The sequence below is a fragment of the Streptococcus sp. GMD4S genome, from assembly GCF_000296955.1.
This window is the reverse complement of the sequence record NZ_AJRE01000036.1, coordinates 1-40,439: the sequence shown is the minus strand read 5'-3', so window position 1 is coordinate 40,439 and position 40,439 is coordinate 1. Positions and strand designations below refer to the sequence as shown.

At 42.3% G+C, this 40,439-nt stretch carries 42 protein-coding genes, 3 pseudogenes, 1 riboswitch and 2 other annotated features; of the genes and pseudogenes, 33 read left to right on the top strand and 12 right to left on the bottom strand.

Going from position 1 to position 40,439, the window contains the following annotated elements; translation table 11 throughout:
- The 9 genes and pseudogenes from GMD4S_RS13490 to pnuC form a co-directional block, all read left to right on the top strand.
- Positions 1 to 204 (top strand): annotated as a pseudogene (locus GMD4S_RS13490) (sugar ABC transporter substrate-binding protein); the annotation flags it as partial.
- A gap of 18 nt (positions 205 to 222) precedes the next feature.
- A complete protein-coding gene (locus GMD4S_RS03510; RefSeq protein WP_001007695.1) occupies positions 223 to 1,095 on the top strand; it encodes a carbohydrate ABC transporter permease in 873 nt (290 codons plus the stop codon).
- 16 nt (positions 1,096 to 1,111) lie between these two features.
- Positions 1,112 to 1,945, top strand: a complete 834-nt coding sequence (locus GMD4S_RS03505; RefSeq protein WP_000711267.1) for a carbohydrate ABC transporter permease — start codon at positions 1,112 to 1,114, stop codon at positions 1,943 to 1,945.
- A 291-nt stretch (positions 1,946 to 2,236) separates the two neighbouring features.
- Positions 2,237 to 3,679 (top strand): sucrose phosphorylase, encoded by a 1,443-nt coding sequence (gtfA, locus tag GMD4S_RS03500; RefSeq protein WP_000155214.1) that lies wholly within the window; start codon positions 2,237 to 2,239, stop codon positions 3,677 to 3,679.
- Positions 3,680 to 3,811: 132 nt separating this feature from the next.
- Positions 3,812 to 5,005 (top strand): O-antigen ligase family protein, encoded by a 1,194-nt coding sequence (locus tag GMD4S_RS03495; RefSeq protein ID WP_008289123.1) that lies wholly within the window; start codon positions 3,812 to 3,814, stop codon positions 5,003 to 5,005.
- A 144-nt stretch (positions 5,006 to 5,149) separates the two neighbouring features.
- Positions 5,150 to 5,593 carry a MarR family winged helix-turn-helix transcriptional regulator gene (locus GMD4S_RS03490; RefSeq protein WP_000872571.1) on the top strand — a complete coding sequence of 148 codons (444 nt, stop codon included), beginning with the start codon at positions 5,150 to 5,152 and terminating at the stop codon, positions 5,591 to 5,593.
- Positions 5,594 to 5,665: 72 nt separating this feature from the next.
- The gene (locus tag GMD4S_RS03485) at positions 5,666 to 6,394 is read left to right on the top strand and encodes an ATP-binding cassette domain-containing protein (RefSeq protein WP_000575225.1); all 729 of its coding nucleotides are present in this window, start codon (positions 5,666 to 5,668) and stop codon (positions 6,392 to 6,394) included.
- Complete coding sequence (locus tag GMD4S_RS03480; protein ID WP_000183016.1) at positions 6,387 to 7,907, top strand: ABC transporter permease/substrate-binding protein; 1,521 nt, start codon at positions 6,387 to 6,389, stop codon at positions 7,905 to 7,907. Before GMD4S_RS03485 ends, GMD4S_RS03480 begins: the two co-directional genes overlap by 8 nt.
- Positions 7,908 to 8,361: 454 nt before the next feature.
- Positions 8,362 to 9,153, top strand: a complete 792-nt coding sequence (gene pnuC / locus GMD4S_RS03475) for a nicotinamide riboside transporter PnuC (protein ID WP_000214770.1) — start codon at positions 8,362 to 8,364, stop codon at positions 9,151 to 9,153.
- Positions 9,154 to 9,187: 34 nt separating this feature from the next.
- Here pnuC and GMD4S_RS03470 read toward each other — a convergent pair whose 3' ends face one another.
- A complete protein-coding gene (locus GMD4S_RS03470) occupies positions 9,188 to 9,520 on the bottom strand; it encodes a hypothetical protein (RefSeq protein ID WP_000958142.1) in 333 nt (110 codons plus the stop codon).
- Between the two features lie 26 nt (positions 9,521 to 9,546).
- The gene (locus GMD4S_RS03465; protein WP_001126071.1) at positions 9,547 to 10,101 is read right to left on the bottom strand and encodes a TetR/AcrR family transcriptional regulator; all 555 of its coding nucleotides are present in this window, start codon (positions 10,099 to 10,101) and stop codon (positions 9,547 to 9,549) included.
- Positions 10,102 to 10,233: 132 nt separating this feature from the next.
- Between GMD4S_RS03465 and GMD4S_RS03460 the strand changes: the two genes are divergently transcribed.
- The 3 genes from GMD4S_RS03460 to GMD4S_RS03450 all read left to right on the top strand — a co-directional run bounded on the left by GMD4S_RS03460 (position 10,234) and on the right by GMD4S_RS03450 (position 12,757).
- A complete protein-coding gene (locus GMD4S_RS03460) occupies positions 10,234 to 11,121 on the top strand; it encodes a cation diffusion facilitator family transporter (protein WP_000095933.1) in 888 nt (295 codons plus the stop codon).
- A gap of 244 nt (positions 11,122 to 11,365) precedes the next feature.
- Positions 11,366 to 11,719, top strand: a complete 354-nt coding sequence (nmlR, locus tag GMD4S_RS03455) for a stress response transcriptional regulator NmlR (RefSeq protein WP_001022627.1) — start codon at positions 11,366 to 11,368, stop codon at positions 11,717 to 11,719.
- Positions 11,720 to 12,757, top strand: a complete 1,038-nt coding sequence (locus GMD4S_RS03450) for a zinc-binding dehydrogenase (protein WP_000833743.1) — start codon at positions 11,720 to 11,722, stop codon at positions 12,755 to 12,757.
- A 67-nt stretch (positions 12,758 to 12,824) separates the two neighbouring features.
- Here GMD4S_RS03450 and galR read toward each other — a convergent pair whose 3' ends face one another.
- Complete coding sequence (galR, locus tag GMD4S_RS03445; RefSeq protein WP_000212534.1) at positions 12,825 to 13,826, bottom strand: DNA-binding transcriptional regulator GalR; 1,002 nt, start codon at positions 13,824 to 13,826, stop codon at positions 12,825 to 12,827.
- Positions 13,827 to 13,990: 164 nt separating this feature from the next.
- Between galR and GMD4S_RS03440 the strand changes: the two genes are divergently transcribed.
- From GMD4S_RS03440 to GMD4S_RS03430, 3 genes are all read left to right on the top strand, one after another.
- Positions 13,991 to 15,169 carry a galactokinase gene (locus tag GMD4S_RS03440; RefSeq protein WP_000189885.1) on the top strand — a complete coding sequence of 393 codons (1,179 nt, stop codon included), beginning with the start codon at positions 13,991 to 13,993 and terminating at the stop codon, positions 15,167 to 15,169.
- A gap of 18 nt (positions 15,170 to 15,187) precedes the next feature.
- The gene (locus GMD4S_RS03435; RefSeq protein ID WP_000176965.1) at positions 15,188 to 16,669 is read left to right on the top strand and encodes a UDP-glucose--hexose-1-phosphate uridylyltransferase; all 1,482 of its coding nucleotides are present in this window, start codon (positions 15,188 to 15,190) and stop codon (positions 16,667 to 16,669) included.
- 69 nt (positions 16,670 to 16,738) lie between these two features.
- Positions 16,739 to 17,143 (top strand): PaaI family thioesterase, encoded by a 405-nt coding sequence (locus tag GMD4S_RS03430; protein WP_000651218.1) that lies wholly within the window; start codon positions 16,739 to 16,741, stop codon positions 17,141 to 17,143.
- Between the two features lie 29 nt (positions 17,144 to 17,172).
- Here the strand turns inward: GMD4S_RS03430 and GMD4S_RS03425 are convergent, their stop codons facing one another.
- The 4 genes from GMD4S_RS03425 to GMD4S_RS03410 all read right to left on the bottom strand — a co-directional run bounded on the left by GMD4S_RS03425 (position 17,173) and on the right by GMD4S_RS03410 (position 20,588).
- On the bottom strand, positions 17,173 to 18,435 hold the full coding sequence (locus GMD4S_RS03425) for a nucleobase:cation symporter-2 family protein (RefSeq protein WP_001171643.1): 1,263 nt from the start codon (positions 18,433 to 18,435) through the stop codon (positions 17,173 to 17,175).
- The gene (locus GMD4S_RS03420) at positions 18,435 to 19,016 is read right to left on the bottom strand and encodes a xanthine phosphoribosyltransferase (protein WP_000770385.1); all 582 of its coding nucleotides are present in this window, start codon (positions 19,014 to 19,016) and stop codon (positions 18,435 to 18,437) included. Before GMD4S_RS03420 ends, GMD4S_RS03425 begins: the two co-directional genes overlap by 1 nt.
- A 120-nt stretch (positions 19,017 to 19,136) precedes the next feature.
- Positions 19,137 to 19,232: riboswitch (purine riboswitch) on the bottom strand.
- Positions 19,233 to 19,362: 130 nt separating this feature from the next.
- Positions 19,363 to 19,749 carry a bleomycin resistance protein gene (locus tag GMD4S_RS03415; RefSeq protein WP_000386240.1) on the bottom strand — a complete coding sequence of 129 codons (387 nt, stop codon included), beginning with the start codon at positions 19,747 to 19,749 and terminating at the stop codon, positions 19,363 to 19,365.
- An 11-nt stretch (positions 19,750 to 19,760) separates the two neighbouring features.
- A complete protein-coding gene (locus GMD4S_RS03410; RefSeq protein ID WP_008289117.1) occupies positions 19,761 to 20,588 on the bottom strand; it encodes an exodeoxyribonuclease III in 828 nt (275 codons plus the stop codon).
- 133 nt (positions 20,589 to 20,721) lie between these two features.
- Here GMD4S_RS03410 and GMD4S_RS03405 point away from each other — a divergent pair, with 133 nt between their 5' ends.
- From GMD4S_RS03405 to trpA, 14 genes are all read left to right on the top strand, one after another.
- Complete coding sequence (locus GMD4S_RS03405; RefSeq protein WP_000675335.1) at positions 20,722 to 21,177, top strand: DUF3290 family protein; 456 nt, start codon at positions 20,722 to 20,724, stop codon at positions 21,175 to 21,177.
- On the top strand, positions 21,174 to 21,809 hold the full coding sequence (locus GMD4S_RS03400; RefSeq protein WP_000174456.1) for a DUF421 domain-containing protein: 636 nt from the start codon (positions 21,174 to 21,176) through the stop codon (positions 21,807 to 21,809). Before GMD4S_RS03405 ends, GMD4S_RS03400 begins: the two co-directional genes overlap by 4 nt.
- 54 nt (positions 21,810 to 21,863) lie before the next feature.
- Positions 21,864 to 23,609, top strand: a complete 1,746-nt coding sequence (locus GMD4S_RS03395; protein WP_000022590.1) for an ABC transporter ATP-binding protein — start codon at positions 21,864 to 21,866, stop codon at positions 23,607 to 23,609.
- Positions 23,599 to 25,341, top strand: coding sequence for an ABC transporter ATP-binding protein (locus GMD4S_RS03390; protein ID WP_001180022.1), 1,743 nt, complete (start codon positions 23,599 to 23,601; stop codon positions 25,339 to 25,341). Before GMD4S_RS03395 ends, GMD4S_RS03390 begins: the two co-directional genes overlap by 11 nt.
- A gap of 183 nt (positions 25,342 to 25,524) precedes the next feature.
- A complete protein-coding gene (locus tag GMD4S_RS03380) occupies positions 25,525 to 26,217 on the top strand; it encodes a sugar transferase (RefSeq protein WP_000922220.1) in 693 nt (230 codons plus the stop codon).
- Between the two features lie 42 nt (positions 26,218 to 26,259).
- Positions 26,260 to 27,486, top strand: coding sequence for a DegT/DnrJ/EryC1/StrS family aminotransferase (locus GMD4S_RS03375; RefSeq protein ID WP_001134530.1), 1,227 nt, complete (start codon positions 26,260 to 26,262; stop codon positions 27,484 to 27,486).
- 42 nt (positions 27,487 to 27,528) lie between these two features.
- Positions 27,529 to 27,754, top strand: a binding site (T-box leader).
- A 162-nt stretch (positions 27,755 to 27,916) separates the two neighbouring features.
- Entirely contained in the window at positions 27,917 to 29,095 is a 1,179-nt protein-coding gene (gene trpB, locus GMD4S_RS03370; RefSeq protein WP_000208449.1) for a tryptophan synthase subunit beta, read from the top strand.
- Positions 29,092 to 29,317, top strand: a binding site (T-box leader). It overlaps the preceding gene by 4 nt.
- A 377-nt stretch (positions 29,318 to 29,694) precedes the next feature.
- Positions 29,695 to 31,056, top strand: coding sequence for an anthranilate synthase component I (gene trpE, locus GMD4S_RS03360; RefSeq protein ID WP_000439663.1), 1,362 nt, complete (start codon positions 29,695 to 29,697; stop codon positions 31,054 to 31,056).
- Entirely contained in the window at positions 31,053 to 31,619 is a 567-nt protein-coding gene (locus GMD4S_RS03355) for an aminodeoxychorismate/anthranilate synthase component II (RefSeq protein ID WP_000601900.1), read from the top strand. The genes trpE and GMD4S_RS03355 overlap by 4 nt, the downstream gene beginning before the upstream one ends.
- A gap of 10 nt (positions 31,620 to 31,629) precedes the next feature.
- On the top strand, positions 31,630 to 32,634 hold the full coding sequence (gene trpD / locus GMD4S_RS03350) for an anthranilate phosphoribosyltransferase (RefSeq protein WP_000658674.1): 1,005 nt from the start codon (positions 31,630 to 31,632) through the stop codon (positions 32,632 to 32,634).
- The gene (trpC, locus tag GMD4S_RS03345) at positions 32,631 to 33,398 is read left to right on the top strand and encodes an indole-3-glycerol phosphate synthase TrpC (protein ID WP_000076508.1); all 768 of its coding nucleotides are present in this window, start codon (positions 32,631 to 32,633) and stop codon (positions 33,396 to 33,398) included. The genes trpD and trpC overlap by 4 nt, the downstream gene beginning before the upstream one ends.
- Entirely contained in the window at positions 33,385 to 33,984 is a 600-nt protein-coding gene (locus tag GMD4S_RS03340; protein WP_000169932.1) for a phosphoribosylanthranilate isomerase, read from the top strand. The genes trpC and GMD4S_RS03340 overlap by 14 nt, the downstream gene beginning before the upstream one ends.
- Positions 33,962 to 35,185 carry a tryptophan synthase subunit beta gene (gene trpB / locus GMD4S_RS03335; RefSeq protein WP_000331305.1) on the top strand — a complete coding sequence of 408 codons (1,224 nt, stop codon included), beginning with the start codon at positions 33,962 to 33,964 and terminating at the stop codon, positions 35,183 to 35,185. Before GMD4S_RS03340 ends, trpB (GMD4S_RS03335) begins: the two co-directional genes overlap by 23 nt.
- Positions 35,178 to 35,954, top strand: a complete 777-nt coding sequence (trpA, locus tag GMD4S_RS03330; protein ID WP_001127004.1) for a tryptophan synthase subunit alpha — start codon at positions 35,178 to 35,180, stop codon at positions 35,952 to 35,954. Before trpB (GMD4S_RS03335) ends, trpA begins: the two co-directional genes overlap by 8 nt.
- On the opposite strand, the pseudogene GMD4S_RS13965 reads toward trpA, so the two are convergent.
- Both GMD4S_RS13965 and GMD4S_RS03325 read right to left on the bottom strand, forming a co-directional pair.
- Positions 35,926 to 36,012, bottom strand: a pseudogene (locus GMD4S_RS13965) (prepilin peptidase); the annotation flags it as partial. The gene trpA and the pseudogene GMD4S_RS13965 sit on opposite strands and share 29 nt — an antisense overlap.
- Positions 36,013 to 36,043: 31 nt before the next feature.
- Complete coding sequence (locus GMD4S_RS03325) at positions 36,044 to 36,943, bottom strand: helix-turn-helix transcriptional regulator (RefSeq protein ID WP_000687282.1); 900 nt, start codon at positions 36,941 to 36,943, stop codon at positions 36,044 to 36,046.
- A gap of 78 nt (positions 36,944 to 37,021) precedes the next feature.
- Between GMD4S_RS03325 and GMD4S_RS03320 the strand changes: the two genes are divergently transcribed.
- Complete coding sequence (locus GMD4S_RS03320) at positions 37,022 to 37,477, top strand: effector binding domain-containing protein (RefSeq protein WP_000682684.1); 456 nt, start codon at positions 37,022 to 37,024, stop codon at positions 37,475 to 37,477.
- On the opposite strand, the gene GMD4S_RS03315 is transcribed toward GMD4S_RS03320, so the two are convergent.
- On the bottom strand, positions 37,466 to 38,128 hold the full coding sequence (locus GMD4S_RS03315; protein ID WP_000566520.1) for a prepilin peptidase: 663 nt from the start codon (positions 38,126 to 38,128) through the stop codon (positions 37,466 to 37,468). The two genes, GMD4S_RS03320 and GMD4S_RS03315, sit on opposite strands and share 12 nt — an antisense overlap.
- Before the next feature lie 69 nt (positions 38,129 to 38,197).
- Here GMD4S_RS03315 and GMD4S_RS03310 point away from each other — a divergent pair, with 69 nt between their 5' ends.
- From GMD4S_RS03310 to GMD4S_RS03300, 3 genes are all read left to right on the top strand, one after another.
- Positions 38,198 to 38,653, top strand: a complete 456-nt coding sequence (locus tag GMD4S_RS03310) for a GNAT family N-acetyltransferase (protein ID WP_000155441.1) — start codon at positions 38,198 to 38,200, stop codon at positions 38,651 to 38,653.
- Positions 38,654 to 38,756: 103 nt separating this feature from the next.
- Positions 38,757 to 39,269 (top strand): hypothetical protein, encoded by a 513-nt coding sequence (locus tag GMD4S_RS03305; RefSeq protein ID WP_000089606.1) that lies wholly within the window; start codon positions 38,757 to 38,759, stop codon positions 39,267 to 39,269.
- Positions 39,270 to 39,338: 69 nt separating this feature from the next.
- Positions 39,339 to 39,860 carry a hypothetical protein gene (locus tag GMD4S_RS03300; protein ID WP_000493731.1) on the top strand — a complete coding sequence of 174 codons (522 nt, stop codon included), beginning with the start codon at positions 39,339 to 39,341 and terminating at the stop codon, positions 39,858 to 39,860.
- Positions 39,861 to 40,081: 221 nt separating this feature from the next.
- Here the strand turns inward: GMD4S_RS03300 and GMD4S_RS03295 are convergent, their stop codons facing one another.
- Positions 40,082 to 40,285 (bottom strand): CsbD family protein, encoded by a 204-nt coding sequence (locus GMD4S_RS03295; protein ID WP_000102421.1) that lies wholly within the window; start codon positions 40,283 to 40,285, stop codon positions 40,082 to 40,084.
- Between the two features lie 41 nt (positions 40,286 to 40,326).
- A pseudogene (locus tag GMD4S_RS03290) lies at positions 40,327 to 40,439 on the bottom strand (Asp23/Gls24 family envelope stress response protein); the annotation flags it as partial.

Sequence of the window (40,439 nt, the reverse complement as noted above, 5' to 3'; positions counted from 1 at the left end):
ATACAGGAAAAAGAAGATTCAGCGCTTGCAGCTATTTCTAAACTGGCTTTTACGGACAAACATTATGTTTGGTTGGGCCAACGCTGGAACTCTGAAGAAGACTTTTTTAATCTAAGTGCAGGTTACCTGATGGATAAAAATCTGAAAAATATGGCAAACAATCTCAATGCTTTCTTTAATCCAATGAAGGCAGATTTGGACTAGAATAGGAGTTAAGATGATATGGCTATTCGAAAATTTTTAAATAAATACTGGGGTTGGACATTTTTGCTCATCCCGCTTGCTTTACAAGCTATCTTCTTTTACTTTCCAATGGTACAAGGTGCTTTCTATAGTTTGACTAACTGGACTGGATTGACCTATAATTATAAATTTGTTGGTTTAAATAACTACAAATTACTGATGATTGATGGGAAATTCTTCACAGCCATATCCTTTACTTTGATTTTAACTCTGGCATTGATTATTGGAGAGATTACGATTGGGATGGTTGTGGCACGAGCCTTAAATTCTAAGATGAAGGGGCGGACCTTCTTTAGAGCTTGGTTCTTTTTCCCGGCTGTTTTATCTGGTTTGACAGTTTCCTTGATTTTTAAACAATTCTTCAACTATGGGCTTCCAACGATTGGAAAAATTTTAGGAATTAGTTTTTTACAAGAGAGTCTATTAGGGACACCTGTCGGAGCGGTAGTGGCAACTATTTTTGTTCTTCTATGGCAAGGAGTAGCTATGCCAATCATTCTCTTTCTTGCTGGTCTTCAGAGTATTCCAACTGATATTTTAGAGGCAGCATCAATTGATGGTGCAACCAGTAAACAAACTTTTTGGAAGATTGAATTGCCCTATTTACTGCCAACGATCTCAATGGTTTTTATCTTGGCTCTTAAGTCTGGTTTGACAGCCTTTGACCAAATTTTTGCGTTGACGAGTGGTGGTCCAAATAATGCTACAACGTCTCTTGGACTTTTAGTCTACAACTATGCTTTCAAGAGTAATCAATATGGATATGCGAATGCAATTGCCTTGATTTTATTCTTAATTATTGGAATTGTTTCTCTGATCCAAATCAAGCTATCAAAGAAATTTGAAATCTAATAGAGGAGTCCTACACATGAAAAAAGAAGAAAAATTGAATCAGTTTTGGAAATACGTCCTCTTGATAGTCGGTGGTATTCTTATACTTGTTCCTTTGTTGGTAACAGTATTTAGTTCTTTCAAGACAACTAAGGATATCATGAATCATTTCTTTAGTTTGCCCAATCCTTTTACGTTGAGTAATTATGAACGATTGATTTCGGATGGAATTGGAGGCTATTTCTGGAATTCAGCAGTTATTACGGTGTTATCATTGATTGTAGTGGCTTTCTTTATACCAGCTGCAGCTTATTCCATTGCTCGAAATATGTCCAAGAAAAAAGCCTTTGCAATTATGTATTCGCTCTTGATCTTAGGGATATTTGTTCCATTTCAGGTGATTATGATTCCCATCACAGTTATGATGAGTAAACTCGGTCTAGCGAATATGTGGGGGCTAGTAATACTCTACTTAACTTATGCTATTCCACAGACTCTCTTCTTGTATGTTGGTTATATTAAAATCAGTATACCAGATAGTTTAGATGAAGCTGCAGAAATTGATGGGGCTGATCGTTTTACAACTTATCGTCGAATCATTTTTCCAATGTTGAAGCCCATGCATGCGACAACTTTGATTATCAATGCCCTCTGGTTCTGGAATGACTTTATGTTGCCACTTTTGATTCTGAATAAGGATTCCAAGATGTGGACTTTGCCTCTCTTCCAATACAACTATCAAGGTCAGTACTTCAATGACTATGGCCCAAGCTTTGCATCTTATATTGTGGGAATTGTAACGATAACCATTGTCTACCTCATCTTCCAAAAACATATCATTTCAGGAATGAGCAACGGGGCAGTGAAGTAACAAGATACAAAGCCCGTTAAAAGCTCACAGTGAAAATAGGGAATCTGAATAAGAAGCCTTGGCTTCTTGGAAGATTCATCTTTTTCACACAGAGCTTAGGGCGTGTTCAATTAAGATACAAAGGAACGGTTCATCTTATTGGCAATTCTATGTAGAAAACAGAAAGTCGTATTTAGTTGCTTGCAGTCTATATTAGTCCGAGTTCGAAGCGAACAAAAATCTAAAAATATCTTTCATTTACGAAGCCAGGTCATATAAGACTTGGCTTTCATCAGAAAAAGGAGAACATCTATGACCATTCAAAATAAAACTATGTTGATTACTTATTCAGATAGTCTTGGAAATAACCTTAAAGACTTATATGAGAATTTGGAAGAACATTTTGGCGATGCTATTGGGGGAGTTCACCTTCTACCATTTTTCCCATCAACAGGTGATCGTGGATTTGCGCCAGTTGACTATGATGAAGTGGATTCAGCTTTTGGTGATTGGGAGGACGTTAAGCGTTTAGGTGAGAAATATTATCTTATGTTTGACTTTATGATTAATCATATTTCTCGTCAATCTAAGTATTATAGGGACTATCAAGAAAAACATGAAGCCAGTGAATTTAAAGATCTCTTTTTAAACTGGGATAAGTTTTGGCCAGAGAACCGTCCGACACAGTCTGACGTAGATTTAATCTACAAGCGTAAGGATCGTGCACCAAAGCAAGAGATTGTATTTGCAGATGGTTCAGTAGAACATTTGTGGAATACCTTTGGTGAGGAGCAGATTGATCTTGATGTGACCAAAGAAGTAACGATGAGATTCATCCGTAAGACGATTCAACATCTAGCAAGTAACGGGTGTGACTTGATTCGTCTAGATGCCTTTGCTTATGCAGTGAAGAAATTGGATACCAATGATTTCTTTGTGGAACCAGATATTTGGGATTTATTGGACAAAGTTCGAGATATCGCTGCTGAGTATGGGACAGAGCTCTTACCTGAGATTCATGAACACTATTCGATTCAGTTTAAAATAGCGGACCATGATTACTATGTTTACGATTTTGCCCTTTCAATGGTGACTCTTTATACTCTTTACAGTTCCAGAACAGAGCGCTTGGCCAAGTGGTTGAAGATGAGCCCGATGAAGCAATTTACGACACTAGATACCCATGATGGAATTGGAGTGGTGGATGTCAAAGATATCCTGACCGATGAGGAAATTGACTATGCTTCAAATGAGCTCTATAAGGTTGGAGCGAATGTCAAACGGAAGTACTCTAGTGCCGAGTATAACAATTTAGATATCTACCAAATCAATTCAACCTACTATTCTGCGCTTGGAGATGATGATGTCAAGTATTTCCTAGCTCGTCTGATTCAAGCTTTTGCTCCAGGCATTCCTCAGGTTTACTATGTGGGTCTATTAGCAGGAAAAAATGACTTGAAATTGTTAGAAGAAACCAAAGAAGGTCGAAATATTAATCGTCATTACTATAGCAATGAGGAAATAGCAGAAGAAGTTCAACGTCCTGTGGTGAAGGCCCTTCTCAATCTATTTTCTTTCCGTAATCGGTCAGAGGCCTTTGATCTAGAAGGAACTATAGAGGTGGAAACACCAACAGCTCACAGCATTGTAATCAAACGTCAAAATAAAGACAAGTCCGTAACAGCAGTAGCAGAAATTGATTTACAAAGTCAGACCTATCAAGTAGTGGAAAACGGCAGAAAAATTCAGTTCTAGTGCTATATTAATGAAAGAGTTTTTTTGTTGTGAAAACGTGTTCATTGTTCCCAAATGACGGAAAAAATGGTAGAATATAAAGATAGTTTAGCATTTATCTTCTGGAGAAATCCAGAACAGAAAGGATCCGTTTTGAAATCAATTGGATTACTGGATAAGATAAGAGGGCTTTCGAAAAAAGATTTCTTTTTGTATTTGATGATCATAAGTATCTTTTTACCTTTTTATTTGTTCTTAGCCCTCTTTGCTTTATATTTGATAGGTTTACTTGTTACTGGGGAGATGAAGGGAATTATCAAAGGATTAGCCAAACATCCTGTACTTCTCTTTTTTATTGCCTACAGTAGTATCATCTCTATCGTCGCTAAGAACTGGCTTGGATTGGTTGCATCTTTACTGATGTTTCTCTTCCTCATTTTCTTTAGTTTCTACCAGAAACGTCTGACACATGCTTTCTTTCGACTGATACTGCAGACAATCTTGTTTGGTAGTGTGCTCTCTGCGGCTTTTGCTACTTTGGAGCATTTCCAAATTGTAAAGAAATTTAACTATGCCTTTCTTTCGCCCAATATGCAGGTATGGCATCAGAATCGGGCAGAAGTGACCTTTTTTAATCCTAATTACTATGGAATTATTTGTTGTTTCTGTATCATGATTGCCTTCTATCTCTTTACAACGACCAAGTTGAATTGGTTGAAGGTATTCTGTGTGATTGCAGGCTTTGTTAATCTCTTTGGATTGAACTTTACTCAAAATCGAACTGCCTTTCCTGCTATTATCGCTGGAGCCATCATTTATCTCTTTACAACCATTAAAAACTGGAAGGCCTTTTGGCTTAGTATCGGGGTCTTTGCGATTGGCTTGAGTTTCCTTTTTTCTAGTGATTTGGGAGTTCGGATGGGGACTTTAGATTCCTCTATGGAAGAACGCATTTCTATCTGGGATGCTGGGATGGCCTTGTTTAAGCAAAATCCTTTTTGGGGGGAGGGGCCATTGACCTATATGCACTCTTATCCTCGGATAAATGCTCCTTATCATGAACATGCTCACAGCCTTTATATTGATACGATTCTGAGTTACGGAATTGTGGGAACCATTTTATTAGCTTTGTCTTCTGTTGCTCCTGTTCGTTTGATGATGGATATGAGTCAGGAGTCGGGGAAACGTCCAATTATCGGTCTTTATCTATCTTTCCTTACAGTGGTTGCTGTGCATGGAATCTTTGACTTGGCCCTTTTCTGGATTCAGTCAGGTTTCATTTTCTTGTTAGTTATGTGCAGTATTCCATTGGAGCGTCGAACCTTGGTATCAGACATGACGGATTAAGTTTATAAGATTGAAATCTTCTACCTTGAGTAGGAGATTTTTTACTGAGAAAAATTAGTTCTAAATCGAAATAGTTGACAATTGGAATAATAAGTATTATAATGTTTTTTATTCGTATCGATATAGAAATAAATTGGAGGTTTCATGAAATATTGTCATTTGGTAGCCCATCATATTCGTTTGTTGAATGGGCGGCTTTTTCAAAAGTTACTGAGACAAGACCCTGACTCTCTTTATCGGAGTGAGCAGGGAAAGATTTTAGCGGTTTTATGGAATAGTAAGACGGGCTGTGCAACTGCGACAGATATTGCGCTTGCGACTGGGCTTGCTAATAATACGTTGACGACTATGATAAAAAAGTTAGAGGAGCAAAATCTTATAACTGTCAGTCCGTGTGGAGAAGATAAGCGTAAGAAGTATTTAGTTTTAACAGAGTTGGGCAAGTCCCAGAAAGAAGTTGGGCAACGTGTCAGTCAGAGATTGGATACTATCTGTTACAAAGGATTTTCAGAGGAAGAAATTCGTCAGTTTGAAGGTTTTCAAGAAAGAATTTTGGCTAATCTGAAAGAGCAGGAAAATGAGGTTTAGAATGGGGTAAATTAGTTATTAAAAGTTTGGTAACTTGACAAACCGAGGAAAATTTTAAATTGAGGACAAAGAATGATTGAATACAAAAATGTAGCGCTACGCTACACAGAAAAAGATGTTTTGAGAGATGTCAATTTACGGATTGAGAATGGGGAGTTCATGGTTTTAGTTGGTCCATCTGGATCTGGTAAGACAACCATGATCAAGATGATTAACCGTCTTTTGGAACCAACTGATGGAAATATTTATATGGATGGCAAGCGCATCAAAGACTATGATGAGCGGGAACTTCGTCTTTCTACTGGTTATGTTTTACAGGCCATTGCTCTTTTTCCCAATCTAACGGTTGCGGAAAATATTGCCCTCATTCCTGAGATGAAGGGCTGGAGCAAGGAAGAAATTGCTCAGAAAACAGAAGAGCTTTTGGCTAAAGTTGGTTTACCAGTGGCTGAGTATGGACATCGACTTCCTAGTGAACTATCTGGCGGAGAACAGCAACGGGTTGGTATTGTTCGTGCTATGATTGGTCAGCCTAAGATTTTGCTTATGGATGAACCTTTTTCAGCCTTGGATGCCATTTCGAGAAAACAGTTGCAGGTTTTGACGAAAGAATTGCATAAAGAGTTTGGGATGACAACGATTTTTGTGACCCATGATACGGATGAAGCTTTGAAATTAGGTGACCGTATTGCTGTCTTGCAGGACGGAGAGATTCGTCAGGTGGCGAACCCTGAGACCATTTTAAAAGCTCCTGCAACGGACTTTGTAGCAGACTTGTTTGGAGGTAGTGTTCATGACTAATTTGATATCAACTTTTCAGGATCGTTTTGGTGATTGGGTAACAGCTCTATCTCAACATTTGCAGTTGTCACTTTTAACCTTGTTACTAGCTATTTTTATCGCGATTCCTTTGGCTGTTTATCTTCGTTATCATGAAAAGATGGCGGACTGGGTCTTGCAGATTGCAGGAATTTTCCAGACTATCCCGTCTCTGGCCTTGTTGGGACTCTTTATTCCCTTGATGGGAATTGGGACCTTGCCTGCTTTGACAGCACTAGTGATTTATGCGATTTTCCCAATTTTGCAAAATACCATCACTGGGCTAAAGGGAATTGATCCAAGTCTACAAGAGGCTGGGATTGCCTTTGGGATGACTAGATGGGAGCGTTTCAAGAAGTTTGAAATTCCACTTGCCATGCCTGTCATTATGTCTGGGATTCGGACGGCAGCGGTCTTGATCATTGGTACGGCGACCTTGGCTGCCTTGATTGGTGCAGGGGGACTGGGTTCCTTTATCCTTTTGGGAATTGACCGCAATAATACCAGTCTGATTTTGATTGGGGCCCTTTCTTCTGCAGTGCTGGCTATTGCCTTTAACTTCCTGCTAAAAGTGATGGAAAAAGCAAAATTGCGGAAGATTTTCTCTGGTTTTGCCTTGGTGACCATATTGCTTGGTCTGTCTTATAGTCCAGCCCTCTTGGCTCAAAAAGAGAAAGAAAACTTGGTGATTGCTGGGAAATTGGGTCCAGAACCAGAAATTTTGGCCAATATGTATAAGCTGCTGATTGAAGAAAATACCAGTATGACTGCGACTGTTAAACCGAATTTTGGGAAAACAAGTTTCCTCTATGAAGCTCTGAAAAAAGGGGATATTGATATCTATCCTGAATTTACTGGTACGGTGACTGAAAGTTTGCTTCAGCCATCACCCAAGGTAGGTCATGAGCCAGATCAGGTTTATCAGGTGGCGCGTGATGGCATTGCCAAACAGGATCATCTGGCCTATCTAAAACCTATGTCTTATCAAAATACCTACGCTGTAGCTGTTCCGAAAAAAATTGCTCAAGAACATGGCTTGAAGACCATTTCGGACTTGAAAAAAGTGGAAGGGCAGCTGAAGGCCGGTTTTACTCTCGAGTTTAATGATCGTGAGGATGGAAATAAGGGCTTGCAATCAATGTATGGTCTCAATCTCAACGTAGCGACCATGGAGCCAGCTCTTCGCTATCAGGCAATTCAGTCAGGCGATATTCAAATCACAGATGCCTATTCGACAGATGCAGAATTGGCGCGTTATGATTTGCAGATCTTGGAAGATGACAAGCAACTCTTCCCACCTTATCAAGGGGCCCCACTCATGAAAGAAGCTCTTCTCAAGAAACATCCTGAGTTGGAGCCAGTTCTCAATAAACTAGCAGGTAAAATCACGGAAAGCCAGATGAGCCAGCTCAACTACCAAGTCGGTGTTGAAGGCAAGTCAGCAGAACAAGTAGCCAAAGAATTTCTACAAGAACAAGGCTTGTTGAAGAAATGATGGGGCAGAGACTTTAAACATACTGAACTCAACTCCCTTAAACAACTAGATAAAAGAATGCTCAGACAATGTCGTCTGGGCTTTTTTGATATTAGAGTTACTGAATGTCTTTCAAAATGGAAAATAATACTCAATGAAAATCAAAGAGCAAACTAGGAAGCTAGCCGCAGACTGTACTTGAGTACGGTAAGGTGACGCTGACGTGGTTTGAATTTGATTTTCGAAGAGTATAAGAGGAAATTTTCAGGATTTTCCAATATTTTACTGTAAATACACTTGACTATTCAGAGAATAGGTGTATAATGTGTTGTGAACTACTTAACAAATAAGGATTTCCAACTCATGTCGACTAAGGATGGAAATCTTGTGTATAGACAGTTCAGTAGATATATAATAGAGCGTTGCGTCCGAAAGTCTATCCAGACACGGCTCTTTAAAAACAAAAGGAGAAAATATGACGACTTATTTGCAAACAAAACTCAAGAATATCAAAATTACTCTTGGTGAAATGTCTGGTGGCTACCGCCGTATGGTTGCTGCTATGGCTGATTTGGGATTTTCAGGAACCATGAAGGCTATCTGGAATGACCTCTTTGCCCATCGTAGTTTTGCTCAGTGGCTTTACCTGCTGGTTTTAGGAAGTTTTCCAATCTGGCTGGAGTTGATTTATGAACACCGCATTGTTGACTGGGTTGGGATGATTTGTAGCTTGACAGGGATTATCTGTGTTATCTTTGTATCGGAAGGTCGAGCAAGTAATTACCTTTTTGGTTTGATTAACTCTGTTATTTACCTTATCTTGGCTTTGCAGAAAGGCTTTTATGGTGAGGTGCTAACGACACTCTACTTCACGGCCATGCAGCCAATTGGACTTCTAGTTTGGATCTACCAGGCACAGTTTAAAAAGGAAAAGCAGGAGTTTGTCGCGCGTAAACTGGACGGTAAGGGTTGGACCAAGTATCTTTCTATTAGTGTTTTCTGGTGGTTGGTATTTGGGTTCATTTATCAGTCTATCGGAGCCAATCGTCCTTATCGCGATTCCATCACCGATGCGACCAACGGGGTGGGGCAAATCCTCATGACAGCTGTTTACCGTGAACAATGGATATTCTGGGCAGCTACCAATGTCTTTTCTATCTATCTCTGGTGGGGAGAAAGCCTGCAAATCCAAGGGAAATACCTGATTTACTTGATCAATAGTCTAGTTGGTTGGTATCAGTGGAGCAAGGCCGCAAAGAGTGCTTAAAAAGTAAAAAAGGATCATCTGATCCTTTTTTGTGTTAGAGCAAAATGAATAATACCGTAATGATAATAGCGCTCGTTATACGAACGATGTGGTGCGATATATGTTGGTGTTCTTTCTGTTGCCCGTTCCAGTAGGCTCCATAGCAGACGATACTTGAGCCCACAATCCATAGAAGAATGGTTGCAAGTGGGACGAAGTAAAAGATGGCTAGAGCCAGAGAGGTGAGGCAACTGCCAACCAAAATGCATTTATTTCCTAGACTGTAGTTCTTTTGTTTCATGGCTGAAAAAGCAGCAGCAAGGTGAAGCAATGAGAAGGCGAGAGCTAGTACAATTGTTAGTATTCCTAGAATCATCGAAGTTAACATAGTTGGTTCCTTTCTGAGTTACAGGCTTAGTTATCAAGTGGAGTTGTAGAGGTCATCTCCATTACATCAAGGTAAAATCTCACCACTTGGTCTTCGGTATAAGATTTTCCTTTTTTTAGCCACCAAGTTAGGGTCTCGATAAAGTTCGTCACAACAAAATGCTGGAGGTAGGAGGCCGGAATGTTTGGATAGGCCTCTTGCAAGTCACCCGCCACCATGGGATAAACGTGGTGTTCGAGTTCCTTGTGTAGTTGGCGGAGGAAGTAGTCGTTTTTAGAAAAAAGGAGACTGGTGACATGGTCCTGGTTTTTCTGAAAATGTAAAAAGATATGTGCGAGGTAGTCCTCGGTAGTAAAGTGTCCTTCCCTTTCAAAGAGATGATGAAAGAGGTAGCGACAGAGCTCATCTAAAAGGAGTTCCTTGCTTTCATAGTGACAGTAAAAAGTAGAACGTCCAACATCTGCTAGGTCAATGATATCCTGAACAGTAGTGGCATCATAGCCCTTGTCGTTCAAAAGTTGTAAAAAAGCTTGATAGATGGCTTTTTTCGTCTTGCTGACTCGACGGTCTCTTTTTGGCATATAGACACTTGAGACAAACTGTTCAGAACTGAATAGGACTGACAGTTTGCTTCTATCCTTTCTTTGAATTTTATTAGATAATACAAATGAAAGAAGTATGTATATACCCATTATACCAAAGGAGGGAGAGAAATGAGTTCTAAAACATCTATCTGGTTAGCTTTTTTCTTAAATTTAAGCTATGCGATTGTTGAGTTTATCGCAGGAGGAATCTTTGGTTCGAGTGCCGTTCTTGCTGATTCTGTTCATGACCTGGGAGATGCTATAGCCATTGGCATCTCAGCCCTTTTAGAAACAATTTCAAACCGTGAAGAAGATAGACAGTACACCTTGGGTTACAAACGTTTTAGTCTTTTAGGAGCCATGCTAACGTCTGTGATTCTTATGATAGGGTCTGTCCTAGTGATTTTGGAAAATATCACGAAGATTGCTCATCCGCAACCCGTTAATGAGAATGGCATCCTCTGGCTGGGAATCATTGCAGTAGCTATCAATGTACTAGCAAGTCTGGTAGTTCGTAAAGGAAAGACAAAGAACGAGTCAATTCTTAGCTTGCATTTTTTGGAAGACACTCTTGGTTGGTTGGCCGTCATCCTAATGGCGATTATCCTCCGATTTACAGATTGGTATATCCTTGATCCGCTTTTATCGCTGGTTATTTCCATCTTTATTCTGTCGAAAGCCATTCCTCGCTTTTGGAGCGCACTGAAGATTTTCCTAGATGCTGTGCCAGAAGGAGTCGAGACCAGTGATTTGGAGAAGGATTTAGAGGCTCTACCCAATGTCAAAAGTGTCAATCAACTTAGCATTTGGTCCATGGACGGTCTAGAGAACAATGCTATTGTCCACATTTGTATCAAGGACTGGGAACAGATGATGGAAACCAAAGAAGTGGTGCGTCAATGTTTAGAAGAAAGAGGCGTGCAGAATATCACTATTGAAGTAGATATCAGTCAAAGCAATCATGCGCAACATAGGCGGAGGGTGAGAGAGTTAGAGCAGAAGCAGGGGCATCATTAGTAAAAAGTAAAGAATGATTAAGCCCCTATGTTATTTGAAATAGAGTATTTTCTTTCCTGTTTAAATATCTTAAAAGTTTGATCCTATAAGGCTCTGTATAAACTTTACTTAGTTGTTTGGTAATTAAAAAAATTTTTCTATTAGATGCAAAATGTTTGACTTGGAGTCAACTCAAAGTTGTATAATAAGATGAATGAGTTATAGTTGCTTAAATTCAGTGAAGGAAATGAAAGGAGGCTAGTATATGAATATTAAATCTGCCAGCGACTTATTGGGAATTTCAGCGGATACGATTCGGTATTATGAGCGAGTTGGTCTTGTGCCACCGATTACTCGAACCGCGACTGGAATTCGTGACTTTCAAGATCAGGATATAGAAGCTCTGGAATTTATTAAGTGTTTTCGTTCGGCGGGTGTCTCTGTAGACAGTTTAGTTGACTATATGTCGCTTTACCAAAAGGGGGATGAAACGAGAGAGGAAAGGCTTGGTATTTTAGAAGACGAAAAGAAAAAATTAGAGAAGCGCTTGTCTCATTTACAGACGGCTTTAAATCGCTTAAATCACAAAATTAAACTTTACAAGGAAGGAAAATTTTAAATGAAATCAGCAGTATATACAAAGGCAGGTCAGGTTGGTCTTGCTAGTATTGAACGTCCGCAAATAATAGAAGCGGATGATGTGATTATTCGTGTAGTTCGTGCGTGCGTTTGTGGTTCAGATTTATGGAGGTACCGTAATCCAGAAACGAAAGCTGGACACAAAAATAGTGGACACGAAGCGATTGGGATTGTCGAAGAAACTGGGGAAGCCATTATGACGGTGAAACCAGGTGATTTTGTCATTGTCCCTTTTACCCATGGCTGTGGGGAGTGTGATGCCTGTCTTGCTGGCTTTGACGGTTCTTGCGACAATCATGTTGGTAATAACTTGGGAGGCGATTTTCAGGCGGAATATATTCGTTTTCACTATGCAAACTGGGCGCTGGTTAAAATCCCTGGACAACCTTCTGACTACACAGAAGGTATGCTCAAGTCACTTTTGACACTGGCTGATGTCATGCCGACCGGTTACCATGCAGCGCGTGTTGCTAATGTTCAAAAAGGGGATAAGGTTGTCGTTATCGGGGATGGGGCTGTTGGCCAATGTGCTGTTATTTCAGCTAAGATGCGTGGAGCGTCGCAGATTGTCCTTATGAGTCGTCATGAAGATCGCCAAAAGATGGCCTTGGAATCAGGTGCGACAGCTGTTGTGGCTGAACGTGGCGAAGAGGGAATTGCCAAAGTCCGTGAAATCCTTGGTGGTGGAGCAGATGCAGCCCTTGAATGTGTTGGGACTGAAGCAGCCGTAGATCAAGCCCTTGGGGTTCTTCACAATGGTGGACGTTTAGGATTCGTTGGTGTTCCTCATTACAATAACTGTGCGCTCGGTTCTACATTTGCCCAAAATATTTCAGTGGCAGGTGGAGCAGCCTCAGTTACTACTTATGACAAACAAGTTTTGTTAAAAGCGGTTCTTGATGGAGACATCAATCCAGGTCGCGTCTTTACTTCAAGTTATAAACTGGAAGATATCGACCAGGCTTATAAAGATATGGATGAACGCAAGACCATTAAGTCTATGATTGTGATGGATTAACAATGAAAATCCTAATGGAGAATTGAGACTCTCTATTAGGATTTTTTGCGTTGGTATATTTGTTGAGTTATGGCAGCGTACTTTCTCTCAAAGTCAGTCTGGTTCCCAGCATAGTCAGGCTAGGAATTTTCCGACCATGGAGAACTTCCTTATTAAGAATATCCATACCTGCTCGGCCCATTTCCTCGGTATAGACAGTGATACTGGAGAGGGGAGGATAGACCTGCTTGGTCAGGCTAGTGTCGTTAAAAGAAATGAGACTGACGCGGTCTGGTAGGCTAATTCCAGCTTCTTGAAGGGCACGGAGGGCGCCGATGGCTAAACTATCGCTAGCAGCGAAAAAGGCTGGTGGGAGTTGTTCTCCTAGCTTGTGAATGGCCTCCTTCATCAAGTCATAGCCAGACTGGGCAGTAAAGCTCCCCTGAAAGACCAGTTCTTCATGGTAGATACCATTTGCTTGGGTAATGTCTTTGAAATTCTCTAGCCGCTTATCCTGGATAATTTCTTCCTGGTCGGTTGTTTCCTCAAGGCCTGTGAGAATTCCGATACGGTTCATCCCTTGACTGAGGAAATGGTCTACAACTTGTTTCACAGCAGTGTAAAAGTCAGTAATAATACAGGTATGACCTAGTGAGAGGGTGTCGCTGTCTATAAAGACTAAAGGTTTTTGGTATTCTTCAAAGGCAGCAATCTGAGATCGGCTAAATTTTCCGATGCAGAGAATGCCAATCACTTCCTCGCTCAGTGTAAAAGGATGGTCATTAAAATAGCGCAAGATATCATAGTCCAACTCTTGGGCTCTTTTTTCAATACCGAGACGAATCTGGTAGTAGTAGAGGTCGTCCAACTCCCCTTGTTCGCTGACCCATTGGATAATGGCAATTTTTTGTTTGGGTTTGTGGGATTCGCCTGTCTTGAGGTGCTTGGTATAGCCCAGCTCTTCCGCGACGGTTAATATACGGTGTCTGGTTTCTTCTGTAACAGATAGACTCTGGTCGCGATTGAGGACACGAGATACGGTCGCAATAGAGACAGAGGCTAGCTGTGCGATGTCTTTTAAGGTAGCCATAAATCCTCCTCCTTTTAGGTTAGTATATCATATTTTTCTTCTTTTTACCGATAGTTTAGTAAAAGTTTAGTAAAAAGGATTGACCTTGGTAAATCCCTTGGATACAATAGAAGAAAACGATTACACGTTAAGGTGACTTAACGGATAGTCAAAGGAGAATTTATATGACACAAGATCTTACTACTGAAGCCCTTCGCAAAGACTTTCTTGCCGTTTTTGGTCAAGAAGCAGACCAAACCTTCTTTTCACCTGGCCGCATCAATCTAATTGGTGAACACACGGACTACAATGGCGGTCACGTTTTTCCTGCTGCGATTTCCTTGGGAACTTATGGGGCGGCTCGCAAGCGTGACGATCAAGTTTTGCGTTTCTACTCAGCCAACTTTGAGGACAAGGGCATTATCGAAGTGCCTCTTGCTGACCTCAAATTTGAAAAAGAGCATAACTGGACCAATTATCCAAAAGGTGTCCTTCATTTCTTGCAAGAAGCTGGACATGTCATTGACAAAGGTTTTGATTTTTATGTCTTTGGGAATATCCCAAATGGTGCTGGCTTGTCTTCATCAGCATCCTTGGAACTCTTGACAGGGGTTGTGGCAGAGCATCTCTTTGATTTAAAACTAGACCGTTTGGATTTGGTTAAAATTGGAAAACAAACAGAAAACAACTTTATCGGAGTCAACTCTGGTATCATGGACCAGTTTGCTATCGGTATGGGTGCAGACCAACGTGCTATTTACCTAGATACCAACACTCTAGAATACGACTTGGTGCCACTTGATTTAAAAGACAATGTCGTTGTTATCATGAACACCAACAAACGCCGTGAACTAGCGGACTCTAAATACAATGAGCGCCGTGCCGAGTGTGAAAAAGCTGTGGAAGAATTGCAAGTTGCCTTGGATATTCAGACCTTGGGTGAATTGGATGAGTGGGCCTTTGACCAATACAGCTACCTGATTAAAGACGAAAATCGTTTGAAACGAGCTCGCCATGCTGTGCTTGAAAACCAACGTACCCTTAAAGCTCAAGCAGCCCTTCAAGCAGGTGATTTGGAAACATTTGGTCGCTTGATGAATGCGTCACACGTTTCTCTTGAGTATGATTATGAAGTAACTGGCTTGGAATTGGATACCCTTGTCCACACAGCTTGGGATCAAGAAGGTGTTCTCGGTGCTCGTATGACAGGAGCAGGTTTTGGTGGCTGTGCCATTGCTTTGGTGCAAAAAGATGCTGTTGAGGCCTTTAAAGCAGCTGTTGGCAAGCACTATGAGGAAGTAGTTGGATACGCTCCAAGCTTCTATATCGCTGAAGTTGCAGGTGGCACTCGCGTCCTTGATTAGTCAAAAGGAGGCTCTATAGTGACCTTAGTAGATAAATTTATAACACATATCATTTCTGAAAGTTCATTTGAGGAAATGGATCGAATCTACTTGACCAATCGTGTTTTGGTTCGAGTGGGAGAAGGTGCTTTGGAAGTTGAGACTGATCTGGATGAGTTGATTGACCTCAAGGACCAGCTGGTCGAGGAGGCGGTTCGATTAGAGACGATTGAGGATAGTCAGACTGCACGTGAAATCCTAGGTGCTGAACTGATGGACTTGGTAACCCCTTGTCCAAGTCAGGTCAATCGTGATTTCTGGGCAACTTATGCCCAATCTCCTGAGCAGGCGATAGGGGATTTTTACCAGCTCAGCCAGAAAAACGACTACATCAAGCTCAAGGCCATTGCTAAAAATATTGCTTATCGTGTAGCATCTGACTACGGAGAACTTGAGATTACCATCAACCTCTCTAAGCCTGAAAAGGATCCAAAGGAGATTGCGGCAGCCAAGTTGGTGCAAGCTAGCAATTATCCCCAGTGTCAGCTCTGTCTAGAGAACGAAGGCTACCATGGTCGGGTTAACCATCCAGCTCGCAGCAATCACCGCATTATCCGTTTTGAAATGGCGGGTCAGGAGTGGGGCTTCCAGTATTCGCCCTATGCTTATTTTAATGAGCACTGTATTTTCTTAGACGGCCAGCATCGTCCCATGGCCATTAGTCGTCAGAGTTTTGAGCGCCTGCTAGCTATCGTAGAGCAGTTTCCAGGCTATTTTGCGGGCTCTAATGCCGACTTGCCAATCGTGGGGGGCTCTATTCTCACCCATGACCACTATCAGGGAGGTCGTCACGTATTTCCTATGGAATTGGCTCCCTTGCAAAAGACTTTCTCTTTTGCTGGTTTTGAACAGGTCAAGGCTGGGATTGTCAAGTGGCCTATGTCAGTCCTACGTTTGACTTCGGATTCCAAAGAGGAATTGATCAACTTAGCTGACAAGATTTTGCGAGAATGGCGTCAGTATTCAGATCCAAGTGTGCAAGTCTTGGCAGAAAGTAATGGCACACCACACCATACCATCACACCGATTGCCCGTAAACGCGATGGACAGTTTGAGTTGGACTTGGTCTTACGAGACAATCAGACATCGGCAGAGCATCCTGATGGCATCTATCATCCCCACAAGGATGTCCAACATATCAAGAAGGAAAATATCGGCTTGATTGAGGTCATGGGCTTGGCAATCTTGCCACCACGTCTGAAAGAAGAAGTGGAGCAAGTCGCTAGCTATCTTGTAGGAGAAGCTGTTACGGTTGCCGATTATCATCAGAAATGGGCAGACGAACTCAAAGCCCAATATCCAGACCTAAAAGATAAAGAAAAAGCCCTTGAAATCGTCAAGGACTCTGTAGGTGCCATCTTTGCACGTGTTCTGGAGGATGCAGGAGTTTACAAGCAGACGGAGCAAGGACAGGTAGCCTTTATGCGCTTTGTAGAGCAGGTCGGAATTTTGTCAGACTAGGAGCTTTCTCCTTGCACAGTCCTATAAAAAGTAGTATCATAGTGTCGTTTGAAATATCAGGAGGAAACGATGAAAGATTTTCATTTTGACGCTATATCTGCTTTTGAAAATTACGAAATTGAACAAATGAGAGATGGTCATGTTGAGGTGACGACCAAAGTAGTGGACTCGTCGCTCAACTACTATGGCAATGCCCATGGTGGCTATCTCTTCACCCTTTGTGACCAAATCAGTGGTTTGGTGGTTATCTCGCTGGGGCTTGATGGGGTGACACTTCAATCCTCTATCAACTACCTCAAGGCAGGAAAACTTGACGACGTGTTGACCATTAAAGGAGAATGCGTCCATCAAGGTCGCACAACCTGTGTAGTGGATGTCGATATCACCAATCAAGAAGGCAGAAATGTCTGCAAGGCAACATTTACCATGTTTGTCACAGGCCAACGGTCAGAAGACAGACAGGTAAGGATATAACATAAAAAAGAGGCGTACACCTCTTTTTCTTATTTCTTTTTATGATTTAATACAGCATTGAGTACAATGGCGAGTAGGCTGGCTACGACGATTCCGTTTGAGAAGAACATTTGGAAGGCTGTCGGCATGCTGACAAAGAGATTACTGTTGTTGAGTCCGACACCTGCAGCGATTGAAACTGCTGCGATAAGGAAGTTGTGTTCATTGTTAGCAAAGTCAACACGAGCAAGGATTTGCATCCCTTGAAGGGAAACAAAGCCAAACATCACTAGCATGGCCCCTCCAAGGACAGGGCTTGGAATGATTTGGGCGAGGGCACCAAACTTAGGAAGGAGTCCAAGGAGGACTAGGAAACCAGCCGCGTAGTAGATTGGCAGGCGAGTCTTGATACCTGACAATTTAACCAACCCAACGTTTTGTGAAAATCCTGTATAAGGGAAGGTGTTAAAAATTCCTCCGAGAAGGACGGCTAAACCTTCTGCACGGTAACCGTTGCGCAGGCGCGTGCTGTCGATTGGGTCTTTCGTGATATCAGACAAGGCTAGGTAAACACCAGTCGATTCAACCATAGACACCGTTGCGATGATACACATCATGACAATAGAGGAGATTTCAAAGGTTGGCACCCCAAAGTAGAGGGGAGTTGGGACATGGACAAGCGGTGCTGCTGCAACAGGGGAGAAATCAACCAAGCCCATGGTAGCAGCAATGGCAGTTCCAACAACCAACCCAATCAAAATGGAGATAGACTTGATAAATCCTTTGGTAAAGATGTTGATCAAGAGGATGATCAGAACAGTGATGGCTGCAAGCAAGAGACTTTGACCGGTTGGCTCTGGGACGTTATTTCCCATATTTCCAATAGCGACAGGAATCAGGGTCAATCCAATTGTGGTAATGACAGAGCCTGTTACGATAGATGGGAAGAGATTGGCTACTTTTGAGAAAATGCCTGAAACAAGAACTACGTAAATCCCTGATGCGATAAGGGCACCAAACATAGCACCACTACCATGGCTTTGGCCAATCATAATCAAGGGAGCGACAGATTGGAAGGCAACTCCGAGAACGACTGGTAGTCCAATCCCAAAGTATTTGTTGAGTTGGAGTTGGAGGAAGGTTGCCACCCCACACATGAAGATATCTGTAGAAATCAGGTAGGTCAACTGCTCAGCTGAATAGCCAAGGGCTGTCGCAATCATGATGGGAACCAGGATAGATCCTGAGTACATGGCTAATAAGTGCTGCAAGCCAAGAATGGCTGCTTGCGAGTGTTTTTCTTGTTTTTGCATTAGAGATCTGCCTCCTTAAATACGACCTGACCATTTTCAAAACGATCCAAACGAGCAAGTGATAGGACAGGGTAACCTGCTTTTTCAAGCAAATCACGACCGTCTTGGAAGGATTTTTCAATCACGATACCAATCGCTTCAACTTTTGCTCCAGCTTGTTCGATGATTTGGATCAAGCCTTTGGCAGCTTGTCCATTTGCTAGGAAATCATCGATAATCAAGACCTTGTCCTCTGGTGAGAGGAATTTTCCAGCGATAGAAACGGTGCTGGTCACCTGCTTGGTAAAGGAGTAGACTTGGGCGGTTAAGATGCCTTCGTTCATGGTGATGTTTTTAGCTTTCTTGGCGAAAATCATGGGCACATTCAAGGCTTCCGCTGTAAAAACGGCTGGGGCAATGCCTGACGCTTCAATGGTCACGACCTTGGTAATGCCAGCAGAAGCGAATTTTTCCGCAAAAACCTTACCAATCTCTCGCATCAAGCTAAAGTCAACTTGGTGGGTTAAAAAGGAATCCACCTTGAGGATGTTGTCACCCAAGATATGCCCATCCTCAAGGATGCGCTCTTCTAATAATTTCATAAGACCTCCTAAAGTCTAAAAGATGCTTCATTTGCTTGTCTAGAGTTTCTAGCAAGAAATAGAAAAAGGACCTACTTAATCCCCTAAGTAAGTCCCCAAAATAGGCATGGCCAAAACCATACCTCAAGCTGACATACTCATTGTTAGGTGTTCCGGCACCTTGTAGAAACGTCGTGCCAATTCACGACATAAACAAGTAAAATGATATTCAATTTTAAATAGGCTACTGCCAATGTTTTTATTTTACACCAATTAGCTTTATAAATCAAATATTTTGTTAGCAAATAGACCATAAAAGCGAACGAAAAAGCTACAACACTAGATAGTATTGTAGCCCTTTATTCTTCTATTCGCTAAATCTTAAAAAATAGCCATCTGGATCCAAAACTGCAAATTCATGGGGATAAATAAAGCTATCTCCTACTCGAAATTCTCTTTTTGTCAGGGGCCGATGGATGGGATAGTCAGCTTCCAGCAGTTTTTGGTGGAGCTGAGGGACATCTTCAATGCCAAAGGAAATATTGATACCGCGCCCGAAAGGATAGGTTAGTTGGGCTAATTCTTCTGTACTGCCTTCTTCTAGCATAAGTTGGCAGTCTTCAAGCGAAAGAAAGAGGAAGTTTTCTTCTGGACGCTCGTATTCGACAGAAAATCCCAGCAAGTCGCAGTAGAAGTGGCGTGACTTTTCGAGGTCAGATACTACAAATTCAGGAATGACAGCTTGATAGTCCATTAGCTTTCTCCTTAGAGCTCAATCTCCATGACAATGGGTGTGTGGTCTTGGCGCGCACCAGAGTCAATCATGTCGGACTGAGTCACCTTGTCAGCCACGCGATTGCTGGTGAGCCAGTAGTCGATTCTCCAGCCTGTATTGTTGATTTTAGAAGTCTTGCTGCGTTGCGCCCACCAGGTATAACACTCTGGGACATCGCCGTGAATGTGGCGGAAGGTGTCGGTAAATCCAGTTGCCAAGAGGTTGGTAAAACCAGCACGTTCCTCGTCTGTAAATCCAGGTGAACGGCGATTGCTGGCAGGATTTGCAAGGTCGATTTCCTTGTGGGCTACGTTGTAGTCACCAGTCGCAAGGACTGGTTTTTCTTTGTCTAGTTGAGCCAAATACTCAGCGTATTTGACATCCCAGACTTGGCGCTCTTCCAAGCGTTTGAGACCATCGCCAGCGTTTGGAGTGTATACTTGGGTCACGAAAAATTCATCAAATTCTAGGGTAATGATGCGGCCTTCCAAGTCCATGGTAGAAGGGGCACCGATTTCTGGGAAGCTGATTGTTGGTGTGAGTTCTTTCTTATAAAGGAACATGGTTCCAGCGTAGCCTTTGCGGGCAGGTTCTTGAGAGGAACACCAAGTGTTTTCATAACCTGGGAAGAGTTCTTCTAAAATTTCCAAGTGTTTCTTTGTAGGCCCTTTTGCAGAAAGCTTGGTTTCCTGGATAGCGATAATATCAGCATTTTCGACTACCAAGGTTTGTAGGACTTCTTGGGACAATTTTGCACGAGCTGAGTCGCTCGTTAGGGCTGCATTGAGGGAATCAATATTCCATGAGATGAGTTTCATAAGGTTACCTTTTTCATTCAGATTATAGATTTTATTATACCAAAAAAAGGTCCATTTCCCCAACGTATGGCTTGAAAAATCACTCTCTTTCGTTTATAATTAAGAATGATTTTATGAAAGGGAGTGAAAATAAATGAAATTTTACTCATATGACTATGTACTTAGCCAAATCAGTCAGCAAAATGGCATCATGATTGGCTTTGGAATTGTTCTCCTAGCTATCACAGGATTTTTTGCTTTTAAAGCCTATCGAGATAAAAAGGGGACTAAGTTTCGGGAATTGGTCATGATTTTGGCCTTGACCTTGGTGGTCATGCTTTTGGTGACAATCTCAAAATACCAGACCAATCAAGCCTCTAACAACCAATTTCAAACCTCCCTTCATTTCATCGAGCTTGTTTCCAAAGACTTGGGAGTGGATAAATCAGAAGTTTATGTCAATACTTCTGCAGCCACTGATGGAGCGCTTGTCAAGGTAGGTCCAAATTTCTACCGAGCCATGAACGGGAGCCAACCAGACAAGTATCTTTTAGAGAAATTAGAATTGAATCAAACAGACGCTATTGAATTGGTGGAGGTAAACAAATGACACTCAATTATATGGAAATTTTAATCAAACTGGCCTTGGGGCTCTTCTCGCTTGTTTTTGTTATCAATGTGACAGGAAAGGGGAACCTAGCACCTAACTCTGCGACAGACCAAATTCAGAACTATGTTCTCGGTGGTATCATCGGTGGGGTGATTTACAATAGTTCTATCAGCATTCTCCAGTATGCAGTGATTTTGATGATGTGGACGATTTTGGTCTTGACCCTCAAGTGGCTCAATAACAATGTTCGTTTTGTCAAACGCTTGATTGATGGAAAACCAACTCTCCTTATCAAAAATGGGCAGATTGACCCAGAAGCCTGTCGTTCAGTTGGCTTGTCTGCATCGGATGTAGCCCTCAAACTTCGTAGCCAAGGAATTTTCCAGATGAAGCAAGTCAAACGAGCTGTGCAGGAGCAAAATGGCCAACTCATCGTAGTCCAAATGGGAGATGAGAATCCCAAGTATCCTGTTGTCACAGATGGTGTTATCCAAGTCGATGTTTTGGAATCGATTGGTCGTAGCGAAGAGTGGCTGCTTGATAACCTCAGCAAGCAAGGGCATGACAATGTAGCCAATATCTTTATCGCTGAGTATGACAAGGGTGCGGTCACAGTCGTAACCTATGAATAAGAAAAACCTGGGGTCTTGGCCTCAGGTTTCTATTTGCAATCAGAAAGGGATTTTATGTCCATTATTCAAAAACTTTGGTGGTTTTTCAAGTTAGAAAAACGCCGTTATTTAGTCGGGATTGTGGCTCTGGTCTTGGTTTCCGTCCTCAACCTTATTCCCCCAATGGTTATGGGGAGGGTCATTGATGCCATCACATCGGGGCAATTAACCCAGCAGGACCTCCTTCTTGCCCTATTTTACTTGCTTCTTGCAGCCTTTGGGATGTACTATCTGCGCTATGTTTGGCGTATGTATATCCTCGGTACTTCCTACCGTTTGGGACAGATTATGCGCTCTCGCTTATTTGAGCATTTCACAAAAATGTCTCCAGCCTTTTATCAAACCTATAGGACGGGGGACCTGATGGCACACGTAACCAACGATATCAATGCCTTAACGCGTCTGGCAGGGGGAGGAGTTATGTCAGCGGTGGATGCCTCAATCACAGCTTTAGTGACCTTGTTGACCATGCTCTTTAGCATTTCATGGCAGATGACCTTGGTTGCCATTTTACCCTTACCTTTCATGGCCTATGCGACCAGTCGTCTAGGGAGAAAGACCCACAAGGCCTTTGGCGAATCGCAAGCCGCCTTTTCCGAACTCAATAACAAGGTGCAGGAGTCCGTATCAGGTATTAAAGTGACCAAGTCTTTCGGTTATCAGGCGGACGAGTTGAAGTCCTTTCAGACAGTCAATGAATTGACCTTCCAAAAGAACCTGCAAACCATGAAATACGATAGTCTCTTTGACCCTATGGTTCTCTTATTTGTTGGTTCCTCCTATGTTTTAACGCTCTTGGTAGGCTCCTTGATGGTTCAGAAAGGGCAAATCACGGTTGGGAATCTGGTCACCTTTATCAGCTACTTGGATATGTTGGTCTGGCCTCTTATGGCCATTGGCTTCCTCTTTAATATCACTCAGCGAGGCAAGGTTTCTTACCAACGGATTGAGGATCTTTTGTCTCAGGAATCGCCTGTACAAGATCCTGAATTTCCTCTGGACTGTATTGAAAATGGACGTTTGGAGTACGATATTGATAGTTTTGCCTTTGAAAATGAGGAGACACTGACGGATATTCACTTTAGTCTGGAAAAAGGGCAAACCTTGGGCTTGGTCGGACAGACAGGCTCTGGGAAAACATCCTTGATCAAGCTTCTCTTGCGAGAATACGATGTGGATAAGGGAGCCATTTACCTAAACAGTCATGATATTCGGGATTATCGTCTGACAGACCTACGCAGTCTCATGGGCTATGTTCCTCAGGACCAGTTTCTCTTTGCGACCTCGATTTTAGACAATATCTGCTTTGGTAATCCTAACTTGCCCCTTTCAGCAGTTGAGGAAGCGACTAAGCTAGCTCAAGTTTACCAAGATATTGTAGACATGCCTCAGGGATTTGATACGCTGATCGGTGAAAAGGGAGTCAGTCTCTCAGGTGGTCAAAAGCAACGTCTGGCTATGAGTAGGGCTATGATTTTAGACCCTGATATCTTGATTCTAGATGATTCCTTGTCAGCCGTGGATGCCAAGACAGAGTATGCGATTATCGACAATCTCAAGGAGACGCGCAAGGACAAGACAACTATTATTACAGCACATCGACTCAGTGCAGTTGTCCATGCAGATCTGATTTTGGTTCTGCAAAATGGTCAAATTATCGAACGGGGCAAGCACGATGACTTGCTAGTCCTGAATGGCTGGTATGCCCAAACCTACCAGTCTCAGCAGTTGGAAATGAAAGGAGAAGAAGATGCAGAATAAGAAAGAACAATTGGCTGTATTGAAGCGCTTGATGTCTTATCTCAAGCCCTATGGCCTCCTGACCTTTTTGGCACTCAGTTTTCTCCTCGTGACTACAATCATTAAAAGTGTCATTCCCCTTGTGGCTTCCCACTTTATCGACCAGTACCTCAGCAACCTAAACCATCTTGCTATTACAGTTTTATTGGCCTACTATGGCCTCTATATCCTGCAAACTCTGGTCCAGTATGTCGGCAATCTTCTCTTTGCGCGGGTGTCCTACAGTATTGTCAGAGATATTCGTCACGATGCCTTTGCCAATATGGAGAAACTGGGCATGTCTTATTTTGACAAGACGCCAGCAGGTTCCATCGTCTCTCGTTTGACCAATGATACTGAGACCATCAGTGATATGTTTTCGGGAATTTTATCCAGCTTTATTTCAGCAGTTTTCATCTTTCTGACAACTCTGTATACCATGTTGGTGCTGGATTTTCGTTTGACAGCTTTAGTTTTGCTCTTTCTACCCTTGATTTTCCTTTTAGTCAATCTCTATCGGAAAAAGTCAGTGAAAATCATCGAAAAAACCAGAAGTCTCTTGTCAGATATCAATAGTAAGCTGGCAGAGAATATCGAGGGAATCAGGATTATCCAGGCCTTCAACCAAGAGAATCGCCTGCAAGCAGAATTTGATGAAATCAACCAAGAACACTTGGTCTATGCCAACCGTTCTGTGGCCTTGGATGCCCTCTTTTTGAGACCTGCCATGAGTTTGCTGAAACTCCTAGGATATGCAGTCTTGATGGCCTACTTTGGTTACCGCGGGCTTTATCTGGGAATAACAGCAGGAACCATGTATGCTTTTATCCAGTACATCAATCGGCTCTTTGACCCCTTGATTGAGGTGACGCAAAACTTTTCAACCCTTCAAACTTCTATGGTCTCAGCTGGACGTGTCTTTGCCTTGATTGACGAGAGGACCTATGAACCCCTTCAAAAGGATAGCCAAGCAAAGATTACAGAAGGTAATATTCGGTTTGAGCACGTGTGTTTCTCATATGATGGAAAACACCAGATTCTAGATGATATTTCCTTTTCAGTTAACAAGGGCGAAACCATTGCCTTTGTAGGTCATACAGGTTCGGGGAAATCTTCGATTATCAATGTTCTCATGCGTTTTTATGAATTTCAGTCAGGCCACGTTCTCTTGGATGATGTGGATATCAGGAACTACAGTCAGGAAGAGCTGAGAAAAAACATCGGTTTGGTCTTACAGGATCCCTTCCTCTATCACGGGACTATCAAGTCCAATATCGCCATGTACCAAGATCTTAGTGATGATCAGGTCCAGGCTGCAGCTGCCTTTGTCGATGCAGATTCCTTTATTCAGGACCTTCCGCAGGGTTATGATGCACCTGTTTCTGAGCGTGGTTCGAGCTTTTCTACTGGCCAACGCCAGCTTCTTGCCTTTGCTAGAACTGTCGCCAGTCAGCCTAAAATCCTGATTTTGGATGAAGCGACAGCCAATATTGACTCTGAAACAGAAAGTTTGGTTCAAGATTCCCTAGCTAAGATGAGACAGGGTCGGACGACCATTGCTATTGCTCATCGCCTTTCGACCATCCAAGACGCCAACTGCATCTACGTCTTGGACAAGGGGCGTATCATCGAGAGTGGAACCCATGAGGAACTCTTGGCCTTGGGAGGAACCTATCACAAAATGTATAGCTTGCAGGCAGGGGCCATGTCCTAATACTCTTTGAAAATCTCTTCAAACCATGTCAGCTTTATCTGCAACCTCAAAGCTGTACTTTGATTTTCATTGAGCACCAGAAGGAAATTCTTCAAATCACAGATTTCTTGCACCGCCTTTTCCATTTTGTGGTATAATGAAAAATGTTGACAAATAGTATAATAAAAACAAAGGAGAAACAGCATGCTGAAATGGGAAGACTTGCCCGTGGAAATGCAATCAAGCGAGGTTGAGTCTTACTACCAGCTTGTCTCTAAAAGGAAGGGTTCGCTGATTTTCAAGCGTTGCCTGGATTGGGTTCTGGCCTTGTTTTTGCTACTTTTGACTTCTCCCATCTTTCTTGTCTTGAGCATTTGGATCAAGTTGGATAGCAAGGGACCAGTCATTTACAAGCAAGAGCGCGTGACCCAGTACAACCGTCCGTTCAAGATTTGGAAGTTCCGTACTATGGTAACGGATGCGGATAAAAAAGGAAGTCTGGTGACTTCTGCTAACGATAGCCGTATTACCAAAGTGGGGAATTTCATTCGCCGTGTGCGTTTGGACGAACTACCTCAGCTGGTCAATGTCCTTAAAGGCGAGATGTCCTTTGTAGGGACCCGTCCTGAAGTGCCACGTTACACAGAGCAGTACAGCCCTGAAATGATGGCGACCTTGCTCTTGCCAGCAGGGATTACCTCTCCAGCCAGCATCAACTACAAGGATGAGGATACGATCATCAGTCAAATGACGGAGAAAGGTCTGTCAGTTGACCAAGCCTATGTAGAACATGTTCTTCCTGAAAAGATGCGCTATAATCTCGCCTATCTCCGAGAGTTTAGTTTCCTTGGAGACATTAAAATCATGTTTCAAACCGTGTTTGAAGTACTAAAATGAAGTAGTCATGAGAAAATGAGTACAGATAAAAGGAGCAAATCAATGCCAAATTACAATATTCCATTTTCACCTCCCGATATTACCGAAGCTGAAATTGCTGAAGTAGCGGATACCCTTCGTTCTGGTTGGATCACAACAGGTCCGAAGACAAAAGAACTGGAGCGCCGCTTGTCTCAATACACACAGACACCTAAGACTGTCTGCCTCAACTCTGCGACAGCCGCTCTTGAGTTGATTTTGCGTGTTTTGGAAGTGGGACCTGGGGATGAAGTCATCGTTCCAGCTATGACTTATACAGCTTCATGTAGTGTTATCACACACGTAGGAGCGACACCTGTCATGGTGGATATTCAAGCAGATACGTTTGAGATGGACTATGACTTGCTTGAGCAAGCCATCACTGAAAAGACTAAGGTGATTATTCCGGTTGAGCTTGCAGGGATTGTTTGCGACTATGATCGTTTGCTCCAAGTGGTGGAGAAGAAACGGGACCTCTTTACAGCTGCTAGCAAGTGGCAAAAAGCCTTTAACCGTATCGTAATTGTCTCAGATAGTGCCCATGCTTTGGGATCTACTTATAAAGGACAACCAGCTGGATCTATCGCTGACTTTACTTCCTTCTCATTCCACGCCGTTAAGAACTTTACAACGGCTGAGGGAGGAAGTGCGACTTGGAAAGCCAATCCAGCGATTGATGACGAAGAGATGTACAAGGAGTTCCAAATCCTTTCCCTTCACGGTCAAACAAAGGATGCTCTTGCCAAGATGCAATTGGGTTCATGGGAGTACGATATCGTCACACCAGCCTACAAGTGCAATATGACCGATATCATGGCTTCGATTGGTTTGGTACAATTGGACCGTTACCCAGCTTTGCTACAACGTCGTAAGGACATCGTGGACCGCTATGATCGTGGTTTTGCAGGTTCTCGCATCCGTCCATTGGTACACAAGACTGATACTGTTGAATCTTCACGCCACCTCTACATCACCCATGTAGAAGGAGCAAGTTTAGAAGAACGCAACCACATCATCCAAGAATTGGCCAAAGCAGGAATTGCAAGTAATGTACACTATAAACCGCTTCCTCTCCTGACAGCCTATAAGAATCTTGGTTTCGATATGGCAGATTATCCAAGAGCCTATGCCTTCTTTGAAAATGAAATTACGCTTCCTCTTCATACAAAATTAAGCGATGAAGAAGTTGATTACATCGTTCAGACTTTGGTGAGAATTTCTGAAGAAATCCTCGGTTCTGGAAAAAAATAATAAAAAATCTTGACAAAAAGCGGACAATAGCATATAATATTCTCAACAAATCAGAAAAGTAACTATGTTTGATCTTCAGGGAGCCTGTGGTGATTGTGAACAGGTGGTTGGAAGTAGTGAAAGTGGGCTGATTTTAAAAATGAATTTGAAACAATGAAAATTCGGTGCGCACACCTTACAGTGCAACTTGTTGTTAGACAAGGCAGAGATGTAAAGGGGAATAGTCCCTTTATAATTGAGGTGGCACCGCGTTACCAACGCCCTCACATGGAAGTAGATTCTGTGTGTGGGCTTTTTTCTTTCGGTCATTTTGTTTATCTTTTATTAGGGCGTTAAGTCGCTTTGATGAACTTGAGTTCTATCTGCAGCTCCTTGCCTACTACTAAAAGCAAACAAAAAGCCGAATTAATATGGAAAGAGGAAAAATTTTATGACAACTAAAGGTTATTTTGGACAATTTGGTGGTAGTTTTGTACCGGAGCCGATTCAAGCTTTGTTGGATGAGTTGGAAGTGACATTTGACAAGTACAAGGATGATCCAGAGTTTTTGGCAGAATTTCGCCATTACTTGAAGGATTATTCTGGTCGCGAAACACCGCTTTATTTTGCGGAAAGTTTGACAGAGCACCTAGGTGGAGCTAAGATTTATCTCAAGCGCGAAGATCTTAACCACCTTGGTTCTCACAAGCTCAACAATGTTCTAGGTCAAATCCTTCTTGCCAAACGTATGGGCAAAAAACGAGTGATCGCAGAAACAGGAGCTGGTCAGCACGGTGTTGCGACAGCAGCTGCTGCAGCCAAGTTTGGTATGGCTTGTGATGTCTACATGGGTGCAGAAGATGTGGAGCGTCAACGACTCAATGTCTTCCGCATGGAGATGATGGGAGCGACTGTTCACGCAGTTGAAACGGGGACACGAACTCTTAAGGATGCGGTTGATGCAGCCTTTGGAGCATGGATGAATGACCTTGAAGCCTTCTACGTTTTGGGATCTGCTGTAGGACCTCATCCTTATCCTACCATTGTTCATGAATTCCAAAAGGTCATCAGTGAAGAATCTCGCCGTCAAATCTTAGAAAAAGAAGGTCGTTTACCAGACTACGTCATTGCCTGTGTAGGTGGTGGTTCGAATGCCATCGGTGCTTTTTCGCAGTATGTGGCTGATGAAGAAGTCAAATTGGTTGGGGTCGAAGCTGCCGGTCACGGACTTGACACAGACAAGCATGCAGCCACTATGACAAAGGGTAGTGTCGGAATTGTCGATGGTATGAAGACCTATGCAGTCTTTAAGGAAGACGGAGAGCTGGCGCCAGTTTACTCTATCTCAGCTGGTTTGGACTATCCAGGGGTTGGCCCAGAACACGCCTACTTCAAAGATTCTGGCCGCGTAGAATACGTAGCAGCGACAGATGAAGAAGCTGTTCAAGCCTTGCTCCTTCTTAGTAAGACAGAAGGGATTATCCCAGCGATTGAAAGTTCGCACGCCATCGCAGAAGCGGTTAAACGTGCACCGAAACTAAGTAAAGATGAGATTATCATCATCAATGTCTCTGGTCGTGGAGACAAGGACGTAGCTGCTATTGCAGACTACCTAGAAGCTAAAAAATAAAAGATGGAAAAATTACAGTCTTTTCTCTCACAGAGAGCTTGTGGTTGCTGGAATCAAGCAGAGAAAGCTGTAAGGTTGGGTCCATCTGAAACGAGAGAAGAAAACATAATTCTCAAGGGAGTGCCCTTTATCGCACAGCCTGTTATAGGAAAGTTCTGAGACAGGAATGAGAGATAGGAGAAATCCTATAATTGAGGTGGCACCGCGAATTTCGTCCTCACGCAAGTTATTTTGCGTGGGGATTTTTATATATTTATCGTAGATATGGCTATCAGTTTTAAATTATGCTTCATCACTAGATAGATTTCTATAAAATATTTGCTAACGAAGTGAGCATTGACCCGCTATTTCCCGCTATAGTGGTATTCTAGAGAAGCAAAGATGCTTCTCTAGAACGGAATTTTTGAGAGTAAAATAGTTTGGGGAACTATTTTAGCCTGAGCCTAGAAATGAATGAGCGAGGAGCTCGAAAATTAGGTCTTTCATTTCATGGATTTCTAAAATCATCCACTGGATAATTTTACCTCCCGTCCGCACTATTTAAGGGAAATAGAAAAAAGACCAAAAATTAAAAATAAGAAACTGAAAGGGAAATTACAATGGAACGAATCATTCATGGAGATGTCTTATCACCAATCTTGGCTTATATGCGCTTAAAAGGGCAACACAAGGTTATCCTAGAGAGTATTCCGAGAGACAAGGAAACCGCTCGTTTTTCTATCCTAGCCTATAATCCTGTTTTTGAGATTCAGTTTGAAAATGGAGTCCTTTATCAAAATGGTCAAGTGATTGATCGGGATCCTTTGGATTTCCTTTATGAAGTGACTCATAAGAGCCAACACCATTCAGATCTCCCTTTTGGTGGGGGAGCTATTGGCTTTGTCGGTTACGATATGATTTCTCTTTATGAAGAAATTGGCCAAATCCCTGAGGATACCATTGGAACGCCAGACATGCATTTCTTTGTCTATGAGAGTTATATGGTCTTTGACCACAAGAAAGAAAAAATTCATGTCATAGAGGATGCTCTTTATAGTGATCGCAGTCAAGAAGATTTGGAAAAAGCCTTGAACCAAGTGCTTGAGGAATTACGCATTCCTGCTCCAAATGAATTTGAAGATTTGGATCTATCTCCGTTGAACTTCAAACCGCATATCGCTCCTCAGAAGTTTGAGGAAATGGTGGAAACTTCTCGTGACTTGATTCGTAATGGTGATATGTTCCAATGCGTGCTCAGCCAGCGTTTCTCAGCAGAAGTTACTGGAAATCCATTTGACTTCTACAGAAATCTCCGCGTGACCAATCCATCTAATTACCTCTATTTCTATGATTTTGGGGATTATCAAATCATCGGTGCTAGTCCTGAAAGTTTGGTTTCTGTCAAAAATGGCATTGTGACAACTAATCCGATTGCGGGAACGCGACCAAGAGGAGCTACGGATGAAGAGGATAAGGCCTTGGCGACAGACCTGCTTTCTGATGAGAAGGAAACAGCAGAACATCGGATGTTAGTAGATTTGGGACGCAATGATATTGGTCGCATCTCTGAAACGGCCAGTGTTCAAGTCACCAAGTATATGGAAGTGGAGCTCTTCCGCTATGTCATGCATTTGACCAGCGTGGTCAAGGGACGTTTGCTTCCAGGCCTCACTGCCATGGATGCCTTGAAAGCTACACTTCCAGCTGGAACAGTGTCAGGAGCACCAAAGATTCGGGCCATGAGACGGATCTATGAACTGGAAACGGAAAAACGAGGCGTATACGCAGGAGCAATCGGCTACTTGTCTGCGACAGGTGATATGGATTTGGCCATTGCCATCCGAACTATGATTCTTAAAAATCAAACAGCCTATGTGCAGGCCGGGGCAGGGATTGTCTACGACTCCATCGCCCAAAACGAATACCAAGAAACCATTAACAAAGCTAAATCTATGACTAGAATTGGAGAACTAAGACCATGATTTTATTGATTGACAACTATGATTCTTTTACCTATAACTTGGCCCAATACATCGGGAATTTTGCAGAGGTGCAGGTTTTGAGAAATGATGATCCCAAGCTGTATGAAGAAGCTGAAAAAGCAGATGGTCTGGTTTTTTCTCCCGGTCCTGGTTGGCCAGTTGATGCTGGAAAGATGGAAGATATGATTCGTGACTTTGCAGGCAAGAAGCCAATTCTAGGTATTTGTTTGGGTCATCAAGCTATTGCAGAAGTCTTTGGTGGGAAGCTAGGCTTGGCTCCAAAAGTTATGCATGGGAAACAGAGCCACATCAGCTTTGAAGCGCCATCTGTTCTCTATCAAGGCATCGAGGATGGTCGTCCAGTCATGCGTTATCACAGTATTTTGATTGAAGAAATGCCAGAAGGCTTTGAAGTTACAGCTCGTTCGACTGATGACCAAGCTATTATGGGAATTCAACACAAAAGCCTGCCGATTTATGGCTTCCAATACCATCCAGAAAGTATCGGAACGCCAGATGGCTTGTCTTCTATTCGGAATTTTATCGAGAAGGTTGTAAAGTGAGGAAACTAGGATGAAAGAGATTATTGAAAAATTAGCAAAATTTGAACATTTATCAGGTGTGGAAATGACGGATGTCATTGAGCGTATCGTAACTGGGCGTGTAACCGAAGCGCAGATTGCTTCTCTCCTCTTGGCCCTTAAGATGAAGGGGGAAACACCGGAAGAACGCACAGCCATTGCACAAGTCATGAGAGGGCATGCCCAACACATTCCAACTGAAATTCATGATGCTATGGACAACTGTGGTACAGGTGGGGACAAGTCCTTCAGCTTTAACATTTCGACAACTGCAGCCTTTGTCTTGGCTGGTGGCGGCATTCATATGGCTAAGCACGGTAACCGCTCGATTTCTTCTAAATCTGGTTCTGCAGATGTCCTTCAAGCCTTGGGTATCAATCTAGACCTCAAACCAGCTGAACTAGGTAAGGTCTTCGATAAAACTGGAATTGTATTTCTCTTTGCTAAAAATATGCACCCAGCTATGAAATACATCATGCCAGCTCGTTTGGAGTTGGGAATTCCAACAATTATGAACTTGACTGGTCCACTGATTCACCCAATGGCTTTGGAAACACAGCTTCTTGGTATTAGTCGTCCAGAACTTTTAGAAAGTACAGCTCAGGTTTTGAAAAATATGGGTCGTAAGCGTGCCATTGTGGTTGCTGGACCAGAAGGTCTTGATGAAGCTGGCTTGAACGGAACAACCAAGATTGCTCTTCTTGAAAATGGCGAAATCACCTTGTCAAGCTTCACTCCAGAGGATTTGGGGATGGAACGCTACGCTATTGAAGATATCCGTGGAGGCAATGCTCAGGAAAATGCAGAAATTTTGCTCAGCGTTCTGAAAAATGAACCAAGCCCATTCTTGGAAACGACAGTATTGAATGCTGGTCTTGGTTTCTATGCTAATGGTAAGGTAGATAGTATCAAGGAAGGAGTTGCCTTGGCTCGTCAAGTGATTGCTAGTGGCAAGGCCCTTGAAAAACTCAGACTGTTACAGGAGTATCAAAAATGAGTCAGGAATTTTTAGCACAAATCTTGGAGCAGAAGGCGCGTGAGGTCGAGCAAATGGAGCTGGAGGAAATCCAGCCCTTGCGCCAGACCTATCGCTTAGCTGACTATTTAAAACAACATCAAGACCGTTTACAGGTAATCGCTGAGGTCAAGAAGGCTAGCCCTAGTTTGGGAGATATCAATCTCAATGTGGATATTGTACAACAGGCCCAGACTTATGAAGCGAACGGCGCAGTGATGATTTCGGTTTTGACAGATGAAGTTTTCTTTAAAGGGCATTTGGATTATCTACGAGAGATTTCTAGTCAGGTACAGATTCCGACACTCAACAAGGACTTTATCATCGATGAAAAGCAAATCATCCGAGCTCGGAATGCAGGGGCGACAGTCATCTTGCTCATCGTGGCAGCCTTGTCAGAAGAACGCCTCAAGGAACTGTATGACTACGCGACAGAGTTAGGTTTGGAAGTCTTGGTGGAGACTCACAATCTAGCTGAACTAGAAGTGGCCCACAGGCTTGGTGCTGAGATTATTGGGGTTAATAACCGCAACTTGACCACCTTTGAGGTCGACTTGCAGACCAGTGTGGACTTGGCTCAGCACTTTAAGAAAGGTCACTATTACATTTCTGAATCTGCTATTTTCACAGGGCAGGATGCGGAACGAGTAGCACCATACTTTAACGGAATCTTGGTGGGGACAGCTCTCATGCAGGCAGAAGATGTAGCCCAGAGAATCAAGGAGTTGCAAATTGACAAAGGTTAAGATTTGTGGATTGACGACCAAAGAAGCGGTAGAAACAGCCGTATCAGCAGGGGCAGACTATATTGGTTTTGTCTTTGCACCTAGTAAAAGACAGGTGACCTTGGAAAAGGCTACAGAGCTGGCAAAGCTCATTCCTGCAGGTGTAAAAAAGGTTGGCGTATTTGTTTCACCAAGTCGGGCAGAACTGCTAGAAGCGATTGAAAAAGTTGGTTTGGACTTGGTTCAAGTTCATGGTCAGGTAGCAGATGATTTGTTTGAGGATTTGCCTTGTGCCAGCATTCAGGCGGTGCAGGTGGATGGAGATGGTCATGTCCCCAATTCTCAGGCGGATTATCTCCTCTTTGATGCCCCTGTGGCTGGGAGTGGTAAGACCTTTGACTGGGGTCAACTGGATACGTCTGGACTAGCCCAGCCTTTCTTTATCGCTGGTGGGCTTAAGGAAGACAATGTAGCAAAAGCAATTCAACACTTTACTCCCTATGCAGTAGATGTATCGAGTGGAGTGGAGACAGATGGACAGAAAGATCATGAAAAGATTAGAAGATTTATAGAGAGGGTAAAGCATGGCATATCAAGAACCAAATAAAGATGGATTTTACGGAAAATTCGGCGGACGTTTCGTCCCAGAAACATTGATGACAGCAGTTTTGGAGTTGGGAAAAGCCTACCGTGAAAGTCAGGCAGACCCAAGTTTCCAAGAGGAATTAAACCAGCTCTTACGCCAGTATGTAGGACGTGAAACTCCCCTTTACTACGCAAAAAACTTGACCCAGCATATCGGAGGAGCCAAGATTTACCTCAAACGGGAAGACCTCAACCATACAGGGGCTCACAAGATTAATAATGCCTTGGGACAGGTTCTTCTGGCTAAACGCATGGGTAAAAAGAAAATTATCGCTGAAACTGGTGCTGGTCAGCACGGTGTGGCAACTGCAACAGCTGCAGCCCTCTTTAACATGGAATGTACCATCTACATGGGTGAGGAAGATGTTAAACGCCAAGCCCTTAATGTCTTCCGTATGGAGCTTTTGGGAGCCAAGGTTGAGGCTGTGACTGATGGTTCGCGCGTGCTCAAGGATGCGGTCAATGCAGCCCTTCGTTCATGGGTAGCTAATATCGATGATACCCACTATATTCTTGGTTCTGCCTTGGGGCCTCATCCATTCCCAGAAATTGTTCGTGATTTCCAAAGTGTCATTGGTCGAGAAGCTAAACAACAGTATCGCGATATGACAGGTCAAGATCTGCCAGATGCCCTAGTAGCCTGTGTTGGTGGTGGTTCTAATGCTATCGGTCTCTTCCATCCCTTTGTAGAAGATGAGTCTGTAGCCATGTATGGGGCTGAAGCAGCAGGACTTGGTGTGGATACAGAGCACCACGCAGCTACCTTGACCAAGGGCCGTCCAGGTGTTCTTCACGGTTCCCTCATGGATGTGCTCCAAGATGCCCATGGTCAAATTCTTGAAGCCTTCTCTATCTCAGCAGGTTTGGACTATCCTGGTATCGGTCCAGAACATTCACACTACCACGATATTAAACGTGCCAGCTATGTTCCTGTGACAGACGAAGAAGCCTTGGAAGGATTCCAACTCTTGTCTCGTGTGGAAGGAATTATCCCAGCCTTGGAATCTAGCCATGCCATTGCCTTTGCAGTGAAATTAGCCAAAGACCTCGGACCAGACAAGTCTATGATTGTCTGCCTATCTGGACGTGGGGACAAGGATGTGGTTCAAGTCAAAGACCGCTTGGAAGCAGATGCAGCAAAGAAGGGAGAAGCTCATGCCTAAGACATTAACAGAAAAATTGAATGCTATCAAAGCAGCTGGAAAGGGAATTTTCGTTCCTTATATCATGGCTGGGGACCATGAGAAAGGTTTGGATGGTCTCGCTGAAACAATCCACTTTTTAGAAGATTTGGGTGTTTCAGCTATTGAAGTGGGCATTCCCTTTTCAGACCCTGTTGCTGATGGACCTGTGATCGAAGAAGCAGGCTTGCGAAGTCTAGCTCATGGGACTTCTACCCGGGCTTTGGTTGAAACCTTGAAAACCATTCAGACTGAGGTGCCACTGGTCATCATGACCTACTTCAACCCCCTCTTTCAGTACGGTGTGGAGAAATTTGTCAAAGATTTGGCAGATACAGCAGTTAAGGGCTTGATTATCCCAGACCTGCCTCATGAGCATGCCAACTTTATAGAGCCCTTTTTGGTAGACACAGATATTGCCTTGATTCCCCTAGTTAGTTTGACCACAGGACTTGAACGTCAGAAAGAGTTGATCAAGGGAGCGGAAGGCTTTGTCTATGCCGTTGCCATCAATGGGGTGACAGGGAAATCTGGCAATTACCGCGCAGACTTGGACAAGCACCTGGCACAATTGCATCAAGTAGCTGACATCCCAGTCTTGACAGGTTTTGGCGTATCTAGTCAAGCAGAAGTAGAACGCTTCAATGCGGTGTCAGATGGTGTTATCGTTGGTTCGAAAATTGTAAAAGCTCTCCACCAAGGAGAGCCGATTCAGGACTTTATCAAACAAGCAGTAGCTTACCAAAAATAATCACGCAAGCAGCAAGTAAGAGGAAAGGCACAAAAGGAAGTCTTTCCTTTTTCTTTTGAGAATATAAGTTCATGAATGACAGTTGAATATTAGTTTGGGTATTGCTTATGAATGGTATCTATATAGTTGGTGAAATGTTTTAGGAAATGCTTAGGAGATATAACAGTGATGTATTTTCCAAAAGCAAGCAAGGTATTGTATCCCCAATCATTGTCGTTTAACGGATAAGTAATCTCGTAAATATCGCTATTAATAGGTTTTATGGCATTATAGCCTAAGAGTTCCACAAATTGATCAAGAACAATTTTCTGGACATGCAGGATGACAGGTACTTTGTTTTCATTCATCCAAGCACCACCATCATAGGGAAGTGGTGTAAAATGTCTTTTTGAAAAAGTATCGGAGAGAGTAAGTTCACTAATTCTAGCAACTTTAAAAACAGAAAAACGCGCTTTATCAGTATCGTAGGCATCCATATACCAACTCCGGTCCTTATAGACAATACGGTAAGGCTCACAATTTTTTTGACTCACCAGTCCTTGTGAATTAATATAGGAAAATTTTATTTTTACTCTACCTCTGATAGCTTCCAATAACTTAAAAATCAAAGTTCGTATTTCCAAGTTCCCTTGAGATAGAGATAAATCAATTTCGAAATCAGAGTATGTATTGGTAGCATTTAATTTCAATATAGCATTGAAAGTAGAGGCATCTTCCAATACTTGATAACGGCTTTTTAAACCAGATTCGATCGAAAGCCTTTCGGATTGGGTCAGGGGAGATTTATCAGTTTGGAAGTCTTCCATAAGAAAAATGCCTCCATTTTTTCCTTTCATTACATAGAGAGGAATGCCTGCAAGAGATAAATCATCAATATCTCTCATAATAGTTCGTGTGCTGACTTTAAAAAGTTCTGATAATTCTTTAGCTGTTGTTTTTCGTTTATTTACTAAATGAGAAATAATCCCCATTTGACGGTCGATTTTCATAATTTTCTCCTTAAATATGACAGATAGTTGTCATATTACTTTTGTTATGATTATACCATAAAGAAAGGAGTTCATATAATGAAACATCAAACTAAACCATCGTTTACCTTAGTTGGCAAGAGTATTTTGATAGAAGGAACTACAGTTCATGAACATCACTATTCTAAAGAGAAAACGGCATTCTATACTCAGTTATTTAAAGAAGGAATGCTAGGAAAATTGATGCCCCATTCTCTAGATAAAAGAGGCTATGCTTTGATAGTTCCTCATAAAGATGGTATACAATACTACGCAGGAGTTGCGGCAAATAATGCTGTGGCAGGTTACGAAAGCATTCTTGTCCCAGAGAAAGATTATTTAGTAAGCTCAGCCAGTGGTGATAAATCAAGACTCTTGTTTGATAAATTGGAGGATAACTTTTTTGAGGGAGAATATAGCTCGCTTTACAATGATGGAATTATCTTAGAAATACTTTTAAACGGTAATCCCATGGATGCAGAAGTTGAGCTTTGGGTTCCCAATTCAACAAACTAATAAGAACTGATAGAAAATTATTATAGTCGCAGCAAGTAAGAGGAAAGGCACAAAAGGAAGTCTTTTCTTTTTCTTTTGCGAAAGAAAGGCTAAAATCCCTGCTGCCGAAGAGAACTGAATCAAGATGAGTAATTCTGTCACACTAAAAACGAGCGCACAAGAAGCCAGAAATAGAAAATCTCCTGCTCCCATGCGGATATCGATAAAATGGGCCATGATTCCGAGGACAAGGAAGAAAATCATAACCAGATTCCAGCCAGAGCAGGCCATGAGGATTAGGTGGAACGTCAGCCAGACTAGTAAGGGATATTCCTGATGGCGAAAGTCGTAGATGCCCAAGGTTGAGCCAGCAGTGATTAGGATGGCTTGACCCAAGGAAATCCAACCCAAAGACCAAGTCAGAAAGAGGAGTCCTAAGCCGAATTCAAAAAGGGCATACCAGAATGGATAGCGAATCTTGCAGTAGCGACAGCGAAAGCGATTGAAGACCTGCGAGAGAATAGGAATCAAATCTGAGGGACGCAAGCGAGTCTGACAGGAATCACAGTGACTAGCCGGTCGAATAATGGATTGCTCAGGAAAACGGTCAATGACCAAACCCAAGAAGGAAGCGAGAATGCTCCCGACAAGAAAAAAATAAAGATCAATCATACTTATCTATTCGTAAAAAATAGAAGAAGTAGTATAATAAAGAAACATTGATAAGATGGTGAGGTCAAGATGACAATTCGTTTTGAAGAAAATGTGAGCATAGAAAATGCTCAGCTCGTATGCCAATGGTCCAACTCCCTTGGCAAATCCTTTCAAGAACAATGGATGGGAACAATGATTCCTTTTCCCTTAACAATTCAAATCTTGCAAGATTTGAAAGGAATCTTTTCAATCTTTGATGGACAAGAGTTTGTGGGGCTTATCCAGAAAATCAGGCTAGAAGACAGGAATCTTCATATCGGGAGATTTTTTATCAACCCTCAGAAGCAGGGGCAAGGCTTAGGTAGCCAGGCTTTAAGAAAATTTGTTAGTTTGGCCTTTGAAAATGAAGACATAGATACTGTCTCTCTAAATGTCTACGAGGCAAATCAAACAGCTTACAACCTTTACCAAAAAGAAGGATTTGAAATCGTTCAAATGGTTGAAACACCTATACGAAAATACATCATGAAAAAGGGCAGATAATATTCACGTGGGGCTAGAGTCCCAAGGATTTTCAAGGATAAAGAAGTTATCTTTCAAAGTTAGAAACAAGACTTCTATGATTTCTTAGATAGAGGAGATAAACATGTCGAGACCTAGAAAAATACGAATCTTGCTTGCTTCTGTACTTGCCTTAGTTGTTGGTATCAATCTTTATTCCCACCAAGAACGCTTCCAATTAAAGACCTCCTTTGAAGAAAAGGACACTACAGCTGTCTTACAACATTTAACGGCGTCAGGAAAATATGCGTCTGACATGCGAAAAGCAGGCTATATTGTTCCTCCCGACGGTGTCATTCGCTTGGATGGAGGAATTGACTCCATAGGGATAAAAGGAGACATCGATTTGAAAATGTCGAATCCTAGAAGGGATGAAGTCTCGGTTTTATTTGAAACAATGGTAAATGAGGAAAAAATAGATGCCTACTATATTTTAGATCATCATTTAACCCTAAAACGTAGTTACTATTCTCATATTAGGAATCAGAAAAAAGAAAGTGTGAACATCTCTCCAGCCGAAGAAGAACGCCTGTTAAAGATTGTTCGAAAAGAGTTGAAAGCTTTTCTAGATAAGATGTATCAGACTTTGTATGGTTGAGCTTACTAGTAAGAAATGAACGCGAGACCTTGTTTAGAATGTCAACGATGATAAGAAAAGGGGAGAAGAATGTTTACAGAATTGCTCTTTATTGTCTCTTTACTGTTACTTTTACGTTTGTTTAAAAGTAGGCGCTCACGAATGATTATAGGAGTCTTGTATAGTTTGCTGCTAGTCTGGTTTGTCTTTTCCGTTTTGAACTATGGCAAATACACTCTTCAACCAGGTCAATCCGTCAACTTAAGAGTAAATCCCAGAACACAAGATTTGGAATACTATTCAATCTTCATCTTGAAGAAAAACGATTCAAGTAAAATTAAATTAACTGGCTCAAGTGTTTGGAGTGAAAGAAACGGCGATGTTTACTATGAAGTAGAGGGACAAAAAATTATAAAAAGCCATGGTTTGGATGAGGAGGATGAAGAACTTCCAAACACCCAACCAGATATTTATTTAGTAAAAGATGGAGTTGTTGTGAGTTACCAAGGTGAAAAAGTCTTTGATGCCACCAATAACAAGCCCTACACGATAACCATTACCAACGTAGACAACCAACCAGCCCAATTTGAAGCTCAGGTGGTGGATAAATAAGCCAGTCTAGTAGTGTGCAACCTTTTCAATTTTGTTTCAATTCAATAAAAAACATATTATTTTAAGTAAGCAAACAAGCCCTGAAAACAGAGCTTTTCCTGTTAAGAATTTCTTTTAACGAAAATTGGGAAGCGTGTTTAGAATCCGATCTACAAAAAAAGAGGACATTTACGGTCCTCTTTTTGACTACTATAGATGAAAAGGTCAGCTAACTTTGAGCCTTATTTTTCGTCTTTGTGAAGCATGTTTTTAACACCTTCAATAGCGCCTTCGACAGCATCTTTAGCATCTTCAGCAACTTCTTTTACTTTAGAAACAACTTTTTCAGCTGTTCCTTCTTTTTCCATTTTTTCATCGCCGATCATTTTGCCGACACCTTCTTTAATGGAACCTTTTGCTTGGTTTAATTTTTCTTCTGTTGACATGATTCTGCCTCCTTTAAATTAATTGATTTTGACAAGATGAATTAGTGTACGCGAGCATTTTCCTTTGTTTCGCCCTTAACGGCTTCAACACCTTCGCCTACTTTTTCTTGAACAGCAGCAACACCTGAACCGATACCAGATTTCACTTTTTCAA

Coding starts and splice junctions, on each gene's coding strand:
- GMD4S_RS03510 (WP_001007695.1), top strand. CDS start 223: ATGGCTATTCGAAAATTTTTAAATAAATACTGGGGTTGGACATTTTTG.
- GMD4S_RS03505 (WP_000711267.1), top strand. CDS start 1,112: ATGAAAAAAGAAGAAAAATTGAATCAGTTTTGGAAATACGTCCTCTTG.
- gtfA (WP_000155214.1), top strand. CDS start 2,237: ATGACCATTCAAAATAAAACTATGTTGATTACTTATTCAGATAGTCTT.
- GMD4S_RS03490 (WP_000872571.1), top strand. CDS start 5,150: ATGAAATATTGTCATTTGGTAGCCCATCATATTCGTTTGTTGAATGGG.
- GMD4S_RS03485 (WP_000575225.1), top strand. CDS start 5,666: ATGATTGAATACAAAAATGTAGCGCTACGCTACACAGAAAAAGATGTT.
- GMD4S_RS03480 (WP_000183016.1), top strand. CDS start 6,387: ATGACTAATTTGATATCAACTTTTCAGGATCGTTTTGGTGATTGGGTA.
- pnuC (WP_000214770.1), top strand. CDS start 8,362: ATGACGACTTATTTGCAAACAAAACTCAAGAATATCAAAATTACTCTT.
- GMD4S_RS03470 (WP_000958142.1), bottom strand. CDS start 9,520: ATGTTAACTTCGATGATTCTAGGAATACTAACAATTGTACTAGCTCTC.
- GMD4S_RS03465 (WP_001126071.1), bottom strand. CDS start 10,101: ATGCCAAAAAGAGACCGTCGAGTCAGCAAGACGAAAAAAGCCATCTAT.
- GMD4S_RS03460 (WP_000095933.1), top strand. CDS start 10,234: ATGAGTTCTAAAACATCTATCTGGTTAGCTTTTTTCTTAAATTTAAGC.
- nmlR (WP_001022627.1), top strand. CDS start 11,366: ATGAATATTAAATCTGCCAGCGACTTATTGGGAATTTCAGCGGATACG.
- GMD4S_RS03450 (WP_000833743.1), top strand. CDS start 11,720: ATGAAATCAGCAGTATATACAAAGGCAGGTCAGGTTGGTCTTGCTAGT.
- galR (WP_000212534.1), bottom strand. CDS start 13,826: ATGGCTACCTTAAAAGACATCGCACAGCTAGCCTCTGTCTCTATTGCG.
- GMD4S_RS03440 (WP_000189885.1), top strand. CDS start 13,991: ATGACACAAGATCTTACTACTGAAGCCCTTCGCAAAGACTTTCTTGCC.
- GMD4S_RS03430 (WP_000651218.1), top strand. CDS start 16,739: ATGAAAGATTTTCATTTTGACGCTATATCTGCTTTTGAAAATTACGAA.
- GMD4S_RS03425 (WP_001171643.1), bottom strand. CDS start 18,435: ATGCAAAAACAAGAAAAACACTCGCAAGCAGCCATTCTTGGCTTGCAG.
- GMD4S_RS03420 (WP_000770385.1), bottom strand. CDS start 19,016: ATGAAATTATTAGAAGAGCGCATCCTTGAGGATGGGCATATCTTGGGT.
- GMD4S_RS03415 (WP_000386240.1), bottom strand. CDS start 19,749: ATGGACTATCAAGCTGTCATTCCTGAATTTGTAGTATCTGACCTCGAA.
- GMD4S_RS03410 (WP_008289117.1), bottom strand. CDS start 20,588: ATGAAACTCATCTCATGGAATATTGATTCCCTCAATGCAGCCCTAACG.
- GMD4S_RS03405 (WP_000675335.1), top strand. CDS start 20,722: ATGAAATTTTACTCATATGACTATGTACTTAGCCAAATCAGTCAGCAA.
- GMD4S_RS03400 (WP_000174456.1), top strand. CDS start 21,174: ATGACACTCAATTATATGGAAATTTTAATCAAACTGGCCTTGGGGCTC.
- GMD4S_RS03395 (WP_000022590.1), top strand. CDS start 21,864: ATGTCCATTATTCAAAAACTTTGGTGGTTTTTCAAGTTAGAAAAACGC.
- GMD4S_RS03390 (WP_001180022.1), top strand. CDS start 23,599: ATGCAGAATAAGAAAGAACAATTGGCTGTATTGAAGCGCTTGATGTCT.
- GMD4S_RS03380 (WP_000922220.1), top strand. CDS start 25,525: ATGCTGAAATGGGAAGACTTGCCCGTGGAAATGCAATCAAGCGAGGTT.
- GMD4S_RS03375 (WP_001134530.1), top strand. CDS start 26,260: ATGCCAAATTACAATATTCCATTTTCACCTCCCGATATTACCGAAGCT.
- trpB (WP_000208449.1), top strand. CDS start 27,917: ATGACAACTAAAGGTTATTTTGGACAATTTGGTGGTAGTTTTGTACCG.
- trpE (WP_000439663.1), top strand. CDS start 29,695: ATGGAACGAATCATTCATGGAGATGTCTTATCACCAATCTTGGCTTAT.
- GMD4S_RS03355 (WP_000601900.1), top strand. CDS start 31,053: ATGATTTTATTGATTGACAACTATGATTCTTTTACCTATAACTTGGCC.
- trpD (WP_000658674.1), top strand. CDS start 31,630: ATGAAAGAGATTATTGAAAAATTAGCAAAATTTGAACATTTATCAGGT.
- trpC (WP_000076508.1), top strand. CDS start 32,631: ATGAGTCAGGAATTTTTAGCACAAATCTTGGAGCAGAAGGCGCGTGAG.
- trpB (WP_000331305.1), top strand. CDS start 33,962: ATGGCATATCAAGAACCAAATAAAGATGGATTTTACGGAAAATTCGGC.
- trpA (WP_001127004.1), top strand. CDS start 35,178: ATGCCTAAGACATTAACAGAAAAATTGAATGCTATCAAAGCAGCTGGA.
- GMD4S_RS03325 (WP_000687282.1), bottom strand. CDS start 36,943: ATGAAAATCGACCGTCAAATGGGGATTATTTCTCATTTAGTAAATAAA.
- GMD4S_RS03320 (WP_000682684.1), top strand. CDS start 37,022: ATGAAACATCAAACTAAACCATCGTTTACCTTAGTTGGCAAGAGTATT.
- GMD4S_RS03315 (WP_000566520.1), bottom strand. CDS start 38,128: ATGATTGATCTTTATTTTTTTCTTGTCGGGAGCATTCTCGCTTCCTTC.
- GMD4S_RS03310 (WP_000155441.1), top strand. CDS start 38,198: ATGACAATTCGTTTTGAAGAAAATGTGAGCATAGAAAATGCTCAGCTC.
- GMD4S_RS03305 (WP_000089606.1), top strand. CDS start 38,757: ATGTCGAGACCTAGAAAAATACGAATCTTGCTTGCTTCTGTACTTGCC.
- GMD4S_RS03300 (WP_000493731.1), top strand. CDS start 39,339: ATGTTTACAGAATTGCTCTTTATTGTCTCTTTACTGTTACTTTTACGT.
- GMD4S_RS03295 (WP_000102421.1), bottom strand. CDS start 40,285: ATGTCAACAGAAGAAAAATTAAACCAAGCAAAAGGTTCCATTAAAGAA.